Here is a 56,972-nt window from a genome sequence, read left to right as displayed (position 1 = left end):
CTTTGGCGCCTACTTCAATGCCGGCGAGTGCTGCAATGCCGGCTCGCGCCTGATCGTGCATCGCGACATCGCCGACGAGGTGACCGGCCGGATTGCTGCGCTGTCGGCCAAGGTCAAGGTCGGCGATCCGCTCGATCCTGCGACGCAGGTTGGTGCTATCATCACCCCGCAGCATCTTGCGAAGATCGTTACTTACGTGAAAGGTGCGAGCGACAATGGCGCTGACGTCGCCATCGGCGGGTCTGCCGCCGATCTCGGCCTTGGCCAGTTCATGGAGCCGACGATCCTGTCGTCGGTCGCCCCCGACATGGCGGTGGCGAGGGAGGAGGTGTTCGGACCGGTGCTTTCGGTGCTTGCCTTCGAGACTGCCGACGAGGCGATCCGCATCGCCAACGCGATCGACTATGGCCTGTCGGCCGGCGTGTGGAGCCGCGACTTCGACACCTGCCTTACCGTCGGCCGCAAGGTCCGCGCGGGCACCATCTGGATGAATACCTTCATGGACGGCGCTTCGGAACTGCCCTTCGGCGGCTATCGCCAGTCGGGCATCGGGCGCGAACTCGGACGCCATGCGGTGGAGGACTACACCGAGACCAAGACGCTCAACATGCATATCGGAGCGCGGACGGGCCACTGGATGCCGAAGGAGGCACGGGGCTGAAGCGATCGGAGGAATTCCCAGAGGCGGGGCCGAAGGGAAATGTGTCACGCAATCAGGCGTGAGGAACTTGCAACCCGGGAGGAACTGGAATGCGTAAGTTTTTGATGAGTACGGCAGCGATCGCGACACTGTTCGTGGCGCCGATGCCGCTGGCACACGCTGCCGAGAGCGTCGAGGTGCTTCATTGGTGGACGTCGGGCGGCGAGGCTGCCGCTCTCGACGTTCTCAAGAAGAACCTCGAGAGCCAGGGCGTTACCTGGAAAGACATGCCGGTGGCCGGCGGTGGCGGTGAAGCCGCGATGACGGCGCTGCGCGCCCGCGTTACCGCAGGCGATCCGCCCACGGCCGTGCAGGCGCTTGGCTTCGACATCACTGACTGGGCCAAGCAGGGCGTTGTGGGCGATCTCGGCGAAGTGGCCGACAAGGAAGGCTGGGACAAGGTCGTTCCGGTGGCCCTGCAGAACTTCGCCAAGCATGACGGAAAGTGGATCGCCGCTCCTGTGAACGTGCACTCGACCAACTGGGTGTGGATCAACAAGAAGGCGCTCGACGCTGCCGGCGGCAAGGCTCCCGAGACCTGGGACGAACTCGTCGCCGTGCTCGACAAGATGAAGGCCAACGGCATCACCCCGCTCGGCCATGGCGGCCAGGCCTGGCAGGATGCCACCATCTTCGACGCCGTCGTGCTGTCGCTCGGCACCGATTTCTACAAGTCGTCCATGATCGACCTCGACCCGGCAGCGTTGGGTTCGGACAAGATGGTCGAAGCCTTCGACCGCATGGCCAAGCTGAAGAGCTATGTCGACAAGGACTTCTCGGGCCGCGACTGGAACCTGGCCTCTGCCATGGTCATCGAAGGCAAGGCCGGCATGCAGATGATGGGTGACTGGGCCAAGGGCGAGTTCCTGAAGGCCGGCCAGAAGCCGGGCACCGACTTCGTCTGCATCCGCTTCCCCGGCACGCAGGGGGCGGTCACCTTCAACTCGGACATGTTCATGATGTTCAAGGTCGGCGACGACAAGAAGGCGGCGCAGATGAAGATGGCCGCGGACATCGAGGATCCAGCCTTCCAGTCGTCGTTCAACGTGGTCAAGGGGTCGGTGCCGGCGCGCACCGATGTGCCTGACACCGCCTTCGACGATTGCGGCAAGAAGGGCATCAAGGACCTGGCCGAAGCCAACACCAGCGGCAAGCTGTTCGGCTCGATGGCGCATGGCTATGCGGCTCCGGCCGCGGTCAAGAACGCGCTTTATGACGTCGTGACCCGCCACTTCAACGGCGAGCTCGACTCGAAGGCAGCCGCTGCCGCGCTGGTCGAGGCGGTCGCAGCCGCCAAGGGCTGAGCGATAGCTCCATAGCTTACGTGCCCCGGCTTTGGCCGGGGCACCCAACCGTCGACATCAACCAGAGGCTGGAACAATGGCAGACCTCACGACGACCGCTGTGCCGCGCACGGCGACGGAAACGCGCGCCACGCTGCAGGAGTGGCTGCCGAAACTCGTGCTTGCGCCGAGCTTCGCAGTCATCCTGATCTTCGTCTATGGCTTCATCATCTTCACGGCCTTCCTGTCGTTTTCCGGTTCGAAGCTGTTGCCCGATTTCTCGACCTGGGTCGGCTTCAACAACTATGTGCGCCTGTTCAATCATCCGAACTGGATCGTCGCGCTGAAGAACCTAGCGATCTTCTCGGTTCTCTACATCGTCATCTGCAGTGCGATCGGGCTGGCGCTGGCCATCTTCCTCGACCAGAAGATTCGCGGCGAGGGTGTTCTCAGGCCGATCTATCTCTACCCGATGGCGCTGTCCTTCATCGTCACCGGCGTTGCCTGGAAATGGTTCCTCGATCCCGGCATCGGCCTCGAACACGTGATGCAGTCCTGGGGGTGGGAAAGCTTCTCGTTCCGCTGGATCAAGGAAGGTCCGATGGCGATCTACACCATCGTCATCGCAGCCGTCTGGCAGTCGTCAGGCTTCGTCATGGCTATGTTCCTCGCCGGCCTGCGCGGCGTCGACAACGAGATCATCAAGGCAGCCCAGATCGACGGCGCCTCGACCATGACCATCTACCGCCGGATCATCATTCCGCTGATGCGGCCGGTGTTCCTGTCGGCCTTCGTGGTGCTCGCACACCTGGCCATCAAGTCCTACGACCTTGTGGTGGCGATGACCGACGGCGGCCCCGGCACCGCGACCTGGACGCCCGCGCTATTCATGCAGAAATTCACCTTCGGCCGCAACGAAATGGGCATGGGCGCGGCCTCGGCGATCATCATGATGATGATGATCTTCACGATCATCGTGCCCTATCTCTACTCGGAACTGGGGAAGAAGAAATGAGCGCCGCTTCCCAGGACGTTGCCACCCGCAACGGCATCTTCGCCCGAGCTCTCATCTATGTCGTGCTGATCCTGTTTGCGGTCTACTACCTGCTGCCGCTCTACGTGATGATCGTCAATTCGCTGAAGCCACTGGACGAGATCCGCCAGGGCAACATGCTGGCACTGCCGCAACAGTGGACGATCGCACCTTGGCTGTCGGCCTGGTCGACGGCACAGATCGGCGTCTCGCCGACGGGTCTCAAGCCCTATTTCCTCAACTCGGTCATGATGGTCGTTCCTGCCGTCGCCATCTCGACGATGCTTGGTGCGCTCAACGGCTATGTGCTGACCAAATGGCGCTTCAAGGGCGACAACATCGTTTTCGGCATGATGCTGCTCGCCTGCTTCATTCCGTTCCAGATCGTGCTGATACCGTCGGCCCGCATTCTCGGCATGACCGGGCTTGCCGGCACCATCAGCGGGCTGGTGCTGATCCACGCCATCTACGGCCTCGGCTTCACCACGCTGTTCTTCCGCAACTACTATGAGGCGTTCCCGACCGAACTGGTGCGTGCGGCGCAGATCGACGGCGCCAGCTTCTTCCAGATCTTCCGACGCATCCTTTTGCCGTCGTCAGGGCCGATCATCGTCGTCACCGTCATCTGGCAGTTCACCAACATCTGGAACGACTTCCTGTTCGGCTCGTCCTTCTCGGGCTTCAACTCCATTCCAATCACGGTGGCGCTGAACAACCTGGTCAATTCGTCGACCGGCGTGAAGGAATACAACGTCCATTTTGCCGGGGCGATCTTGGCCGCCCTGCCCACCCTCATCGTCTACATCGTCTCCGGACGCTATTTCGTGCGCGGCCTGATGGCCGGCGCGGTCAAGGGGTAAGCCCATGTCGTTCCTCAAGATCAGCAATCTCTACAAGAACTACGGTCAGGTGGAGATCCTCAAGGACATCAACATCGAGATCGACAAGGGCGGCTTCCTGGTGCTGGTCGGCCCGTCCGGTTGCGGCAAGTCGACATTGCTCAACACCATTGCCGGACTTGAGCCGATCACCTCTGGCGATATCGCCATCAACGGCAAGTCTGTGGCCGGGCTGCATCCGTCCAAGCGCGACATTGCCATGGTGTTCCAGTCCTACGCGCTCTACCCGAACATGACTGTGGCCGGAAACATCGCTTTCGGCATGGAAATCCGGGGCGTGCCCAAGGACGAGCGCGACAAGGCGATCAAGCAGGTGGCCGACATCCTGCAGATCGGGCATCTGCTCGACCGCAAGCCGAGCCAGCTCTCCGGCGGCCAGCGCCAGCGTGTCGCGATGGGACGGGCGCTGGTGCGCAATCCGCAGGTGTTCCTGTTCGACGAGCCGCTGTCCAACCTCGACGCCAAGCTGCGCGTCGACATGCGCACCGAGATCAAGCGGCTGCACCAGCGCATGAAGACGACCATCGTCTACGTCACCCACGACCAGATCGAGGCGATGACGCTGGCCTCGAAGATCGCGGTGCTGAAGGACGGCTTGCTGCAGCAATTCGGCACGCCGGCCGAAATCTACAACAGCCCGGCCAACATGTTCGTTGCCGACTTCATGGGCTCGCCGGCGATGAACCTGTTGTCGGCGCGTCTGGAAGGCGGCGAGGGAGGGCTCAACGTGGTGCTCGAGCGGCCGAGCGAGAAGCCGCTGGCGCTGCCGATCAGAACGGCCAATGGCGCGCTTGGGGCCTATTCGGGCAAGGAGGTCATCTTCGGCGTGCGACCCGAGGCGCTGACCGACCCTGACGGCGCCGACCGCAACGCCAAGTCGCTGGCCGAGGGAGAATGCCTGATCGAGGTGGTGGAGCCAGCCGGTTCCGACACCTTCGCCGTCACCAAGCTCGGCGGCAAGGAAGTGGTGGCGCGGCTGCGCGCCGATGCTGCAATCCATGCCGGTCAGAAGACGAAGCTCGCCTTCAACCTGGACAAGGCGGTGTTCTTCGACCCCAAGAGCCAGCTGCGCATCGCCTGACATGTCCGGACAGCCTGACATCGTCATCATCGGCTCAGGCGTAGGCGGCGCAACCATCGCCGCCGGCCTTGCCGCGACCGGCGCGGAAATCCTCATTCTCGAGGCCGGCGGCCATATCGCAGACCGACCGGAGAACCGCGACCAACGCGCCATCTTCCAGCGCGGGCACTTTCGGCCCGACGAGACCTGGTACGAGGCTGACGGTACCGGCTTCAACCCGGGCAACTATTACAATGTCGGCGGCAATTCAAAGTTCTACGGCGCGGTGCTGACGCGCTATCGCCGCGAGGATTTTGCCGAGATGCAGCATCTCGACGGCGTGTCGCCGGCATGGCCGTTCGCCTATGACGAGTTGGAGGCCTGGTACGGGAAGGCGGAACAGCTTTACCAGGTGCGCGGGGTGCTGGGCGAGGACCCGACGGAGCCACGGCATTCGAGCGGTTATGCCCATGCGCCTGTCGCCGACGAACCCGCGATAGCGGGCGTGCGCGCCAGGCTCAGGGCCAAGGGCGTGCAGCCTTATTCGCTGCCACTTGGCGTCGACATCGAACGTTGGCTGGCCAAGGGCAAGACGCCATGGGATGCGCATCCAAACAGTTTCGACGGCAAGATGGATGCGGAGACGACCGCGCTGGCGGCAGCGCTCAAGCATAAGAACGTCAAGCTGCAGATCGACACGCGTGTGACGCGACTGGAAGCGGCGGCAGACGGGCGGATCGTTGCTGTCCACTACCTGCACAATGGCGAGACCGCCGTGCTGCGGCCGAAGCTGGTGATCCTGTCGGCGGGCGCCGTGCAGTCGGCGGCGCTCCTGCTGCGCTCGGCCAATGATGCCAATCCGACTGGGCTCGCCAACCGCTCCGACCAGGTCGGCCGCAACTTCATGAACCACAACTCGACGGCGGTGATCGCCATGAGCCCCTGGTTCCGCAACGATTCGGTCTATCAGAAGACTTTTGGCTTCAATGATTTTTACCTTTCCGACGGTGAGGGCGGGCCGCCGCTGGGCAATGTGCAACTGCTCGGGCGCATTTCGGGCACCATCCTGAAAGGTGCTATGCCTGCCGTGCCGGAGTGGTTGCTGAACCGCGTCACCGCGCATTCGATCGATTTCTACGCCATGAGCGAAGACCTGCCGTCGCCGGAAAGCCGCGTCATGGTCGACGGCGAGCGCATCGTGCTGAAATGGGTGCGCAGCAATTGGGAGGCGCATGAGCGGCTGGTGGCCAAGCTCAAGCAGGTGCTGCGCAGCGCGGGTTTTCCCGTCGTGGTCTCCCGCGCCTTCGACAAGCGCACGCCGTCACATCAATGCGGCACGGTGCGCATGGGCACCGACCCCGCCCAGGCGCCGCTCGACGTCTTCTGCCGTGCCTTCGACCACCCCAACCTGTTTGTCGTTGATGCGAGCTTCCTGCCGACATCGGCGGCGGTCAATCCGGCGCTGACGATTGCGGCGCAGGCTTTGCGCGTCGCCGACCATATTGCGAGGAAGGATCTGGCGGCATGAGCACCCAGGCGAAACCCGTGGCGCTGGTGACCGGCGCGCGCCGCGGCATCGGGCTTGCCGTGGCGAGGGCGCTGGCCGAGGCAGGCTTCGATCTTGCCATCACCGACCGTGAAGAGGACCAGACCGCGGCCGAGGCCGTGTCGGGCCTCGAAAAGCATGGCGCCAAGGTGCTATTTGTCGCCTCCGACCTTGCCGAGATCGAGGGCCATGCGGCTACGGTCGAGACGATCGTCGATCACTTCGGCCGGCTCGACTGCCTCGTCAACAATGCCGGCATCGCGTCAAAAGTGCGCGGCGATTTCCTTGAGCTCACGTCAGAGAATTTCGACGTGATCATGGCGGTCAACCTGCGCGGCACGGTGTTCTTTACCCAGTCTGTGCTGCGGGCGATGCTCGCCATGCCGCAGCCGGGCCAGCGCCGCTCGATCATCAACATCACCTCGATCTCGGCCGAGATGACCTCGCCCGAAAGGCTCGACTACTGCATGTCGAAGGCAGGGCTTGCAGCCTTCACTCAAGGGCTGACGCTTCGGTTGGCAGGTTCCGGCATCGACGTGTTCGAGATACGTCCCGGCATCATCCGTTCGGACATGACGGCCAAGGTTTCGGAAAAATATGACCGGCTGATCGCCGACGGGCTGGTGCCGGCGGGGCGCTGGGGCGAGCCGGACGACATCGGACGTATCGCTGCGGCGCTGGCAACCGGCAGCTTCGGCTTCGCCACCGGCAGCATCATCAAGGCCGACGGGGCATTGTCCGTCGCGCGTCTGTGAGAGTTCCTGACATGATCTACGACTACATCATCACTGGTGCGGGTCCCGCCGGCTGTGTGCTTGCCAACCGGCTGAGCGAAGACGCGGACGTGCGCGTTCTGCTGCTCGAAGCCGGCGGCGGCGACTGGAACCCGTTGTTCCACATGCCGGCAGGCTTTGCCAAAATGACCAAGGGCGTGGCCAGCTGGGGCTGGGAGACGGTGCCGCAGAAGCACATGAAGAACCGGGTTTTGCGCTACACCCAGGCCAAGGTGGTCGGCGGCGGCTCCAGCATCAACGCCCAGCTCTACACCCGCGGCAACGCCGTCGACTACGATCTCTGGGCCAGCGAGGATGGCTGCACCGGCTGGGATTATCGCTCGGTGCTGCCCTATTTCAAGCGCTGCGAGGACAACCAACGCTTTGCCGACGACTATCACTCCTATGGCGGGCCGCTGGGCGTATCGATGCCGTCGGCGGCTCTGCCGATCTGCGATGCCTATATCCGTGCCGGCCAGGAACTCGGCATTCCTTACAATCACGATTTCAACGGCCGCCAGCAGGCCGGCGTCGGCTTCTATCAGCTGACCCAGCGCAACAAGCGTCGCTCTTCGGCCTCGATGGCCTATCTCAGCCCGATCAAGGACCGGCGCAATTTGACGGTTCGCCTGGGCGCGCGGGTGACGCGCGTCGTGGTCGAAAAGGGCAGGGCCGTTGGTGTCGAGATTGCCGGCGGCAATGGTCCCGAAATGATCCGTGCAGACCGCGAAGTGCTGGTGTCGTCGGGCGCCATCGGCTCGCCCAAGCTGCTGCTTCAGTCCGGCATCGGTCCGGCCAATCATCTGAAGAGCATTGGCATTCCAGTCGTCCACGACCTCAAGGGCGTCGGCGAGAACATGCAGGATCATCTCGACCTGTTCGTCATCTCCGAGTGCACCGGAGATCACACCTACGACAACGTCGCCAAGCTGCACCGCACGCTGTGGGCCGGGTTGCAATATGTGCTGTTCCGCACCGGGCCAGTGACGTCGAGCCTGTTTGAGACAGGCGGCTTCTGGTACGCCGATCCAGACGCGCGTTCGCCCGACATCCAGTTCCACCTCGGTTTGGGCTCGGGTATCGAGGCTGGCGTCGCCCGGCTCAAGAATGCCGGCGTGACGCTCAATTCCGCCTATCTGCATCCGCGCTCGCGCGGCACGGTGCGGCTGGCTTCAAGCGATCCGGCGGCAGCCCCGCTGATCGACCCCAACTACTGGGCCGATCCGCACGACCGCAAGATGTCGATCGAAGGGCTCAGGATCGCGCGCGAGATCATGCAGCAGGCGGCCCTGAAACCCTTCGTGCTGGCCGAGCGGCTGCCCGGGCCGGACAAGGTGACCGAGGAACAGCTGTTCGACTATGGCTGCGCCAATGCCAAGACCGACCATCACCCCGTCGGCACCTGCAGGATGGGCACTGACGACATGGCCGTCGTCGACCTCGAGCTGAAGGTTCACGGCATCGAAGGCTTACGTGTCTGCGACAGTTCGGTGATGCCGCGGGTGCCGTCATGCAACACCAACGGCCCGACAATAATGGTTGGCGAAAAAGGCGCCGACATCATCCGCAACCGCGATCCACTGCCGGCCACGATTTTCGCCCATGAGCGCAACGATGCGCGGCCACGGGCGCGGGCGGACGTGCGGTAGCAGCACCGAGGTCAAGGACCCGAGACCGGTGCTGCTGCCTACATCCTAGCCCGAGCGTGACATGCCTTTGTCCCGCAGGGCCCGCGCGCGAGCTTTGCGGGCCTTGCGATGCTCGTTGTAGGGGACCTCGACCATCCCGCATTGCAGGCAGTCGATGTACTTGCCGCAATTGGTTTCCCAGCATTGGACGTCATGCGTCCAACTAAGGGCAATCCGTTCGAGATGCTGGGTCTGGGATCCCTTGAGAAGGATCAGTTCGTCGGGCCGGGAAGTCGCCCTGACGTAGTCCGATGCCTCCTTTGGAAGAAGGAAGTCGATGAACTTGCCGTTTTTCCTGTCTTCCTCGGAAGGGCGGGCACGATGGCCATTCTCGCCGACGAAGATGAACTGGTCCGCGCATTGGTAGGCAAGGTCGTATGCGAGTGCAGCGCCCTTCCTCGGGCCGCCGGTGTAGTCGGAAATGAAGCCGATTACCGCGCGCTTGTTGGCGGGCTGGCTCTTGCTGAGAATGGCGATGGCGGCTGGAATGCTGTCATTGGGAGCCTTCACCGTATCGACGATGAAGGTAGGGCCTCCGTTGGTCGCGAGAATGCCGCAGCGGTTCCACGGGACAGCGAAGCTGGCAATGCGAGATATCGCCAAATCTGGTGCCACGCCGAGTTCGACAGCGGTGGCGAATGCGGCCAGGGTCGCGATCCAGAACTCTTCACCCACGAAAGCCGTCTGCAGCTCGAAGCTTCCTTCGCTGCAGGATACGGTCACCTTGAGGAGCCGCGGGAATGAAGCTTCGGCAGAGTCCAGCCTGTAGTCAGCGGTGTCCGACCGGCCAAAGGTGACGATGCGGGCCGCCGTACGCTTTGCCATTGCCATGACATGCGGGTCGTCCGCATTGAGGATTGCAAGACCCGCAGGTTGCAAGGCCGAGACAAGTTCTCCCTTTTCCTGAGCCACGGCTTCCTTGCCGCGAAACGCCGAATAATGCTCCAGGCCGACTTTGGTGACGATGGCGACCTCGGGGCGGAGGAGGCGAGCCATCGGCCGTATGGATCCTTTGATGGTAGCGCCAACCTCTGCGACGGCGTAGTCCGCTAGCGATGGCGTGCTGCACAGCGTCCTCGCCAGTTGCGGGATCGTGTTCTCGTAGACCTGCGCGTGGACGCTGCCCTGACCTTCCAGAATGTGGGTAAGAAGAGCAGTGGTCGTCGACTTGGCCGAACTGCCCGTTATGCCGATGTGCAGCGCCTTGGACCGGCTACGCCTCAGTTGCGCCAGCTTCAGGCGAAGGCAATTGCCGAGGCGGATCGTGAGTGCGCGTGGCCCATGCTTTCGGCGAAAAGACCGTGTGGCATTTCTCAAGGCCTTGTACATCAATCCCGTGCTCCAACGGAGGCCGGATCGCCGCTGCGTACCCGCAATTTGCATTGCGCGGTCATTGTGCCGTTTTCTTTCTCCTAATCGCTCTCAATCGCTTGCGCGCCATCGACGCATAGATGCGCCTGCGATATTCGAGCATGTTGGAGAAGGTCGAGCTGAATTGATAAGCGCCGGTCGTTTCTCCGAACATCTGGTGCGCATATACCTTGCCGGTCCCCGTGTATTTTCTCCCGATGAAATGCTCGGGTATGAGGACGTGAGAAGGCCAGATGACGATATCCGGCCGATGTGTTTCGATCAGCTCGGCAATGAACAGATTGCCCGTCGTTCTCCACGGCTGATCCAATTCGGCAGGAGGTGTGCTCTCCAGGATGGATAGGATCAGATTGAGGAATGGGTGGCCTGGTGCAGCCGCCACAATCGGAGCTACCAGCTGGCCGCGCAGGAACTCATTTTCATAGACGGTATAGAGCGTTCCGTCGTCGTCAAACAGTTCATCGACCGGATGGACGCAAATGCTGTCCGCGCCGGCCATGTAGCCGCCTTCGGAGTAAAGAATTTCGAAGCGCAGCAGGTCCGCTGCACCTGCATAAGAGCCGCGCTTCATGTACTCGTCGATCTGGGCGCGCGTCCTGAAGTTGCCCTTGCGGAGGAAGTCGTTGTCGTAGAGCGTGTAGTCCCAGTCTGGGTGACGGTCGATCCAGCTTTGCATCCACTGCGACGGCTGCTGCTTCGGACCTATCCAGATATGGCCGAGCTTCTTGGGGATTTTCATGAAACGTGAATCTCCATGGGTCCAAGGCAGGAAACACCTACGCATGGCCGCTCAGCAGAGATGGAGGCAGCAACCAGAAGGCAAAGGAGCTCGTTGATGGAACTTTGTGGCGTGTGACGCGAGGCTCGTCAATCGAAAGGACTGCGTGAATCTTCGCACATCGACGTTTGAAACGGTCGTTGGATGTCGAACCATGGCACATGGGGCTCTTCCCCTTTGCACCCCCAGCCCTCGAGCGCGCGGCAGGCGATGTCAGCGCAGGCGGCGGTATGCTTGAGGTCCGAACATCATTGCGGATGTCCATCGCCAGCGGGCAGCGGGGTGGAAGGTGCAGGAATAAGACCGGCTCATTTGCCGACGGCGGGGGAGTTGGGGCGATCCCGGCAACATTGGCGGCATATGACAGCACTGGCTACAGGCAGCTTCGGCCTCGCCACCGGCAGGATCATCAAGGCCGACAGCGCATTGTCTGTCGCGCGTCTCTGAAAGTTTCGAAATGAGCTACGTCGACGCCATCACGGGGTAGGTCGCGCAGGCAGGTAGGGGTAGGCGAGCAGGACGCGGACGTGGGCTGGGCGCTGCATGGCGATCGGCAGGCTGCAAAAGGCTGCAATTGAAAGGCCCTGGATACGGGCGTATCCAGGGCCTGAAGATCTGTTCGAGGGGACCCGCTTACGGGTTCATAAGAACTTCCGTCACCTTGGTGTTGTCGTTCTTGTCCGTCTGAATCGAGACCTTGGCGCCAACCTTGACTTCCGGCGGAATCGCGACGTCTGCGCCTACGGTGAAGCTGGTGCCGTCTTCCAGGGTGATGACGCGGGCTTCCTTGTTGTATTCCTTCACGACGCCGTCGGCGGCGAAGGCAGGGAACGACATCATGCCAGCAACGGCCAAGGCGAGAACAAATTTCTTCATGATCCTGCTCCTTTGATGCTTAAGCAACTTCCCTAGTTTCACGCATGGGAGCTGTCCCCCAGCAGCGCCTAAACACGCGATCAGCGAATTGGTTCCGCACCCAGGCTCACATTAGAGGTGACTCAACTGTCGCAACGCGGCAAGAAATGCCCTGAACATAGGCAAGAGCGTCCCAACATTTACCCGTCATGTGGAAATCGGCGCCATCGAACCAACCCGTGCCGGTGTTGGCATCAACGGCTTCCGTCGCACTAGCGTTGCCGTATCTTGTCGTAGCGCTTGATCAGGCGGTCGCGCTTGAGCTTCGACAGGCGCTGGATCCAGAAGATGCCGTCGAGCTGGTCGATCTCGTGCTGGTGGCAGACAGCAAGGAAGCCTTCGGCCTTCTCGGTCAGTTCTCTGCCATGGAGATCCTGATAGGCGATCTCGACAGCGGCATGGCGCTCGATCTCGTCGGTGACGCCTGGCATCGAAACGCTGCCTTCGGTGTGGCGGATCTTTTCCTGCGAAGTCCAGACGATCTGCGGGTTGACGTAGATACGCACCTGCTTCGGCTCGAGTTCGAGCACCACCAGCCGACTGGCCACGCCGATATGAGGCGCGGTGATGCCGACGCCCGGGGCGGCCCGCATGGTGTCGAGCAGGTCGTCGGCGAGCATGCGCAGTTCCGCGTCGAACGTCGTTACCGGAGCGGCGATGGCCTGCAAACGCGGATCGAGAAAATGGACGATCGGCCTGATGGTCATCTGAACGCCCATGCAACAATATCAGAGAAAGAAAACAGGTCAGTCATCGCCCGATCGTGTTTCCTCAAGATAGGCGATCAGCGCGCGCCCGGCGCCGAGCACGTGGTCGCGCGTAAGCTCTGCCGCCTTTTCGGCATTGCCCTCGACGCAGGCGTCCAGGATCGCCTGATGCTCCCTGCGGGCTCGAGCCATGCCGTCGGTGAGCGTCAGCTGCGCCCGGAGATAGCGGTCGATGCGATCCAGCGAAGCGCGCACGATCTGGAGATAATAGGGCCGGCGGGCGGCCTCGTAGAGGCTATAGTGGAAGTTGCGGTTGATCTCGCCCCATCTGGCCGAGTTCGGCTCACGGCCGAACTCCTCGCAGTGGCGGCCGGCGAGAGCAAGCGTGCTGCGGTCCATGTTGGGCACGGCAAGGCGGATCACCTCGGCCTCGACCAGTGCGCGGAACTCGAAGATCTCGGCGATTTCCTCGATCGACAGGCCGGCCACGACAGCGCCCTTGTAGCGCTGGGTGGTGATCAGGCCGTTCTGCTCGAGCCGCGACAATGCCTCGCGCACAGGGATGCGACTGGTGTTGAACATCGAGGCGATCTGGTCCTGCCTGAGGTTTTCGCCCTCGGCGAGGTCGCCCTCGATGATCGCCTTGCGCAGCGCCTCATAGACGATATCGGCCGCTGATGCTGCCTGCCTGATATCGACGGTTTCCAGTTTCATGACATTACCCGCTCGCGACCGGGCGCATCGCCCGACTGCGCAAGGTGATAGGTCGAATGGCGGCCGCGGGCAACATCAGGCCGTTGCTCCAACGCCTGGCGTCAATTCTCGGGAAGGATGCGGGTGGTGCCGACCCAGAGTTCGCGCGCCGGTCCAGGTCCGACATTCCTGGCCCGATGGGGCAGGGAGGAGGGGAAGTGCAGCGTGTCGCCGGCTTTGAGCAGATACTCCTTGCCGTCGATCTCGTAGAGCATCTCGCCCTCGATCAGGTAGAGGAAGTCCTCGCCCTGGTGAGTGGTGAGCTCCGAGGCATAGCCTGAGGGCATCAGCGTGATACAGCCGTTGAGGGCGGCACCGGGAAAGCCGCGCTCGATGATCTCGTAAACACGCTCCTTGGTCTCGACATTGTAGCCGTGACGCTCGCCGGCGTGGGAGACCATCGAATGCGCATGCTCGGGCGGCTGCGACAGGAAGGTGTCGACGCTGGTCCCGAGTGCGGTGGCGACCTTGTAGAGCGAGATTAGTGACGGCGTCGAAATCCCGCGCTCGATCTGGCTGATGAAGCCTTCGGTGAGGCCGGCCTCGACAGCCACCTGCTTCATGGTCTTGCCTATGGCCTTGCGCCGCGTCCTCAGCATTTCGCCGATCGAAGCGGCAGCCGATGCCTCGGGCTCCGGCAGGCTTGCCGTCGGGCTGTCCGCCAGATCGCTTTCGAGGGGCATTGCTGTCTTTCCGCTTGACTTCATAATTTCGATGAACTTTAGTCCAGCTAAAGTCGATTGCGCAAGCGGGTTTACCCCGAACCGCCGACTGAAGGGGAAATAAACAATGCCCTCGGGGCGGCCCGGACGCAAAGAAAAAGCGTCCGAAAAAATTGGATAAAATATCCAAACTGCGCACCGAGACGAATTGCCGGCATAGCCCGGTGGGGCCAAACAGGAGGAGAAACACATGAAACATATGTTGCCGATGCTGCTCGGCGCCGCGCTCGGACTGGCGGCCACCTCGGCGATGGCGCTCGATCGCGGCGGCGCCGTGACCTTCGCCCGCTATGACGACTCGCAGATCATCGACCCTGTCTGGGCCGACCGCAATCCGGACCTGTGGCTGATCACCAGCCTCTACGAGACGCTGCTGCGCAACGGTCCCGACGGCTCGATCGTGCCTGGATTGGCCGAAACCTACGAGGTTGCTGCCGACGGCAAGTCGATCTCGCTCAAGCTGCGCGACGGCCTGAAATTCTCCGACGGCTCGCCGATGTCGGGCGACGACGTGGTGTTCTCGCTCGACCGTGCCCGCAACCCCGACGGTCCCTGGGCCGGCCTGCTCGGCTCGGTCGAGAAGGTGACGGCTGACGGCGGCAAGGTGACGCTGTCGCTAAAGCAGCCTGACCCCACGATCCCCTCGATTCTCGCCACCTTCAACACCGGCATCGTTTCCAAGGCCGCATTCGAAAAGGCAGCTGGGGCCAACGACCAGGAAAAGGCCAAGGCCTATTTCGAGAACAATCCGGTCACCTCGGGCCCCTTCACCATGAAGAGCCGCCAGGCCGGCACCGGCATGAGCTTTGCCAAGAATCCGAACTACTGGCGCCAGGGCGAAGACGGCAAGGCGCTGCCCTATCTCGACGAGGTCGACTTCGTCGTCATCCCCGATGACGCCACCCGCATCCTCAAGCTGCAGGCCGGCGAAGTCGATGTCGCCGAGTTCATTCCCTTCGCCCGCGTCGGCGAGCTGCGCAACGACGCCAAGCTGAAGATGGAGCTGTTCCCGTCGACCCGCATCATCTACGCGCCGATCAACACCCGCGAAACGCTGAAGGACGGGTCGAAGAACCCGCTCGCCGACGTCAAGGTGCGCCAGGCGCTGAACTACGCCACCGACAAGAGCATGCTGCTCAAGCTGGTGACCTTCGACACCGGCAAACCGATGACCTCGCTGATGTCGGCGGCCACGCAACTGCATTACGGCCCCGAGCCGCTCTACCCCTATAATCCCGAAAAGGCCAAGCAGCTTCTGGCCGAGGCCGGGGTCGATGGCGGGCTGAACATCAAGTTCACCACGCTTGCCGGCAGTGCCGACGACGCCACGCTGTTCACCGCGCTGCAGCAGATGTGGTCGCCGCTCGGCGTCAACCTGGCCGTCGAGCAGGTCGACAACCCGACCCGCGGCGCCAAGAACCGCTCGGGCGAGTTCGACATTCACACCTATGGCTGGGCCAACGACGTCAACGACCCAGCCCAGGTCACCGGCTGGCTCGGCTACTACAAGCAGCGCCAGGCCGTCGGCACCGGCTGGAACAACGACGAGTTCAACAAGCTGTTCGAGGCTTCGAACTCGGAGGTCGATCCGGCCAAGCGCAAGGAAGAATACAAGCGCATGCAGGAGATCTACGCCGAGAACGCGCCGCTGCTGTTCCTCTATGAGACGCCCTTTGCGGTTGCCGTGTCGAAGTCAGTCGAGGGCTACGTGCAGACGCCGCTCGGCGCCAACGACTTCGCCGAGACCTGGCGCGCCAAGTAACCCAAGCGTGACCGCTACGCGCCGGGCGGGTGACCCCGTCCGGCGCGCCTTTCTCGAAGGCCAGGCCTATGCCCTCTTTGTCCTATCTTCTGGCGCGGCTGCTGCAGATCATCCCGACCTTCCTTCTGGTCATGGTCTTCATCTTCCTGCTCGTGCGCCTGCTTCCCGGCGATCCCGCCATCGCCATGGCCGATGCCAAGGCGACCGACGCGCAGATCGAGCAGATCCGCCACAATCTCGGCCTCGACCAGCCGCTGCCGATGCAGTTCGTGGTTTTCGTCAAGAACACCCTGACGGGCGATCTCGGCCGCTCGATCATGATGAAGGCGCCCGTGACCGAGGTGATCCTGAGCCGGCTGCCGACCACGGTGTTCCTGTCGCTCTATGCGGTTGCGCTCGCCATCCTGCTGGCCGGGCCGCTGGCGTTCCTCGCGGCGTCGCGGGTCAACAGTGCCACCGATGTCGCCATCCGCAGCGTCTTCCAGGTCGGGCTGTCGATGCCGGTGTTCTACATCGGGCTTCTGCTGCTCACCGTGCTTGCCGCGCAGCTGCGCTGGTTTCCGGTCGGCGGCTATGGCGAGAGCTTCCTCGACAATCTCCATCACCTGATGCTGCCGGCACTCAGCATTGCGCTCTACACGTCGGCGATCATTCTCCGGAATCTCCGGGCGTCGCTGATCGAGGTGCTCGACGCCGACTATGTGCAGTTTGCCCGCGCCAAGGGGCTGTCACCGCGCATCATCATGACAAGGCACGTGCTGCGCAACGCGCTGGTGTCGACCATCACGCTGCTCGGCCTGTCCATCGGCAACTTGATGAGCGGCACGCTGGTCACCGAGACTGTCTTTGCCATCCCAGGCGTCGGCCGGCTGATGCTCGAGGCGATCTTCGCCCGCGACTATCCGCTGATCCAGGGGCTGACGCTGACTTTCGCCGTGCTCGTCTCCGTCGTCTTCCTGTTGACCGACGTGGTGCAGTCCTGGCTCGACCCGAGGCTTCGCCAGTCATGAGCGCCGTTGTCCATTCCCGCCCGCGTCCGGGCCGCCTCGGTGCCTTCCTGCGCCGCGCCTTCGCACGGCCGGCTTTCGTCGTGGGCTTCGCCATCATCGCGGCATCGATCGTGCTCGCCCTGTTTCCTCAGCTATTCGCGCCCTACGATCCTCTCGCCTTCGACATGAATGCCATGCAGCAGGGACCAAGCCTGGCGCACCCGTTCGGCACCGACAATTTCGGTCGCGACGTGCTTTCTCGCGTCATCTGGGCCTATCGCGTGGACATGCAGATGGCCTTCCTGGCCACCATTTTCGCATTGCTGATCGGCGTCACCGTCGGCGCCTTCGTCGGCTATTATGGCGGCCTCGCCGACACCATTTTCGGCCGCTGCGTCGACGCTGTCATCACCTTCCCGTTCCTGGTGCTGGTCATCGCTATCGTCGCCGTGCTCGGGCCAGGACTGGTCAACATGTACATCGCCATCACGGCGGTAAACTGGGTCTATTACGCCCGGCTGACGCGTGCCGAGATCATGACGCAGAAGTCGAGCGACTATGCCGCCGCGGGCAGGGTGCTCGGCTATTCCGACCGGCGGATCATCTTCCGCCACCTGCTGCCCAACGCCAGCTCGCCTATCATTGTCTATTGGATGACCGACATGGCGCTCGCCATCCTGCTCGGCTCGTCGCTCGGCTATCTCGGCCTCGGCGCCCAGCCGCCGGCTGCAGAGTGGGGCGTTCTCATCTCGGAGGGACGCAACTTCCTGCTCACTGCATGGTGGATGAGCCTGATGCCCGGTATCGCCATCGTGCTGACCGGCCTCGGCTTCAGCCTGCTCGGCGATGCACTCGCCGACCTGCTCCGGCCGAAGGGGCGCTGACATGACCAAGACTGAAACAGTCCTCGAAGTGCACGGCCTCAGGACCGAATTCGGTTCGCGCGAGCGGCCGCTTGTTGCGGTGGATGGCGTCTCCTTCGACGTCAAGGCCGGCGAAATCTTAGGCCTCGTCGGCGAGTCCGGCTCGGGCAAGAGCATCACGCTGCGCTCGATCCTCGGCATTGTCAGGCCGCGCGGCCGAGTCGCCGGCGAGATCCTGTGGAAGGGCAGGGATCTTGTACCGCTCGACGAAGCGGAGATGCGCAAGGTGCGCGGCCGCGAGATCGCGATGATCTTCCAGGAGCCGATGTCGTCGCTCAACCCGCTCCTGACGGTGGGCCTGCAGATTTCGGAGAACCTCGCGGCGCACACCACTCTCGATGCAGCAGCACGCACAGCGAGAGCGGTCGAGCTGCTCGACATGGTCGGTATTCCCGCCGCGCGCAGCCGGCTCGGCGATTATCCGCATGAATTCTCGGGCGGCATGCGCCAGCGTGTGATGATCGCCATCGCACTTGCCTCCAATCCGTCGCTGCTGTTGGCCGACGAGCCGACGACCGCGCTCGACGTCACCATCCAGGACCAGATCCTGCGCCTGATCCAGTCCCTCAGCCGCGACCTCGGCATGGCCGTCATCCTCGTCACTCACGACATGGGCGTGGTGGCGCAGACCTGCGACCGCGTGGCGGTGATGTATGGCGGGCGGCTCTGCGAGATGGGGCCGACGACTGACGTGATCGGCGACGCCCGCCATCCCTATTCACTTGGGCTGCTGCGCTCGATCCCGCGCAACGTTGCACCGCGCACGCCGCTCTATTCGATCCCCGGCGCGCCGCCGTCGCTCAACGCCCTGCCATCAGGTTGCGCCTTCACGGTGCGCTGCCCGGTGGCCGGAACCGAATGTCCCGATGTCCGTCCGCAGCTGAAATCGGCGGGGCCAGCGCGGATGGTGGCCTGCCACCGGCTGGCCGACGCGCTGGCACATTTCAGCCCGCAGGAGGCGGCGCAATGACCGTGGTCAACCCAACCGTCGAACCGCTGCTTTCCATCCGGGACCTTTCGATGCGGTTCGAAAAGCCGCGCTCGCTGTCCGACACCATCGCCCGCCGGCCACGGCAGGTGGTTTCGGCGCTGAACGGCGTCGACCTCGACGTGATGTCGGCCGAGACGCTCGGCATCGTCGGTGAATCCGGTTGTGGCAAGTCGACCCTGGCACGCTGCATCGCCGGCCTGCACCGGCCGTCGGGGGGCGACATCCTGTTCGAGGGTGAAAGTGTGGTTGGCCTGACAGGCCCGAAGCGTCGCGCCTTCAACAAGCGCGTCCAGATGATGTTCCAGGATCCTTACACCTCACTCAACCCGCGAATGACCGTGCGCGACACGCTGCGCGAGGCGCTCACGGTGCATCGCATGCGCGAGGGGCAGGCGATCGACAGGCGCATCGATGAACTGCTCGACCTCGTGCGCCTGCCCGAGGGCGCGGCGGACAAGTTCCCGCACGAATTCTCCGGCGGCCAGCGCCAGCGCATCGGCATCGCTCGGGCGCTTGCGCTCGAACCTGTCTGCCTCGTCGCCGACGAGCTGGTCTCGGCGCTCGACGTCTCGGTCCAGGCGCAGGTGGTGAACCTGCTGCTGGAGTTGCAGGATACTCTCGGGCTCACCGTGCTGTTCGTCGCCCATGACCTCAGGCTGGTGCGCCATGTCTCGCACCGCGTCGCGGTGATTTATCTCGGTGCCATCGTTGAGATCGGGCCCTCGGAAGCGCTGTTCTCGCGGCCGCTGCATCCCTATTCCAAGGCGCTGCTGGCGGCGGCCCCTTCGCTCGACCCGACCGAGCGGAACAGGGCGCCGGCACTGTCGGGTGAATTGCCGAGCCCGCTCGACATTCCCAAGGGGTGCCCGTTCCACGTCCGCTGCCCGCATGCCGCCGAACGCTGCCGCATCGACAAGCCTGTCCTGCGCCCTATGGGCGCGGGCATGGCAGCCTGCCATTTTGCCGAAACCATCACAGCCGCGTAACGCGCCGACCACCAGGACATCCAAGATGACATCGACCGAAAGGCAGGAGCAATCCCGCCGCATAGAGGCGCTTCGCCGGGAAATCGCCGCGCAGGGGCTCGACGGCTATGTCGTGCCGCGCTTCGACGAGCACCAGAGCGAATATTGCGCGCCGCATGATTGCCGGCTTGCCCATGTCACCGGCTTCACCGGTTCGGCCGGCGTGGCGATCGTCATGCGCGACCGCGCCGCGATCTTCGTCGACGGGCGCTACCAGGTGCAGGTGCGCGAGGAGATCGATCTCGACAGCTTCGCCATCGAGCATTTCTACGACGCGCCGCTCAAGGACTGGCTGCGCAAGAACCTGCGCAAGGGCGAACGCGTCGGCTTCAACCCGATGCTGCTGCCCTCGACCTGGGACCGGGATTGCGGCCAGGCGGCCGAGTCCGCCGGCGGAGCTTGGGTTGCGATTTCAGGCGATCTCGTCGACACGATCTGGACGAAGCAGCCGGAGAAGCCGCTCGGCCCGGTTATGGCCTTCGGCCGCGACTATGCGGGTGAAAGTGTCGCTGACAAGAAGCGCCGCATCGCCGCGCTGGTCGCGGCCCAGGGCGCCGACTTCCTGGTCGAGGCGCAGCCCGACAACATTTCCTGGCTGCTCAACGTGCGCGGCCGCGACGTGGCCTTCAACCCGATGCCGCATTCCTTCCTGATCATCGACAAGGCCGGTCGCACCGAGTGGCTGGTCGACCATCGCAAACTGCCGAACGATCTCTCCGGCTTCGAACTCGACGGCGTCGAGATGGCTGAGCCGGCACGCCTGCTCGAACGCGTCGCGGCCTTTGCGAAAGGACAGACAGCGCTTGTCGATCCGGGTTTCGCGCCGTCGGCGGTGGCCCACGCGGCACGCGATGGGGGCGGGGAGGTCAAGCTCGCCCGCAGTCCGGTGACGCTTGCCAAGATGGAGAAGAACCCCATCGAGTTGCAGGGCTTCCGCGACTGCCACCGCCAGGACGGCGCTGCCTGGGTGCGTTTCCTTGCGTGGCTCGACCGTTATGGCGCAACGCGCGCGGCACAAGGCATGCCGGTGACCGAACTCGAAGCCGAGGAGCGCATCCTCGCGTATCGCCGCGACAACAGGCTGTTCGTCGAGCCGAGCTTCCGCACCATCTCCGCCTCGGCGGGCCATGCCGCCATGTGCCACTACAATGCGACAGCCGTGAGCAACGCCGCGATCACGCCCGAGGGAGTCTACCTGCTCGATTCCGGCGGGCAATATCTGACCGGCACCACCGACGCCACCCGCACCACGGCCCTTGCGCCCGTCAGCGACGAGATCCGCCGCGCCTACACGGCGGTGCTCAAGGGGCTGATCTCGATGCTGACGCTGAAATTCCCAGCTGGCACCTTCGGCCATCACGTCGATGCCTTTGCGCGACGTCCCCTGTGGGACCTCGGCCTCGACTACGACCATGGCACCGGCCATGGCGTCGGCCATTTCCTGTCAGTGCACGAGCAGCCGCAGCGCTTCGACCGGCGGGTCAACGAGATCGAGCTCAAGGCCGGCATGGTGACGACCATCGAACCCGGCTACTACAAAGCAGGCGAATACGGCATCCGCCTGGAAAATCAGGTCGAGGTGGTCGATGCCGGCGGTGACTTCCTGAGCTTCCGCTCGCTGACGCTCGTGCCCATCGATTTGCGCCTCGCCGACATTTCCCTGCTGTCTCCCGGCGAGACCGCCTGGCTCGACAGCTACCACGCAACGGTTCGCACGGCCCTGAGAGGCCAGCTTGCCGGCGACGATCTCGACTGGCTGGAGCGCATGTGCGCGCCCTGCGGGACGAGGGACTGAGATGCACTGGAAAAAGCTGGTACCGGCAGGTAATTCCTGTCGCCGGTGTCAGCTTGGCCGAGCGGTAAGCTCAAGCCCGGCCCGGCCCCTGTGACGGCTGAAGCTCGACGAGCGGCGTGTCTCGCGCCAGGCCTTGAGCACCGTCTCGACATTGGCATCCGTGCCGTCAGTCGTGTTCAGTTCCAGGTCATAAGTCTTGCCGGCATGGATCGTTTCGTGGTCGCGTCTGGCGCTGCCGAGCGGCCGGTCGCCGCGTGCCGCTTCGCGCTCGATCAGCAGGTCGAGCGGGCAATGCACGGCGACGAAGAACACGTCGTGGCGCTCTAAGGAGCTGGAAAGCACTTCGAGCCACCCCTCCGTATCCAGAATGTGCTCGAGGATCAGGTTGTTGCCGGCGTCGGCATAAGCGGCAAGCGACGCGTGGAACCCGTCGAAGAACGCCTTTCTGGCATCGGCCCAGACGAAGTCCCCATTGCGGAAACGGCCCAGCGGAAGAACGCCTGAGTCGCGCAGATGATCGATCGAGATATGCCAGAACGGCTTTTCGATGCGGGCCTGCAAAGCCCGCGCGATGGTGGATTTTCCGCTGCTCGATGCGCCGTGCAGGAAAATGATCTCTGCCATTGTGTTGCCTTCCGCTTGCCGTGCGGCGCGGTTGTCTTGCGTGCACGTGTCAGTGGTATGACGGCGTCATCCGCAGGCTTGCGACCCCACCGTCAGGCGAGATCGCTGCATCAGCGGGCACTGGGAAACGCAGCCGCAGGAGCACGGTCCGATTCAATTGCGGACATGACAAAAGCGCCTGCGGAGGTTTGTCGAACCTGCCGGGCGCTTGGCATCTTTGCATCTAAGTGCTTGATTTGGATGGTGGGCGTGACAGGGATTGAACCTGTGACCCCTGCAATGTCAATGCAGTGCTCTCCCGCTGAGCTACACGCCCATCCGATGGGGCGGATACACCATTTTTGATCCGGCGCGTCAATAGCGTGTTTGACGGAAATTTGCGCCTTTGTTCAAAACCCCGGTAGACGCTGGGGAAGATGGCGCTGCGCCGCACGCGGCACAGGGTGCGAAAGGGCGATACGGCGCCGGCAAAGCAAGAATCGCCCCGCGCAGGGAGCGAATCTCTTTTCTCGAGTGCAGCCTCAGGCGGCGTGCAGCATCTTTTCGACCTCGTTGACGAGATCGCGCAGGTGGAACGGCTTCGACAGCACCTTGGCGTCGCGCGGTGCCTTCGAATCGGGATTGAGCGCCACTGCGGCAAAGCCGGTGATGAACATCACCTTGAGATCTGGATCGATCTCGGTGGCGCGGCGCGCCAGCTCGATGCCGTCCATTTCCGGCATGACGATGTCGGTCAGGAGCAGCGAAAAGGGTTCCTCGCGCAGCCGCTCGTAAGCGCTTGCGCCATTGTCGAAATCGCTCACCTGGTAGCCGGCGCGTTCCAGCGCCTTGACCAGGAAGCGACGCATGTCGTCGTCGTCTTCTGCCAGAAGAATGCGTGCCATCAGTATCCCGTCCGAATCAGCGGTCGAAGCCGCCCCCCAGCAGGGGCTTCGTTAACCATCTTCTATATGAGTCCGGGACGGTAAACATCAAGTGAATGCCGCCCGCAATGGCTGACACCGCGGCACGGGCCGGGCTTTGCGATGCCGCCGCGCAACGCTGGACACGAACTCACGCAGGTGGCAATTTCATTCAATGAACAAGCGTCGCCCGCAGGTCGTTCAGGCAAGATGACCCCAGCCGAAGATTTCTCGGTGCTGCCCCCGTTCGAGGTCCGGACGAGCGCCGAGCAGCGTGTGCCATTCGTGTTCAATTCGCCGCATAGCGGCCGCTGCTATCCCGAACGCTTCCTTGCCATGTCCAAGCTCGATTCCATGGCGATCCGGCGGTCCGAGGATTGTTATGTCGACGAGCTGTTCGGTGCTGCCGTAACTCTCGGCGCGCCGATGCTGACGGCGCATTTCCCCCGTGCCTATCTCGACGTGAACCGCGAGCCGTGGGAACTCGACCCCCGAATGTTCGCCGAGCCGGTGCCGCCATTCGCCAACATCCGCTCGGCGCGTGTCGCCGGGGGGCTCGGCACGGTGCCAAAGCTGGTGGGCGAGGGGCTCGACATCTATTCTGGCCGGTTGCCGCTGTCGGAGGCGGTGGGGCGCATCGAATGCGTCTACAAACCCTATCACGAGGCGCTGAAGCGGCTTGTGACGCGCACCCATGCGCGCTTCGGCTATGCCGTCCTGGTCGATTGTCACTCGATGCCGGCTTCGATCCGCATCGGCGAAAGCGGCATGCGGCCCGACTTCATCGTCGGCGACCGCTTCGGCACCTCGGCCACATCGGCCCTTTCGCAATGCGCGATCAGCCTGCTTGCAGCGATGGGTTATTCCGTGGCGCACAACAGGCCCTATGCCGGGGGCTTCATCACCGAGCATTACGGGCGGCCGGCGCGCAACCTGCATGCGCTGCAGATCGAGATCAATCGCGGCCTCTACATGGATGAGCGCACGCTGCAGAAATCCCAGGGGTTCGATGCGCTGGCAAACGATCTGGCGCGGTTTTCCGCCGATCTGATGGCCTTGCCGGACCATCATTTCCTCGACCTGCCATTGGCTGCCGAATAGGCTGCAGCGGAATAGGTAAGCCGCTGAACCCGCTAAAAAAAAGACCGCTCCGGAGAGCGGTCGAAGTCTAGGGAGGAAACGCCCAAGGAGGGCATGGACAGGACAAATCCTGTCCGACTTCGAGATTATTGTGCGGTGCACAAAAGTCAAGGCGCTTCGGGCTTTTTTAATTCATGGTGATGTGGCTATTGCCGACGCGGTGCTGGGCGTGTCATCCACGCAACAGCAAGACATGCGTCAGGCATTGGGGGTGAATGATGGTCGAAGCCGAGTTCATGCGACGGATCGCACGTGCCGCAGCAGCCGAGACGCTGCCGCGCTTTCGCCGCCTGTCGGCGGTGGAAAACAAGCTCGCCAGCGGTTTCGATCCGGTCACCGAGGCCGACCAGGAGGCAGAACGCGCCATCCGTGCGCTGATCAACGCTGAATTCCCCGATCATGGCATCCTCGGTGAGGAGCATGGCAGCGAAAACACCGGCAACAGCCATGTCTGGGTGATCGACCCGATCGACGGCACCCGTGCCTTCATTTCCGGCCTGCCTGTCTGGGGCACGCTGGTGGGGCTGACGGTGGACGGCGATGCGGTTGCAGGTATCATGTCCCAGCCCTTCACCGGTGAGCTGTTTTATGCCGACGGCAAGGGATCGCATTATGAGGGGCCGGGCGGGCCGCGCGCGCTTTCGGTGCGCAAGACGACGTCGCTTGCGGACGCAACGATGTTCACCACCACGCCGTCGCTGTTCAAGGGCGAGATGCGCAAGCGTTACGACGTGCTCGAGAGCAAAGTGCGGTTGGCGCGCTACGGCACCGATTGCTACGCCTTCGCCATGGTGGCCGCCGGGCAGGTCGACATCGTCGTCGATCCGGGCCTCAAGCCTTATGACATCGTGGCCCTGATCCCGATCATCGAGCAGGCCGGCGGCATCGTCACCACCTTCGACGGCGGGCCAGCGGAGAATGGCGGCGACATCATCGCGGCGGCGACGCCTGAGTTGCACAAGGCGGCGATGGCGGTGCTGGCAGGCTGAGCCGGCTGCGGCCGGGGTGCGGCCGGCTGCGGGCTTTCAGTCGTTGTCGTCGTCTACCAGTGCCGGCGTTCCAGGGATGAAGGCCTCGAAGGCGGCGATCAGCTGCTCGCGATAGATGTCGGCTTCCTGCAGTATCTCGTGGCGGGAGCCGTCGATGGTGAGCAGCGACGCGGCCCGCGTGTTGCGGGCATAAGCCTCGATATCCCTTGTCGCCACCACCTCGTCGGCCCCGGCAGTGACGATCAGCATCGGCACCTTGAGGGCTGCGATGAAGGCTGGATCGCGCACCGTTTCCGACGCTTTGGCCGCAGCGCGCAGCCAGGCGACCGTGGGGCCGCCGACTGAAAGCGTCGGATAGGTCTCATAGAGCAGGATGTTGCGGCGGTAGCGGCGCTCGTCGCTGGTCAGCTTGTTGATCGCAAAGGGCGTGCCCTCGCGCGGCCTTGGCCCCCAGGCGGCGTAGAGGCGTCCCAGGCCCAGCCAGCAGAGCAAGGTCGTGATGCGCTTGATGGCTTTCATCGACAGGGGCGCGCCAACCACCGACATGAACGGGGCGACGAGCACCATACGCTGGACGCGGTTGGCCATGACGGGTGCCGCAAGCAGGGCGATCAATGCGCCGCTCGAATGGGCGAGCACGAAAAACGGGCCGCGGCAGTCGGGCAGGACGATTTGCTCGAAGAAGGCCTCGAGGTCGCGGACGTAGTGGTCGAAACTCTTGACGTAGCCACGATGGCCATCGCGCAGCAGCCGCTCGGAAGCACCCTGGCCGCGCCAGTCGAACGTCGCCACGGCATGCCCGCGCACCGTGAGATCGCGGACAGTCTCGAAATATTTCTCGATGCACTCGTTGCGGCCGTTGAGCAGGATCACCGTGCCCTTGAAGGGCTGGTTGGTCGCCGGGAACAGGGCGTAGCGCAGGCGCTTGCCGTCATGGGCGGTGAAGTCGCCGGTCTTGGCGCGTTCGGGAACCGGATTGCCGGGGATTTCGTGGAACAGGTCCGTCATCAGGCGCTTCGGAACTCGCTGCCGGGGATCAGGCTACAACTGAGGGTGATAGAAAGGGTGGCTGCGAAAATCAAAGGAATTCCGACGCGGGCGGGCATCCAGTTCACAGTGTGGGAGCGTCCGAAAGGATGCGCGGCGCTGTGACGGTGGCCGCAAACTATGAGGCCGGAGGCAACTTGCGGTTTGCCTCCGGCCTCTGTCGATCCGGGAGGAAGGGACGTTACAACCCGGTTCGGCCTTATGGGCGGGGCTCTCGGCGCCGCCCTTGTCTGAACTTGGGTGCACTCTAAGCCGCCCGGCCTGAACGGATGCCGAAGGGGCGGTTCATTTTCGGTTCATAAATGGCCGCCGGAAAACCTCTGGTCGCAACGTCTTGAAATGGCTTTGGGGCACCCCCAAATGTCTCCTGCGGCGCCCAATACGGGGCCGCTGACCACCGCCGGGACGCCAGAAAGGGTGCCGGCACGGGTCATACGCAAACTTTGTTGCTCACTGGAGAACACCATGCGTCAAGTCGATTTTTCCCCGCTCTATCGCTCAACCGTTGGTTTCGATCGCCTGTTCGGCATGCTCGACGGCCTCAGCCAGCCCGAAGGCGGCACCAGCTATCCACCCTACAACATCGAGCGCACCGGCGAGGATGCCTACCGCATCAGCATGGCGGTTGCCGGCTTCTCGGAAACCGACATTTCGATCGAAGCCCATCGCAACGTGCTGACGGTCAAGGGCGAGCGTGGCACTGAAGGTGCCGGCGAAGGCTCGGAGCTGCTTTATCGCGGCATCGCCTCGCGTGCCTTCGAGCGCCGCTTCCAGCTTGCCGACCATGTCGAGGTCGTAGGCGCCAATCTCAAGAACGGCCTGTTGCACATCGACCTGAAGCGCAACATTCCCGAAGAGCACAAGCCCCGCAAGATCGAGATCACTGCCGCGGCCGCCAAGGCCAAGCAGATCGAGACCAATACGGTCAACTAAAGCAGACAGCTCCTCCCAAGGAGAAAAGGCGGCGCCCTCGGGTGCCGCCTTTTTCATATTGTCAGGAGCGGAGAAGATCGCCGAAGCGGCTGACGTCTTCGGCCGACGTGGCAAAGGACGTGACGAAGCGATAGAGCGCCTCGTTTTCCTGGACCTTGCCGGCAAGCGACGCCGGCACGTGCCATTCATAGAAGACCGCGCCGGCAGCCTGGGCCTTCTTGGCTACGTCCTTGTTGATGATGGCGAAGACCTCGTTGGCCTCGGGCTGCCAGCCGAGGCGGGCGACGGGCGAGCTTTCGATCGTCTCCGCCAGCCTGGCCGACATGGCATTGGCGTGGCGGGCCGTCTCCAGCCACAGCCCGTCTTCGAAATAGGCCTCGAACTGGGCCGAGATGAAACGCGCCTTGGAGAACAGCTGGGCCGAGCGCTTGCGCAGGAAGTGCATGTCCTTGGCGCGGTCGAGGTCGAACATGACGATCGCTTCCGCGCACCAGCAGCCGTTCTTGGTGCCGCCGAAGGAGACGATGTCGACGCCGCGCTTCCAGGTCATCTCGGCAGGCGTGGCGTCGAGCGACACCAGTGCATTGGCAAAGCGCGCGCCGTCCATGTGCAGCGGCAGGCCGTGGCGCTTGGCGACGGCCGACACCTCGGAAATCTGGTCGAGGCCGTAGACGGTGCCGACCTCGGTCGCCTGGGTGATCGAGATCGCGGTTGCGCGGCCGCCATGGATGTTCTCCCAGGCGAAACGGCTGACGGCGCGGTCGAGATTGGCGGTGTCGATGCGCCCGAGCGGGCCATCGACGGCATGAAGGCGCGAGCCTGATCCAAGGAACTCCGGCGCGCCGCATTCGTCCTCGATGATGTGAGCCTCGCGATGGCCGAAGGCGATACCGCCCGGCTTACCGTAGACGGCGAGCGACAGCGAGTTGGCGGCCGTGCCTGTGGCGACGAAGAAGACGGCGACCTCGCGCTCGAAGACCTGGCCGAAGCGCTCATAGACGGCGCGATCGAGATCGCCGTCGCCATAGGCGCGGCTGAAGCCCGCTGTGCTGGCCTGCAGGCGCGCGGCCACCTTCGGATGGGCGCCGGCCCAATTGTCTGATGCGAAGATCATGTTTTCCGTCCGTAACGTGGCTGTGGGAGACTGCTCTGAGCTAGAGCGGATTTGCATTTTTGTATCAAGTGCATGGCGGTGAAATCGTTTATGGCAGGCGAAAACCGGATTTGACCGTCTGTTCAAAAATTACGCAGCGCATGCCTTTGTTGTAATTTTCTGTCTTTCGGAGTGCGGAAAATTCGTGAATCGGTCTTGTGCGTATTCAAGAATTCTGTCATACGAAATTTAGGACAGCAGTGCTGTCTTATTTATCTGCTCAAAGCGGAACGGATTTGGCGTATGATGACGCTGCGTCCGTCTGCCGCCGTGAGCAGGGGTCGGTGACCGGGGCGGAGCTTGTCCGTTACGCCTGACCCGACTGGCGGTTCGGTGCCGGCCAAAGGCGCTGCGCCGCATGCATATCGAAGCATATCTGAAGGTGAGCGGACTGGCACGTAGCCGTCCCAAAGCGAACTGCCCGGAACGGGCCGGAATGGAGAAGAGACGATGACGGAGTTGACGCCATCTGTGACGACGGGTTTTGCACCGGCCGCGCAGACGAAAGCGGCCAACAATAAAACCGATCATCTCCGAACCACCACCGGCTATGCAGCGCATGGCCTTTACGATCCTCGCAACGAACATGACGCCTGCGGCGTCGGCTTCATCGCCCAGATGAAGGGTGTGAAGTCGCACCAGATCGTCAAGGACGGGCTGTTCATGCTCGAAAACCTGACGCATCGCGGTGCCGTGGGTGCAGATCCGCTCGTCGGTGACGGCGCCGGCGTGCTGGTGCAGATCCCCGACACCTTCTTCCGCGAGGAAATGGCCAAGCAGGGCATCGCCCTGCCTGAGGCCGGCCAGTACGGCGTCGGCCACTGGTTCATGCCGCAGGACGCGGCAATGCGCGACCATATCGACGACATCATCCGCGAGTCGGCTCAGTCTGAGGGGTTGCCGCTGATCGGCTTCCGCGACGTGCCCGTCGACAACGCCTCGCTGTCGAAGGCGCCCGAGATCGTCGCCGCCGAGCCTTACCACCGCCAGGTGTTCATCGGCCGTACTCCCGACATCGAGGATGACGAGGAATACGAGGCCCGTCTCTATCTGCTGCGCAAGGTGATCTCCGGCCGCATCTACGCCGAGAACAACAACAAGGACATCGGCGCCTATTGCGTGTCGCTGTCGGCGCGCACCGTCGTCTACAAGGGCATGTTCCTGGCCAACCAGGTCGGTGCCTATTACAAGGACCTCAGCGATCCGCGCTTCGAGACGGCGTTGATCCTCGTCCACCAGCGCTTCTCGACCAACACCTTCCCGTCGTGGAAGCTGGCGCATCCGTACCGCATGGTCGCCCACAACGGCGAAATCAACACGGTGCGCGGCAACAACAACTGGATGGCGGCACGCCAGGCCTCGGTCGACTCGGAGCTGTTCGGCAACAACATCTCCAAGCTGTGGCCGATCTCCTATGAGGGGCAGTCGGATACGGCGTGCTTCGACAACGCGCTCGAGTTCCTGTTCCAGGGCGGCTACAAGCTGGCGCATGCCATGATGATGCTGATCCCGGAAGCCTGGGCCGGCAACAAGTCGATGGATGCCGACCGCAAGGCCTTCTACGAATACCACGCAGCGCTGATGGAGCCGTGGGACGGCCCGGCCGCGGTGTGCTTCACCGACGGCCGCCAGATCGGCGCCACGCTTGACCGCAACGGCCTGCGTCCGGCCCGCTACATCGTCACCGACGACGACCGGGTGATCCTGGCGTCGGAGGCCGGCGTGCTGCCGGTCGACGAGAAGAGCATCGTCAAGAAGTGGCGCCTGCAGCCCGGCAAGATGCTGCTGATCGACCTGGCCAAGGGCCGCATCATCTCGGACGACGAAATCAAGTCCGAGATCGCCAACAGGCATCCCTACAAGAAGTGGCTGGCCAACACCCAGCTGATTCTCGAGGAGCTGAAGCCGGTTGAGCCGCGTGCTCTGCGCAAGGACGTGTCGCTGCTCGATCGCCAGCAGGCCTTCGGCTACACGCAGGAAGACACCAAGCTGCTGATGTCGCCGATGGCGACGACCGGCCAGGAAGCCGTCGGCTCGATGGGCACCGACACGCCGATCTCGGCGATGTCGGACAAGTCGAAGCTGCTTTACACCTACTTCAAGCAGAACTTTGCCCAGGTCACCAACCCGCCGATCGATCCGATCCGCGAGGAGCTGGTGATGAGCCTGGTGTCGTTCATCGGCCCACGGCCGAACATCCTCGATCTCGTAGGCACCTCCAGGCGCAAGCGCCTCGAAGTGCGCCAGCCGATCCTCACCAACGCCGACCTGGAGAAGATCCGCTCCATCGGCCACACCGAGGAAAGCTTCGACACCAAGACGATCGATGTCACCTACGCGGCCACGGAAGGTGCTGCCGGCATGCAGGGCGCCATCGAGCGCCTGTGCGAGCGCGCCGAGGCAGCGGTTGCCGGCCGCTACAACATCATCATCCTGTCCGACCGCCAGCTCGGCCCGGACCGGATTGCCATCCCGTCGCTGCTGGCGACGGCCGCCGTGCATCACCATCTGGTCCGCAAGGGCCTGCGCACGTCGGTTGGACTGGTGGTCGAATCGGGTGAGCCGCGCGAGGTGCATCATTTCTGCTGCCTCGCCGGCTACGGCGCGGAGGCGATCAACCCGTATCTGGCTTTCGACACGCTGACCGACATGCACAAGCGGGGCGATTTCCCGCCTGAGGTGGACGGCTCGGAAGTCGTCGGCCGCTACATCAAGTCGATCGGCAAGGGCATCCTCAAGGTCATGTCCAAGATGGGCATCTCGACCTACCAGTCCTATTGCGGCGCCCAGATCTTCGACGCCATCGGTCTGAAGACCGACTTCGTCGAGAAGTACTTCACCGGCACCGCGACCAACATCGAGGGCGTCGGCCTGGACGAGGTCTCGGGCGAGACGGTGGAGCGCCATACGTCGGCCTTCGGCGAGGATCCGGTGCTGCGCAACGCGCTCGACGTCGGTGGCGAGTATATGTACCGCATGCGCGGCGAAGCCCATATGTGGACGCCAGACGCGGTCGCCTCGCTGCAGCATGCCGTGCGCCAGGGTTCGTGGTCGACCTTCAAGGAGTTCTCGGCCCAGATCGACAGCGAAACGGCACGTGCCCAGCAGATCCGCGGCATGTTCCACATCAAGTCGGCGGAAGAGAGCGGCCGCAAGCCGGTCGCGCTCGACGACGTGATGCCGGCAGCCGAGATCGTCAAGCGCTTCTCGACGGGTGCCATGTCCTTCGGCTCGATCAGCCGTGAGGCGCACACGACGCTGGCCGTTGCCATGAACAAGATCGGCGGCAAGTCGAACACCGGCGAGGGCGGTGAGGAGCCGGACCGCTACCTGCCGCTGCCCGACGGTTCGGTGAACCCCGAGCGTTCGGCGATCAAGCAGGTGGCTTCAGGCCGCTTCGGCGTGACGACGGAATATCTCGTCAACTCCGACATGATGCAGATCAAGGTGGCGCAGGGGGCCAAGCCCGGCGAGGGCGGCCAGCTGCCCGGCCACAAGGTCGACGCGACGATCGCCAAGACCCGTCACTCGACCCAAGGCGTGGGCCTGATTTCGCCGCCGCCGCACCATGACATCTACTCGATCGAAGATCTGGCGCAGCTGATCTACGACCTGAAGAACGTCAACCCGGCAGCCGACGTGTCGGTCAAGCTGGTGTCGGAAGTGGGCGTCGGAACGGTTGCGGCTGGTGTCGCCAAGGCGCGCGCCGATCACATCACGATCTCAGGCTATGATGGCGGCACCGGCGCTTCGCCGCTGACCTCGCTCAAGCATGCCGGCAGCCCGTGGGAAATGGGCCTCGCCGAGACGCATCAGACGCTCGTGCTGAATGGCCTGCGTTCGCGCGTCGCGCTCCAGGTCGACGGTGGCCTGCGCACCGGCCGCGACGTCGTCATCGGCGCACTGCTGGGCGCCGACGAGTTCGGCTTCTCGACCGCGCCGCTCATCGCGGCGGGCTGCATCATGATGCGCAAATGCCATCTCAACACCTGCCCGGTCGGCGTCGCCACCCAGGATCCGGTGCTGCGCAAGCGCTTCAAGGGTACGCCCGAGCACGTCATCAACTACTTCTTCTACGTGGCGGAAGAGGTGCGCGAGCTTCTGGCCAAGATGGGCTACACCCATCTCGACCAGATCATCGGCGACGCGGACCTCCTGGAAAAGCGCGAGCTGATCAACCACTGGAAGTCGCGTGGCCTGGACTTCTCCAGGGTGTTCTACAAGCCGGATGCGCCTGCTTCGGCGACACACTGGACCGAGCGCCAGAAGCATCCGATCGACGATGTGCTCGACCGCAAGCTGATCGCCGAAGCGAAGTCAGCACTCGAAGCTCGCCAGCCGGTGAAGATCGAGGCTTCGATCCGCAACGTCGACCGCTCTGCCGGTGCGATGCTGTCGGGCGAAGTCGCCAAGCGCTTCAAGCACAAGGGCCTGCGTGAGGACACGATCTCGGTGAAGCTGACCGGCACTGCCGGCCAGTCCTTCGGGGCATTCCTGGCGCGCGGCATCTCGTTCGAGCTGGTCGGCGACGGCAACGACTATGTCGGCAAGGGCCTGTCAGGCGGCCGCATCGTCATCCGTCCGCCTGAGGATGCCAAGATCGTCGCCGAGGACTCGATCATCGTCGGCAACACCGTGCTCTACGGTGCGACCGAGGGCGAGTGCTACTTCCGCGGCGTGGCCGGCGAGCGTTTCGCAGTCCGCAACTCGGGCGCCGTCACTGTCGTCGAAGGTGTGGGCGACCATGGCTGCGAGTATATGACGGGCGGCGTGGTGGTGGTTATCGGCAAGACCGGTCGCAACTTTGCGGCGGGTATGTCGGGCGGCGTCGCCTATGTGCTCGACGAGGAAGGCGATTTCGCCGAGCGCTGCAACATGGCGATGGTCGAGCTCGAGCCGGTCCCCGAAGAGGACGACATGCTGGAGAAGCTGCACCATCACGGCGGCGACATCGCCCACAAGGGCCGCGTCGACGTGTCGGGCGACATGACCCGCCATGACGAGGAGCGCCTGGTGCAGCTGATCTCGAACCACATGCACTACACCGGTTCGACCCGCGCCAAACAGATCCTCGACGACTGGGCGAGCTACCGACCTAAATTCCGCAAGGTCATGCCGGTGGAGTACCGCCGCGCGCTGATCGAGATGGAGCGCATGCGGATGAACGTCGCGGCGGAATAGCCGCGGCCGTCCGGCCGGCGCGGCGCCCAAGACGGGCGCCCGCCATCGCATGCTTCATTTGAAGTGGTGGAATTCTACGCCCGCGCCGAGACGCTGGGCATGACTGACGAGAGCTACGATGGGCAAGGTTACAGGTTTTCTCGAGATCGACCGGCAGGTCCACAAGTACCAGCCGGCTTCCGATCGCATCCGGCATTTCCGCGAGTTCACGCTGCCGATGTCGGACAAGGAAGTGGAAAAGCAGGCGGCGCGCTGCATGGATTGCGGCATTCCGTTCTGCCACGGCCCGACGGGCTGCCCGGTCCACAACCAGATCCCCGACTGGAACGATCTGGTCTACAATGGCGACTGGACAAACGCGATCCGCAACCTCCATTCGACCAACAACTTCCCCGAATTCACCGGCCGCATCTGCCCCGCGCCTTGCGAGGAAGCCTGCACGCTGAACCTCGAGGACATTCCGGTCGCCATCAAGACCGTCGAGCAGGCGATTGCCGACAAGGCCTATGAGACCGGCTACATCAGGCCTTATCCGCCGGAAAAGAAGACCGGCAGACGCGTCGCCGTCATCGGCTCCGGGCCGACGGGCATGGCAGCCGCCCAGCAACTCGGCCGCGCCGGCCACGAAGTCCATGTCTATGAGCGCGAGAGCCGGCCCGGTGGCCTGCTGCGCTTCGGCATCCCCGACTTCAAGATGGAAAAGCACTATATCGACCGCCGCGTCGAGCAGATGGCGGGCGAGGGCGTGACCTTCCATTGCGGCGTCAATGTCGGCGTCGACAAGAAGGTCGAGGAGATGCTCGCCGAATTCGATGCCGTGCTCTATTGCGGCGGCTCCGAGGCACCGCGCCCGGCCGGCATTCCCGGCGACGACCTCAAGGGCGTGCATGACGCGATGCCTTACCTCGTCCAGCAGAACAAGCGCGTCGGCGGGGAAGACATCCAGTCGGTCGCCTGGCCGTCCGAACCCATCGTTGCCGGTGGCCTGCATGTCGTGGTCGTCGGCGGCGGCGACACGGCGTCCGACTGCGTTGGCACGGCGTTCCGCCAGGGTGCTGTGCGCGTCACTCAGCTCGACATCCGCCCGCAGCCGCCGGAAAAGGAGCACAAGCTGTCCGTGTGGCCCTACTGGGCGACCAAGATGCGCACCTCGTCGTCGCAGGCAGAGGGCGCGCAGCGCGAGTTTCAGGTGGCGACGCTCGAGTTCATCGGCGAAGACGGCCAGCTGACCGGCGTGAAGTGCTGCGAGGTCGATGAGAAGCGCAAGCCGATCCCCGGAACGGATTTTGTCATCCGCGCCGATCTCGCCTTCATCGCCATCGGCTTTGCCGGCCCGATATCAGGCGGCGTGGTGAAGGAACTCGACGGCAAGCTCGAGATCAAAACCGACAGCCGCCGCTCGTCCAACGTCGTGGCCAATGACCGCGACTACAAGACCAACATCGACAAGCTCTATGTCGCCGGCGACGTGCGCCGCGGCCAGTCGCTGGTGGTCTGGGCGATCCGCGAAGGCCGCCAGGCAGCCCACGCCATCGACGAAGCCCTGATGGGCTCAACGGTGCTGCCGCGCTGAACCGCGACAATCTCCAAACACAAAAGGCGCCGAAAGGCGCCTTTTTCGTCTCCGAGGGATTTTCGGCTATCGCTTGATGGCGGTGGTGGTCTCGGTGCTCGCTGAAGCCGGCACCTTCTTGGGCGGCCAGGAGAAATCGTCGATGCGGCCGACCGGAGCCTTCGGCGCGATGCCTTCGATGACGAGCTTTTCGCCGGGCGAGTTGGGCTCGCTTTTGACGGTCGCGGCCTGCGCGCCCATCAGTTCGGTACCACCATCGAGCTCTGGATCGCCGAGCGAGACGGGTACGGTGCGGTCGATGTTTTCAGGCACCTTGAGCTCGCCTGGCGATGCCTGGGGCAGGCCGGCCGGCACAACGGCTTCATTGATGCCTGGGGTGATGCCGAGGATCTTATCCAGCGGCTTTTCGGCATAGAAGGCGAGCTTGCGCTTGCCCGCCTTGGTGACGTTGATGCCGTCGTCGGAGCGCAGGCGCACGGGCTGGCCGTTCATGTCGGGGCCGGAAGTGACGAAGGCACCGCTTTCATCGACGAAGCCGTCCCAGACATCGACGAATTCGCTGTTCGCGGCTTCTGTCGCGGCGCGGTAGACGTCGTTGAAGGCGAGCATGTCGGTGCTCATCTTGGACGATTTGAAGGCAGGCATGCCGACCCAGAGGAAGGGCACCTTGGTGTCGGACAGCGCCTTGGCCAGCGTCTCGGCGCGGCTGGTGTACTCCTTCATCCAGGCGGTGCTCATCGGCGGTTCTCTGTTGTCGCCGACACGCATCTGCTGACGGTCGTTGGAGCCGAGCATGACCACAACGACGGCAGGCTTCTCCTGCTCGATCAGTATCTTCGCCTGCTCGGGCCAGTTGTAATAGTCGTCACGCACCAGACCCGACGAACCGCTCGTCTTGTCGATGACGCGGACCTTGGCGTTCTCGCCAAAAACGGTGGTCAGGCCCTCGGCGATGCCGGCGCCGAGAAAATCGCCGATGACGAGGATGGTGCGGGCGTCCGCCGCCTTCTCGACGACAGGCACAGCCGGCTGTGCCGGCTTGGCCGGCGCACCGGCAAGCCCTTCCTGGGGCTTGCGCGGCGCTTTGCGGACCTTCTTGGGCGGCGCGGCCTGAGGCTCTTCGAAGATGTAGGGATCGACGCGCGGCTCACGGCGCGGCATGAACAGGTCGCGCAGCGACCAGCGCCGCAAGATGCCGTCCTGTGCGAAGGCGGGGGTAGGGGCTGCGACAGGGATGGCGGTCATGGCGACCGCCACCGCAAGCAGTGGCATCGTCAGGCGCAGAACGGCTTTTTTCGAGCGACGCGACGATGCCAAACGCAACCTCCGGTGGCTATTTCTTTCGCAGCCATTTGAGCACTTCCATGCTCGGATGGCCGTCCTCCGTCAAGCCCAGCTGTGCCTGAAACGCCTTGATTGCGGAGCGCGAGCCCTCGCCGATCTTGCCGTCGGCCTTGCCGTCATAATAGCCGTGAGCCGACAGGCGCTTCTGCAACTCCTGCTTCTCTTCGAAGCTGAGCTTGGTGAAGGGCCGTTTCCAGTCCTGGACAAGACCACCATAGCCGGCGATTTCGTCGGCAAGAAGGCCCACGGCCAGCGCGTATTTGTCGGCGTTGTTGTAGCGCTTGATGACCTGGAAGTTCTTGGTCATCAGGAAGGCGGGACCGCCGCGGCCGTCGGGCACCTTGAGGGTGGCGACATCGGAGCCGCGCTTAAAGGCCTTGCCGTTGGCGCGCTCGACGCCGAGTTCCGCCCACTTGTCGAGCGTCATCGAGCCCGACGGGAACTTTCGGCCCTCGGGCAGCACGACCTCGTAGCCCCAGGTCTTACCGCCTTGCCAGCCGTTCTTCTTGAGCAGATTGGCAGCGGTGGCTAGCGCATCCGGCACCGAGTTCCAGATGTCGCGCTTGCCGTTGCCGTCGGCGTCGACTGCGTAGGCCTGGTAGCTGGTCGGGATGAACTGGGTGTGGCCCATCGCGCCGGCCCACGAGCCCATCAGATGGCTCTCGTCAATGTCGCCACGCTGCAGGATCTTCAGCGCCGCGATCAACTGGGTGCGGGCATATTTCGAGCGGCGCTCGTCGCCATAGGCAAGGGTCGCCAGCGAGCGCACGACATTGCGCATCACCTTGTCGTTCTTGAGAATCTCGCCGTAGTTCGATTCCATCGACCAGATGGCGAGCAGCACGTAGCGGTCGACGCCGTAGCTGGCCTCGATGCGGTCGAGCCACGGCTTCCACTTGCGCGCCATGGCGCGGCCGACCTCGATGGACTGGTCGTGGACGCGGTTGTCGAAATAGTCCCACACGGGTGCGGTGAATTCGGGCTGGAAGCGCGCTTTTTCAAGCACTTCCAGGTCGGCCGAGGTGACGCCTCGGAACGCACGGTTATAGGTCGACGCTGAAATGCCGTTGTCGGCGGCGACGGCGCGGAAGCCAGCGACCCAGCGTTCGAAGCCGGCCTCGGCCGAAGCCTTGCCCGCAGGCAGCAGCAGCGCGAGCGACAGGCCGGCGATCGTGGCAAATCCTGCCAGGCTTCTGGCGGTCTTGCGAAGGGGCATTCTTTCCTCCTGGAAGAGTTCGGAAAGTCGATTCATCGCCGATGCCGGTTATCAATCAGTTTACCATAGTCCCCCTGGGGACCTAAAAGCCGTGGGTCGGATTGTCCCCCGAAGGCCCAACACAATCAAGATCGCGTGATCTCGGCCTTGCTCGTGCCACCCCATTGTGCCAACGCGTTCAGTATTCTTCAATTCAGGCATGAGAATGTTGTGCCTGATATCGATTTTTCTCTTTCGGACGACCGCGCAATGAAAAGAGTTCGCAAGGCAGTATTTCCCGTCGCAGGCCTGGGCACCCGCTTTCTGCCGGCCACCAAGTCTATCCCCAAGGAGATGCTGACGGTCGTCGACCGTCCCGTCATCCAGTATGTCGTCGACGAGGCCCGCGAGGCGGGCATCGAGCACTTCATCTTCGTCACCGGCCGCAACAAAGCGGTCATCGAAGATCACTTCGACGTCCAGTTCGAGCTCTACGATACGCTTGCCCAGCGCGGCAAAAGTGATCAGCTGGAGCGGCTGCAGAAGCTGCAGCCGGCCCCGGGCCAGACGTCGTTCACCCGCCAGCAGGTGCCGCTCGGCCTCGGCCATGCTGTATGGTGCGCGCGTGAACTGGTCGGCGACGAGCCTTTCGCGCTTCTCCTTCCCGACATGATCATGCAGTCGGAAAAGAGCTGCATGCGCGAGATGGTCGAGCTTTATGCCGAGACCGGCAACAACATCATCGCCGTGCAGGAATGCGACCCGGCCGAGACGCACAAATATGGCATCGTCGGCAAGGGAAAGGCCGTTCATACCGGTTTTGCCATCGACGGCATGGTCGAGAAGCCGAAGCAGGGAACGGCACCGTCGAACCTGTTCATCAACGGCCGCTACATCCTGCAGCCGCAGATCTTCGAACTGCTTGCCAAGCAGGAGCGCGGCGCCGGCGACGAGATCCAGCTGACCGATGCCATGCTGAAGCTCGAGAAGTCGCAGCCCTTTTATGGCTATCACTATCGCGGCCGGACCTTCGACTGCGGCTCGCCGGAAGGTTTTGTCGAGGCCAATGTGGCATTTGCCCTGGCGCGCTCTGACATCAGCGGCCGCATGGCCGAAGTGATCGAAGGGCTTCTGGGCGAGGTGAAACCCAGCCGCTGAGCCCCGTCAATGTCGCCCGCGCGTCATTTTCGGGCGCGCGGCGCGGTGGCCAAGGGCCCGCAAGGCCTGTAGAACACTCCCGCCAGGTGCCCGCTCATGCGGGAGAATCGGGAACACGGTGAAACTCCGTGGCGTGCCCAGCGCTGTAAGAGGGACCGTATCGGCAAAAGCCACTGTCCGGCAGGATGGGAAGGTGCTGAAAGCGGGATGAACTCGAAGCCAGAAGACCGGCCCGGCAGAGATGGTCCACCGCATGGACAGGCGGGCGGACGCCGTTTCTATCGCAAGGGGACACGCGATGCCGGCCGCCCATGTTCAAACCGCCTGCGGCTCGTTCGATGCCGCGGCGCAGGACGCCGTCTACAAGGCCATCTTCACCCGCCGCGACGTGCGCAGCCATTTCCTGCCCGATCCGATAGACGACGTGGTCATGGCGCGCCTTTTGATGGCGGCGCATCACGCGCCATCGGTCGGCTTCATGCAGCCATGGAACTTCATCATCATCCGCGATGCCAAGCGCCGGGCGCTGGTGCGCGACCTGTTTTTCGCGGCGCGCGGGCAGGAGCTGCCGCATATTGTCGAGGAGAAGCAGGCACTCTATCGCAAGCTCAAGCTCGAAGGCATCTGCGAGGCGCCGCTCAACCTGGTCGTGACCTGCGATCGGGCACGCTCGGCCAACTCGCCGCTGGGGCGCTGGCACAATCCGGAAATGGATCTCTACAGCACTGTTTGCGCGGTGCAGAACCTCTGGCTGGCGGCGCGTGCCGAAGGCATCGGCATCGGCTGGGTCAGTATCCTCGACCGTGACGCACTGAAGGCATTGCTGGCGATCCCCGAACATGTCGTGCCGGTGGCCTATCTCTGCGTTGGCCGCGTCAGCGAATTCGCCGCGCGCCCAGATCTCGAGCGCCATGGCTGGGGCAACCGGCTGCCGTTGGCCGAGCTTGTCATGAGCGAAGTGTTTGCCGGCGAGGGGGAGCAGGGGGTGAAGGAGGCGGTGGCAGGATTGGGATGAGCGGGGCGGCGGGCGTTCTTGCGCTGCCGGGTGCTCGTTTTGGGGGCTCGCAGCTCCGGCCGTTCTGGACCGTCCCGACAACTTTGCCGGTCACGGCATGGATCCGCGACACTCTCCACTTGCTACGTCGAGGATGACGAATTGCGGGATGTGCAGGCGACACCAGTCGAAGCCGGCACGCTGAGACCCTAGCGCTGAACTTTCACGCCGACGAAGACGCTGTTGGTGGTGCTGTCGCGGTTGGAGAGCGTGCTGCTGAAGGTCTCGTGGCGCAGGCGTCCGGTGAGGCCGGTGTAGCGGTTGAGCCACCAGGTGAGGCCCGCCTCGGCACTGAGGGACAGATCATGGTCGGTCGAACCGGCGTAGTCGCGCCAGCCGATGCCGGCGGCGGCGAAGCCGGTGAGGTTGGCGCGCATCTGGCGCTCGACGCCGAGACGCGCCGCATAGAGTACTGAGCCGCTTTCGCCTGCCGACGTCGAACCTTCCAGCGAGGTGGTGCCGTTGAGGGTGACGATGGTGCCGCGCATCGGCGACCACCGGAGATCTGCGGCGACGGAGGCGGCGGAGATGCTGCCCAGCCTGTCGTCGTCAAAGGTCTGGCCGACCCAGCCGGCGGAAATCTCGCCGCCGAATTTCTCGCCCATGTCGATCTCGACGCCGGCAAGGGCGGCAAACTGATTTGCCGAACGCTCGAAGCCGGCGGTGTCGAACCTCAGGTCGTAGATGCGACGGCCGAACTGGATTTCGCCGAACGGGGTCAGCGCCGGCGACACCTCGTAGCCGATGCGCAGCCTGCCATTGTAGAGGGTCGAGTTCCTGTCCTTCTGCGACAGCGTGCCGCCACCCGACAGAGCGGCGTCGCCATAGCTTTCCTTGACGGCTTCGCCCGATATGCCGAAGCGCAACTTGCCGACATCCTTTTCCAGGCCGAGCGAGCCGCTGAAGGTTTGCAGGGTGGGGCGCTCGGCGGTGCCGATGATGACGACGGGCGAGGTCGCCGATTCCGGGCGGACATTGTAGCCGAGGCGGGCAAGTGCGCGCATGTCTTCGGCAAGATCGAGCTGGAGGCGGCCGTCGATGCCGCCGGTGACGTCCTTGACCTCCTGCCCGGACACCGACTTGCGGAAGTTGCCATAGGCATCGACGGTGGCCGAATGGCTGTCCCAGTCGGACGCCGCATTCAGGCGGAGCGTGGTTTCAGACAGGATCGCCGACTTTCCATCCGAACTCGAATCGGCGTTGGAGGTCGCGGTGACGCCCTGTTCCAGGCTTGGCTTGAGCACGAAGGTGCCGAAGCGGATGCCCGTCGGGTCGTAGGGATTGAGCTCGGGCTGCGGCTTGCGGCCTTCGATCGCTGCCTGGCGCGCGGATTCGGGGCCGTTGTCCTCGCGGCCCTCGAAATCCACCGTCTGCTGGCGCACGGTGCCGGTGGTGGTTTCATCCTGCTCGGGGGCAGGGGCCTTCTTCGGCGCGTTCGCCGGCTGCTGCCGGCCGGCGAGCTGCTCGCGCCGCGCCTTGGCCCGGTCGCGTGCCGTTGTCGGCGGCAGCGCCTGCAAGGGGCCCGCGTCGTTGGCGAAGGCATCGTCGGCATTTGGCGGTTCACTGAACAGGCTGGCCGAGGCGTTGGCCGGCTTGTCGGGCACCGCGCCGGGACTGGCCGGCTGGTAGTCCTCGGCCTGGTTCTGCGTGTCGGCGTCCGTTGCCTGGTCCTGCGATGCGTCAGCGGGACGCTTGCGCTTCAGAGGCTTGCCCTGGTCGTCGGTGACCGCGCCGCGCAGCCCGGCATCCTGGGCGTGGACCGGCCCGGCGCACAGCACCGCTGCCACACTTGCCGTTGCCAGCAAGGCGCAGATGCGCGCACCCAAGAGGTGCCCCCTATGCTCCGGCCTGACCCGTGCCATCGTACCCACTGCTTCGCCGGCGCGAACTGCGCCGTGCTTAGCAACTGGTAAATGGCCATGGTTAATGGAGTGTTGAACTGGCCCGCCCGGAAGGGAGGCCGAGGGGCAATATTGATGGACAGCCGGCGTATGACGCGCTAACGCATGCGCCATGCACGCTGGATCGCTGAAAAAAGAGCCGGACCCGCAGGCGTCGATCGCCTCGGCACTTCGTACCATCACCACCGAGCAGGCCGGTATCGCCGCACTCGTGGCGGCGCTCGAAGGCCCGCTGGGTGAGCCTTTCGCGCGCGCCGTGTCGGTGCTCGGCCAGCTCAACGGCCGCGCCATCATCACCGGCGTCGGCAAGAGCGGACATATCGGCAAGAAGATCGCCGCCACCTTCGCCTCGACCGGCACGCCGTCCTACTTTGTCCATCCCGCCGAGGCCATACATGGCGATCTCGGCATGATCACCCGCGACGACGCCATTGTTGCCATTTCGTGGTCAGGCGAAACCGCCGAGCTAAAGGGCATCGTCGGCTATTCCAGGCGCTTCTCCATTCCGCTGATCGCCATCACCGCCGGCGACGCATCGGCGCTCGCCAGGCAGGCAGATGTCGTGCTGTCGCTGCCGCGGTCGCCCGAGGCCTGCCCGCATGGCCTTGCGCCGACAACCTCGACGCTGCTGCAGCTCGCCATCGGCGATGCGCTCGCCGTGGCTCTGCTCGAGGCACGCGGCTTTACCGCCGATCATTTCCGCACCTTCCATCCCGGCGGCCAGCTGGGCGCCAGCCTGATGCCGGTGGGCGAACTGATGCACACCGGCGACCGCATGCCGGTCGTCACGGTCGGCACCAAGATGCCGGAAGCGGTGAGGATGCTGTCGCAGAAGCGCTTCGGCTGCGTCTGCGTCATCGATGCAGAGGGCAAGCTCGCCGGTATCGTTACCGATGGCGACCTTTCCCGCAATCTCGACCGCAACCTGGCTGAAACCCGGGTCGAGGAGATCATGACGACGCGGCCAAAGACGGTGCCCCGCCAGATGTTGGCGGGCGCGGCGATCGCCATGCTCAACGAGAACAATATCGGCGCGCTGATCGTGGTCGAGGGCGACCGCCCGGTCGGCCTCGTGCATTTCCACGATCTGCTCCGGATCGGCGCAGCCTAGCTTCCTCGATCCCGGGATATCCCGTTTGGCCTAGACCAAGGTCAGGCTAATCTGACTTCTTGCAAATGAGAACGCCCGGCACCCTCGTGGTTCGACAAGCTCGCCATGAGGGCCGTTGGGGCGGTTTCGACCAATTCGGTTCAGGCCTCGAACGGGCTCAGACCGGCTCCACCACCAGTTCCAGATCGGTGTCACCGGCGGCGACGACGCGCACCTGGGTGCCGACAGGCAGGTCGGGGCCGGAGACGCGCCATGTGGTGTCGCCGAGCTTGATGCGGCCACGGCCTTCCCGGATCGCCTCGGTCAGCGTCGCGGTGCGGCCGACCATCTGGGCGCCACGCTGGTTGAGAAGCGGCTGGTCGCTTCTTTCGGAGCTGTTGTTGGTGATGCGCTTGCCGAGATAGGCCGATGCCAGCGACAGGACGACGAAGGTAAGAACCTGGGCGTGCCAGGTCCAGGACGCCCAGTCCCACAGCTGTAGCGACAGCGCACCGACCAGCAGCGCGGCGATGCCGATCCACAGCAGGAAGACGCCGGGGGCAAAGATCTCCAGCGTCAGCAGTACGAAGCCGAGCAGCATCCAGACCCAGGGGCCGAGCTCGGTGATGAAACGCACGATCATCTGCGGTTCCTCGCTGTCGCGCCGCTCAGTTCTGCTCGGGCGGAATGCGCGGGGTGCGGGCTTGCGACTGCCGCTGCGCGCCGGCCGTGCCTTCGCTCCTGAAAACCTCCTTGGCGATTTCGCCGATGCCGCCCAGCGTGCCGATCAGCGATGACGCTTCCATGGGCATCAGCACCACCTTGCTGTTGCCGGCGGAGCCGATCTTGGCCAGCGCCTCGGTGTATTTCTGGGCGACGAAGTAGTTGATCGCCTGGACATCGCCCTTGGCGATGGCCTCGGACACGACCTGGGTGGCGCGCGCTTCGGCCTCGGCGGCGCGCTCACGCGCCTCGGCGTCGCGGAAGGCGGCTTCGCGGCGGCCTTCGGCTTCCAGCACCTGTGCTGCCTTCAGGCCCTCGGCTTCGAGGATCTGGGCGCGCTTGTTGCGTTCGGCCATCATCTGACGAGCCATCGACTCGACCAGGTTGGCCGGCGGGTTGATGTCCTTGATCTCGACACGGGTGACCTTGATGCCCCACGGGTGCGCCGCCTCGTCGACCACGCGCAGCAGCCGCTCGTTGATGGCATCGCGGTTCGACAGAAGCTCGTCGAGGTCCATCGAGCCCATGACCGTGCGGATGTTGGTCATGGTCAGGTTGAGGATGGCGTTCTGCAGGCCGGCGACCTGATAGGCCGCCTGCGGAGCGTTCAGCACCTGGTAGAAGGCGACGCCGTCGACCGCCACGATGGCGTTGTCGCGGGTGATGACTTCCTGCGTGGGAACGTCGAGAACCTGCTCCATCATGTTCATCCTGGCGCCGATGCTATCGACAAAGGGGATGATCAGGTTGAGGCCGGGGGTAAGCGTCCTGGTGTAACGGCCGAAGCGCTCGACAGTGTAGTTGAAGCCCTGCGGAACGGTCTTGATGCCCTTGAACAGGACAAAGATCGCGAAGATGGCAATGGCCGGAACAACCAGATCGTAACCACTGAAATCCATTCGGCTCTCCCCACGCGTTCGCCGCGCGCAAGTCTTTGACGCGGCTCGATGCCGAAAGACTTAAGCGGCTTTCAGCATCGTTACAATGACATGGGGCCTGAATGTCGGGGGCAAATGTTCTGGAGGACAGTCAGGGCCGGCGGCAGCCCCGACGGGCAGAGATCAGACCCAGCCCATCAGTTCGCGACGGGTGATCGCCTCGATCACCGCCATGCCCTCGGGGCTGTCGTTGAGGCAGGGGATGTGAGAGAAATTCTTGCCGCCGGCATGGTGGAAGATCTCGGCGTTCTCGCCGGCGATCTCCTCAAGTGTCTCGATGCAGTCGGCCGAGAATCCGGGATTGACGATGGCGATCGACTTGACGCCCTCCTTGGCCAGCCGCTCGACGGTCTTGTCGGTGTAGGGCTGCAGCCATTCCTGTGCACCGAAGCGCGACTGGAAAGTGGTCATCAGCTTCTTGTCGTCCATGCCGAGCCGTTCGCGCAGAAGCCTTGTCGTCTTGACGCAATGGCAGTGATAGGGGTCGCCGCGCTCGAAATAGGGTTTCGGGATGCCGTGGTAGGAGGCGAGGATCACCTCCGGCTCGAAGTCGAGTTTGGCCAGATGCTGTTCGATCGAGCGGGCCAGCGCCTCGATATAGACCGGCTCGTCGTAATAGGCTGGAACCGTGCGGATCGACGGCATGGCGCGGATTTCCATCAGCGCGCGGAACAGCTGGTCGCTGGCGGTCGCGGTCGTCGTTGCCGAGAATTGCGGGTAGAGCGGGAACATGACGATGCGGTCGCAGCCCTGGGCGATCAGCTTCTGGACCACGCTCTTGGTCGAGGGATTGCCGTAGCGCATGCCCCAGTCGACGATGACGTCGGGCAGGTCGCGCAGGGCTTCGGCCAGCTTCTCGCCCTGGGCGCGGGTATAGGTGCGCAGCGGAGATTCGTCGCGCTCGGTGTTCCAGATCTTCTTGTAGTTCTCGCCCGACTTCTTTGGCCGCGTGTTGAGCACGATGCCGTAGAGGATCGGATACCACAGCGCCTTGGGCATCTCGATGACGCGCGGGTCGGAGAGGAATTCGCGCAGATAGCGCCACATCGACTTGCTGTCGGTGCCATCAGGCGTGCCGAGATTGACCAGGAGAACGCCGACCTTGCCCTTTTTCACCTGGGGATGGCCGCCGGGAAACGGGCCGAGCGCCTTGGCGGATTTTTCGTCGATGGTGGTGGTCAGGTTCATTCGGTGTCTCCGTACTGCGGGATACCTAATTGAATGGGGCGGCCGTTCAATGTCGCGTCTGGCCGCACCCTGAGGTAGCGAATAGGGAATAGCGAATAGTGAGTAGAGAAGGCAGCCCCAATAGGCTCGGGCGCCCCACGGGTCGCGCTGGCCCTATTCGCTATTCCCTATACCCCAAATGAAAAAACCCGCCCGGCGTGCCGGGCGGGCTTGTCAGGTCGGGTTTGACCTATCAGTTGGCGGCCGGGATTTCCAGCGTGCCGCCGATGTGCAGGTCCTTGGCCTTGGCTTCCGGATTGGCTTCGGCGATCGCCTTCCACTTGGTCGGGTTGCCGAGATACTTCTTGGCCAGGTCCCAGAAGGTGTCGCCGGCGGCGATGGTGTGCTTCTGGGCAGCGGCGGCGGCCGGAGCGGTCGCAGCCGGTGCGGCTTCAGCAGGCTTCGGAGCTTCGGCAGCGGGTGCTGCCGGAGTTGCAGGGGCGGGAGCTGCTTCGGCGGGCTTTGCCGGCTCGGCAGCCGGCGCAGGCGTATTGGTGGCGATTTCGACGATGCGGCCGTCGAGCTTCGGCGTGAACGGACGGTTCTTGCCGAGATAGTCGGCGACAACCTGTTCAAGGCTCGGACCGTAGTCATAGGCATTGGTGGCGTTCGAGGCGAACAGCTTGTAGCCGTCGCCGCCCTGGCGGACGTAGTTGTTGGTCGCCACCGTGTAGACCTTGGCTTCGTCGATCGGCTTCCAGGCGCCGCCGTCCATCACCTCGACCGACTTGACGCGGCCGGCATTGGCCGCGACCGACTTGTCGAACGAATACTTCAGGCCGGCGACCTGCGGGAACTTGCCCTTGCCTTCCTCGATCTCGCTGACGCCGGCCTCGAGCGAGGCGACGATATCCTTGCCGGACAGCTGGAAGGTGGCGAGCGTGTTCTGGAAGGGCAGCACCGTCAGCACTTCACCCATGGTGACGACGCCCTGGTCGATGGAGGCACGAATGCCGCCGCCGTTCTGGAAGACGATGGTGACACCCTGGTCCTTGACGCGGTCGAGGATGGCGTCGGAGATCAGATTGCCCATGGTGCATTCGCGGGCGCGGCAGTTTTCACGGCTGCCGTCGATGAGCGCAGTGGTCTCGGAGACCTCCTTGTTCTTCAGCTCCTCGATCGGGGCGCCGAGCTCCTTGATGCGGGCGAGCACGGCTTCATCCGGCTTGATCGAGTTGTCGAGATAGATCGGGTCGCCCTTGGCTTCCTTGACGACGCCGTTGTCATCGAAGGTGACGGTGAACTCGCCGAGATACTTGGAATAGGACGCCGCCTGGGTAACCGGGACCTTGTAGCCCTCGGGGTTGTCGATCATCGTCGGGTAAGGGCCTTCGGCTTTCGCGTCGGTGTTCGACAGAAGCGAGTGCGAATGGCCGCCGACGACAACGTCGACGCCTGGGATCTTGGCGATCATCTCCTTGTCGCGCGGATAACCGACATGGGTCAGAGCGATGATCTTGTTGACGCCTGCGGCCTTCAGCTTCTCGACTTCGGCGGTGATGTTCTTGACGTCGTCCTCGATGGCGATGTTGGGGCCGGGCGAGGCGACTTCAGGCGTGTCGTTGGTCACGGCGCCGACGATGCCGATCTTCTGGCCGCCGACCTCGAGCACGATCGACGGCTTGATGCGGTCGCCGACCTTGGACTGGGCGTTCGGATGGACGTTGGCCGAGAGCACCGGGAACTGGATCTTCTCGAGGAAGGGCACCAGCGCGTCCTCGCCGTCGTCGAACTCGTGGTTGCCCACGGTCATGGCGTCGAACTTCATCTGGTTGAGGAACTCGGCTTCGACCGCGCCCTTGTAGGTGGTGTAGAACAGCGAGCCCTGGAAGTTGTCGCCGCCGTTGAGCAGCAGCACGTTCTGGCCTTCCAGCTTCTTGCGCTGGTCGGCAATCGCGGTCACCAGGCGCGCCGCACCGCCAATGCACTCGCCCTTGCCCTCTTCCTCGGCCGAGCAGGTCGATTCGAACTTGTTGTTGCTTTCGATCCGGCTATGCCAGTCGTTGAAGTGAAGAATCGTCAAAGTATAGTCGGCGAATGACGGCGCGACGGAATATCCGAAGGCCGATGCCGACAAAGCCGCAATGGCAGCCAATCTCTTCATAATGAATTCTCCCGAATGACCCCCGCGAGGCATTTACCGCCTTCGCTTGACCGGAATGTTACACATTCCTTGGGGCCATGTTCACATTCCGAATTTTCGGATGCAAGGGAGAATCTGAGGCCGAAAGCCGGCTTACTTAACGCCTGCGAAACGACATTTCCGTGGCTCTGGGTGCCGCGCGCGGGTTCGTTCGATCGTGTGCGGCGCCCACTTGCGCAGGCGCCGGCAGGATCAGACGCGACGGGTCAGGGTGAACTGCTGGTTGGTCGAGCTGGTGCAGTTCAGCTGGTTGGCCGAGATCAGCAGGCAGTTGAAGCTGATCGGCGACTGGCGGATCAGCGAGGTGCCGTTGATCTGGACCGAGTTGGCGCCGGTCATGACATAGGTGCCGTCGGACAGTTTCTGCCCGGTGTCGGTGGCGACAGTCTGGAACGCGCCGGCCTGGAAGGTCGAAAGACCGGTGCCCTTGGCATCGAGCCAGGCGCCTTCAACGCCGCTCTGCGCCCGCACTGGAGCGCCACCGCCCGAAACACCGCCGCCGCCGGTCGTGCAGCCAGCCAAGGCGGCCGCGAGCAATGCCATCACTCCGGCCGAACGAATTTTGCGCGAAGTCGTCATCAAGAATCCTCTCCTCAGTCCGCCAGCCTTCAATCGCCCGATTTGATGGCGAAGGCAAGGCTTTGGCCGCCCCTGTCGACAGTCGAAACGAGGTGCCGACACCACCGAACGGCCGGCGGGCCCATTCGTTCCAACCGATACAGCTGCCAAGCCTGATTGACAGGCTCAGGAATCGATGTAACTTTCGTATGCGTTGAAGCACAAATGTTCTGAGGCTGGAGGGCCCGGGACATTCTTTTGGAGTCTGGGGGGAGCATCATGGATGCGTTTTTGACCGGCCTTAAGTCGGCCGTGGACACGCTTGGCGCAACGGTGCTGTTGCCCATCGTCATTTTCATCATTGCCGTGGTTCTCGGCGCCAAGGTCGGCAAGGCGTTCCGCGCCGCCATCACCATCGGCGTCGCCTTCATCGGCATCAATCTCGTGCTCGGCCTGATGCTGGGCTCGATCGGCGACGTGGCCAAGGCCATTGTCACCAACACCGGCATCCAGCGCGACATCGTCGACGTGGGTTGGCCGTCGGCCGCGGCCATCGCCTTCGGCTCGTCTGTCGGCCTGTGGGTCATCCCCATCGGCATCGCCGTCAACATCGCGCTGCTGCTGCTGCGACTGACGCGCACGCTGAACGTCGACGTCTGGAACTTCTGGCACTTCGCCTTCGTCGGTTCGCTGGCGACCGCTGCCACGGGCAGCCTCGGTTACGGACTGGCGGTCGCAGCGCTGGTTGCCGCACTTGCGCTGCTGTTTGCCGACTGGTCGGCCCGCGCCGTGCAGCAGTTCTATGGCATCCCCGGCGTTTCCGTGCCGCATCTCGCCTCGGCGCAGATCCTGCCCATCGCCATCGTGCTGAACTGGATCATGGACCGCATCCCCGGCATCAACCGCATCAACATCTCGACGGAGACCATCGAGAAGCGCTTCGGCGTGTTCGGCGAACCTGTCGTGCTCGGCCTGATCATCGGCCTCGTGCTTGGCCTGATCGCCTACTACAACGCTGGCGATTTCGGCACGGTGCTGTCCAAGGTCCTGACCACGGGCATGACGCTGGCCGCCGTGATGCTGCTCTTGCCGCGCATGGTGAAGGTCTTGATGGAAGGACTGCTGCCGGTCTCCGACGCTGCCCAGGAATTCGTGCGCAAGCGCACCGGCGACCGCGAGCTGCTGGTCGGTCTGGACTCGGCAATCCTGATCGGCCATCCGGCCGCGATCTCGTCGTCGCTGATCCTGGTGCCGATCGCCATCGTGCTGTCGATCATCCTGCCGGGCAACCGCGTCATCCTGTTCGCCGACCTTGCCGTCATCCCGTTCATCGTCGCCATGACCGCGCCGCTGCTCAAGGGCAACGTCTTCCGCATGGTGATCGTCGGCACCGTCACGCTCGCTCTCGGCTTCTACGTCGCCAACGCGCTTGCGCCGCTGTTCACCAGCGCTGCCGTGTCGTCGGGCTTCCAGATGCCTGCGAACGCTGTGCAGATCACCTCCGTCGTCGACGGCTTCCTGTGGGTGCCTTACGTGATCATCGAAGCCATCCAGTGGCTGGCGATCGGCGGGCTGGTGCTGCTGGCGGCCATCATCGCGGCGCTGTTCTTCCTCTACCGCCGCAACAGCGCGGCCTGGGAACGGGCAGCCGGCGCCGAGGATGACGGCGAAGGCACCGAGGCCGGCAGCGTGCGCTACGCGACCTCAGGCTGAACCGAGATACCGGAGCCGACGGCATGTGCCGCCGGCTCCGCCACAAGGAGACAAGGATGGCGCGAGCCCTCATGAACCACATCGACCCCGAAGCAATCGCGCTCGGGGTCGATGCCACTGATGGCGAAGCCGTCATCCGCCTGCTCGCGGGCAAGCTCGAGGCATTGGGCTATGTGAAGGGCAGCTATGCCGACGCGGTTGTCCGCCGCGAGGCGACGATGCCCACCGGCCTGCCGCTCGGCTACGCGCTCAATGTCGCCATTCCGCACACCGATCCCGAACATGTCATCAAGCCGGGCATTGCACTGGCGGTGCTGTCGCAGCCGGTCGACTTCGCCAACATGGAAGACCCCGACGAGGCGGTTCCTGTCGGTTACGTGTTCCTGCTTGCGATCAACGACAAGGACAAGCAGATAGACATGCTTCAGGAAATCATGGACACGATCCAGAGCGAAGAGGCCCTTGCCGGGCTGAGCCGTGCTGCATCCGCAGCCGACGTTGCCGCTGCACTGGGCTAACAGGGGGATTTCACGATGGCCAAACAGAAAACCGTTCTTTTCGCCTGCGGCACAGGCGTCGCCACCTCGACCGCCGTCAACGCCACCGTCACCGAGGCAATGAAGGCGCGCGGGCTGACTTTCAACGCCATGCAGTGCAAGGCAACCGAGGTGCCCAGCCTGGCCGACAATGTCGACCTGATCGTTGCCACCACGCCGATCTCGGCGTCGGTCACGGTGCCGGTCATCAAGGGCCTCGCCTTCCTCACCGGCATCGGCAAGGACAAGGCGCTCGACGACATCGAGGCAGAGCTGCGCAAGTAGTCGCGGGCTTTATCGCCACAAACAAAAAGGGCGCCGTCTGGCGCCCTTTTCTTTTCCGGTGACGCCGATCAGCGCACCAGGATGTTGCGGAACTGCCAGGGGTCGTCCTTGTCGATGTCCTCCTCGAACAGGCCGGGGCGGCCGTCGAGCGGGGTCCAGTCGGTGTAGTGGCCGTTGACCGGTCCGAGATACTGCTGCTGCACTTCGAGGCAACGCTTGTAGTCCATCTCGTCGGCCTCGACGATGCCGGCCTCGGGGTTCTCGAGCGCCCAGACCATGCCGGAGAGCACGGCCGAGGTCACCTGCAGGCCGGTGGCGTTCTGATAAGGCGCAAGCTTGCGGGCCTGCTCGAGCGTCAGCTGCGAGCCGTACCAGTATGCGTTCTTGTCGTGGCCGTAGAGCAGCACGCCGAGCTCGTCCTTGCCGTCGACCAGTTCGTCCTCGTCGAGAACGTGATGGACGGGCTGCGGCTTGCCGGCAGCACCGAACATCTCGTGCATCGACAGAACCGCGTCGTTGCAGGGGTGGTAGGCGTAGTGGCAGGTCGGGCGATAGATGACCTTGCCCTTCTTCGAGCGCACGGTGAAGAAGTCGGCGATGGAGATCGCCTCGTTATGCGTCACCAGGAAGCCGTATTGCGGGCCAGGCGTCGGGCACCAGGTGCGGACGCGGGTGTTGGCGCCCGGCTGCTCCAGATAGATCGCCGCCTTGCAGCCCTTCTTGAACTTCTTGGCGTTCTTGGGCTTCCACGTCTCGTGGGTACCCCAGCCCAGCTCGGCCGGCTGCAGGCCCTCGGAGATGAAGCCCTCGACCGACCAGGTGTTCCAGAACACGTTCATCGGCTTGGGGTTCTTGGTGCGCTGGGTGTCGCGCTCGGCGATGTGGATGCCCTTGACGCCGGCCTTCTTCATCAACGCTGCCCAGCCGTCGCGATCCTGCTGCGCAGGCTCCTCGAATTCGAGGCCGAGATCGTTGGCGAGGTTGACCAGCGCCTGCTTGACGAACCACGAGACCATGCCCGGGTTGGCGCCGCAGGTGGAAACGGCGGTCGGACCGCCGGGGTGCTTGCGCCTTTCGGCGAGCAGGGTTTCGCGCAGGGCGTAGTTGGTGCGCTCGCTATTGTCGGCGCTGTTGTCGAAGTAGAAACCGAGCCAGGGCTCGATGACGGTGTCGACATAGAGCGCGCCAAGCTTGCGGCTGAGATGCATGAGGTCGACCGAGCCGGTATCGACCGACAGGTTGACGCAGAAGCCCTGGCCGCCGCCGTTGGTCAGCAGGGGCGTCAGCAGCTCCTTGTAATTGTCCTTGGTTACCGCCTCCTGGATGAATTTGATGCCACGCTCATCCGCGAGTTTTCGGTTTTCGTCGCTGGGATCGATAATCACCATGCGCGACTTGTCGAATTTGAAATGGCGTTCGATGAGGGGGAGCGTTCCACGACCGATCGAGCCGAAGCCGATCATCACAACAGGACCAGTAATCTCACCGTAGACGGACCATTTTTCATTCGCCATTTTTTATGGCACTCCTTCTCACACTAAAAGAGCCGGGCCACGATTGACCCGGCTTCAACGCCTAAACCATACATGCTTATGGCAATAAAGCGAATCCGCTTCCTAGATGCTGTAGGAACCGGACGTTATGCCGCTATTGTTAGCCGGCTGGAGCCATGCCGTTGAGGAAGCCAACCAGCCTGTCACGATCGGCGGAGAGGCCCTTGTAGTCGAGCTGGTCGCGGTCGAGGCTCATCAGCTGATCGGTGAAGGAGGCGGCCAGCCGGGCGCGGTCCTCATGACGCGCAAGCACCGCCAGCGGATCGAGATAGATGCGGATGGTGAACAGGATGTCGCCCGACACCGGCAGCTTTCGCAGCGTCTGCCGCTCGACCCGGATGAAGGCGCGTCCCGCAGCGTCGGCATCGGCAAAGGTCGAGTGCGTCTCGGCCGAACGCGCGATGCGCTGGCGGTCGGAGAGTGGATGGTAGAGATCGCCATTGGCCTGGATCGACCAGTTGAAGCGCTCGACCAGCACGGCAAGCTTGTCGAACATGCGGGCGATCAGTTCGGCCATGCGCGTGCCGGGGCCGAAGCCGGGCACCGGGCCGTGGATGTGGTGGATCGGCAGGCCGAATTTTTCGGTCAGCTTCCACGACGAGGGGAAACACAGCGATCCGGCGGCCAGCCGCCAGCCATCCTCGCCCTGCCGCATCAGGATCAGGTCTTCCTGCACCAGCTTCGAGGCGGCGATCAGGGGATTGTCGCCGGGATTGGCGATGTCGATGGCGCGATCCATGCCGGCGATGAGGCAGCGCTCGCCTTCGAGGCGATAGGTCTGGGGGAAGCGCTCGGTCAGATGCGCGACCAGCAAGTCCAGCACCTCCTGCTGGGCCGCCCGCGTTTCCGGCTCGGCGACGAACACCTTGTCGGGCACTTCGGTGTAAAGCCTGTCCTTCTCGGCCAGATAAGCGCCGAGATGGCCGTCAAGCTCGATCCAGTCGCGCGGCTCCGCCTGCTTCAGGCCGATGGCGAAGGGTTTTGATGTGCCGTCATAGGGCGTGTGCGTAACTACAGCGGTCATCCGAACCTGTCGCTTCCTGAGGTTGGGATGACTTAGCCTTTGCCTCGCATGCCGGCAATCTCAGCTCATTGGACCAGTCTGGCGGCAATGAGCCCGCGCAGCGAGTTGCCTACGAAGATCTTCGACGCGCTGGCGATATCGTCGATGGTCAGATTGGCCTCCACTGCCTCGCCTTTCTCGATCAGCTCTCCGCGCAGCACGCCGGCGAGAAGGCCGCAGGTAAGCGCTGGGGTCCTGAGCGGGGCGCCGTTGCCCATATCGAGGAAGAGGCTGGTGATCGTGCCTTCGCAGACCTGCCCTGCCTCATTGAGCAGGATCACTTCGTCGGCCGCATCGCGGGCAAACTCGGCGCGGGCGGCGTCATAGGCCTGCCGGCGCGTGGTCTTGTGGCGCAGGAGCGTGTCGGTCGAGGCAAGCCGGGGTGTGGCGATGCACAGGATCCACAGCGTGTCGGGCGACAGCGGCGCGAAGGCCTGCCTGGTCACACCGACCTTGCCGTCTTGGGAGAGGGCGAGGCGAACCCTGAGCGGCGTGTCGCCGGTGGCGGCCTTCGCCAAAGCCTGCCTGACGGCCGTAAGGTCGAAGGCGAAGCCGAGTACCTCCGCCGAGGCCGCGAGCCGGGCGAGATGGCGGTCGCCGCGCAGGAAGCCGCTTTCGGGCTCCCAGCGCAGTGTCTCGATCAGCTCGAAGCCGGCACCGAGCCGGTCGCGAAGCGTGCTTTCAGAAGACATTCCGCATACTCCGCTTCTGCCGTCGAATCGAACACCACGCCGCCGCCGACATTGTAGACGGCCTCGCCATCGGGGAAGAGCGTGATGGTGCGGATCGCCACGTTGAAGCGCATGGTGCCGCCGGGCGCGATCCAGCCGATGGAGCCGCAATAGACGTCGCGCGGCGTGCCTTCGAGATCGTGGAGGATTTCCATGGCACGGATCTTCGGCGCACCTGTTATCGAGCCGCAGGGGAAAAGGGCAGCGAAGATGCGCTCGATGGAAAGGCTTGGCAGGAGCTTGGCCCTGACGGTGCTGACCATCTGGTGCACGGTCGGATAGCTCTCGATGCGGAACAACTCGGGCACGTCGAGCGAACCGACCTCGCTGATCAACGAAATGTCGTTGCGCAAAAGGTCGACGATCATGCGGTTTTCCGCCTGGTTCTTCTCGTCGTTGCGCAGAAACTCCCTGAGTGCAGCATCCTCTTCTGATGTCTTGCCGCGCGGGGCTGTGCCCTTCATCGGATGGGTCTCGATCCAGCCTTCGCCGTCGATCTCGAAGAACAGTTCGGGCGAACGCGACAGCACGACCGGGCCGCCGAGCGAGACGAGCGAGCCGTATTTCACCGGCTGGCGCGCAATCAGCGCGTCGAAGGCATCGAGCGGCGTGCCGGTCCATTGCGCCTGTACGGGGAAGGTGAGATTGGCCTGGTAGCAGTCGCCCTGGCGAATGTGCTGGTGGAGCCGCTTGAAGCGGCGTTCGTAGTCTGCCTCCGACCATGCGGCGCGAGCGTCGAAGATCGGCCCGTTGGTTGCTGGCCCTGGTGCAGGCGGACGCACACGGCCCGATGGCTGGTCGAATACGCCCAGGCAGATCAGCGGCGTGCGCCGCCCCTCTGGCAATAGCGGCCGGAGCTTCGGCTCGAGCAGGTAGCCTGCCTCATAGGCGAAGTAGCCGGCGAGCCACTTGCCGCTGTCATGCGCGGCCTGGGCAGCCGCGAGCGCGGGAAAGAAGTCGTCGGCGCCGTGCGCAACGATGGTTTCGCGCGGTGCCTCGAACAGCACTTCCTGGCCGGCGCGATCATCCCGGAACAGGACGAAGGGTGAAGTAAGATCTGCCATGATTTCAGGAGGCGAAGCGCCGTCTCAGTCCAGCGCTTCCAGTTCATCGATGAGGCCGCTGATGACGGCAAGGCCCTTCTGCCAGAAGGCCGGGTCGGTGGCATCCAGCCCGAATGGCTTCAGCAGCTCGGAATGGTGCTTGGTGCCGCCGGCGCGCAGCATCTCGAAATACTTGTCCTGGAAGCCACGCTCGGCGTTTTGGTAGACCGCAAACAGCGAGTTCACCAGGCAGTCGCCGAAGGCGTAGGCATAGACGTAGAAGGGCGAGTGGATGAAGTGCGGGATGTAGGTCCAGAACACTTCGTAGCCTTCGCGCAGCTTGATCGCCGGCCCCAGGCTTTCGGCCTGCACCTCGAGCCAGAACTGGCCGAGCTGGTCTGATGTCAGCTCGCCGTTCTTGCGTTCCGAATGCACCTTGCGCTCGAATTCATAGAAGGCGATCTGGCGCACGACCGTGTTGATCATGTCCTCGACCTTCTGCGCCAGCATCGCCTTGCGCTCGCGCTTGTCGGTGGTGCGGTCGAGCAGCGAGCGGAAGGTCAGCATCTCGCCGAAGACGCTTGCCGTCTCAGCCAGCGTCAGCGGCGTCGAGGCCATGAGCGCGCCCTGGCCGGCAGCCAGCACCTGGTGCACGCCGTGGCCGAGCTCATGGGCTAGGGTCATGACGTCGCGCGGCTTACCCATGTAGTTGAGCAGCACGTAAGGGTGCGCCGACGGCACTGTCGGATGGGCAAAGGCGCCCGGCGCCTTGCCGGGACGTACGGGGGCGTCGATCCAGCGGCGGTCGAAGAAGTCGCGGGCGATGTTGGCCATCTCCGGCGAGAAGTTGCCATAGGCGGTCAGCACCGTGTCGCGAGCCTCGCTCCAGCCGATGGTCGCCTGTGGCGTCTCGGGCAGGGGGGCGTTGCGGTCCCAGTGGTTCATCGCGTCCATGCCGAGCCACTTGGCCTTCATCGCATAGTAGCGGTGCGACAGGCGCGGATAGGCCTCGCGCACCGAGGCGGCAAGGGCGTCGACCACCTCGCGTTCGACGCGGTTGGCGAGGTGGCGTGAATCGGCGATGTCCTCGAAGCCGCGCCAGCGGTCGGAGATTTCCTTGTCCTTGGCCAGCGTGTTGGTGATCAGCGTGAAGACGCGCAGGTTCTTGCGGAAGGTCGCAGCGAGCGCCTCGGAGGCCGCGCGGCGCACCTCGCCATCAGGATCCTGCAGCTTGTTCAGCGCCGGCTCCAGCGTCAGCTCCTCGCCGCCGACATCGAAGCGCAGCTCGGTCATCGTCTCGTCGAACAGCCGGTTCCACGAACCGCGGCCGGTGATCGACTTCTCGTGGAACAGTTGCTCGACGCGGTCCTCGAGCTGGTAGGGCTTGTCCTTCCTGAGATCGAGCACCCAGGGTCGGTAATGGCCAAAAGCCGGATCGGCATCGAGTGCCGAAAGGATCAGC

48 protein-coding genes, 1 tRNA gene and 1 riboswitch (2 of these 50 running past the window's edge) are annotated in these 56,972 nt (G+C 63.7%); of the genes, 25 read left to right on the top strand and 24 right to left on the bottom strand.

From position 1 onward, the window contains the following. The 8 genes from B015_RS0119245 to B015_RS0119210 form a co-directional block, all read left to right on the top strand. Positions 1–661, top strand: partial view of an aldehyde dehydrogenase family protein gene (locus B015_RS0119245; RefSeq protein WP_026227487.1) — the final stretch only. The gene continues 860 nt to the left of window position 1, outside the view; only the last 661 of its 1,521 coding nucleotides appear in the window; the start codon falls outside the window, past its left edge; the stop codon is at positions 659–661. Between the two features lie 89 nt (positions 662–750). Continuing rightward, entirely contained in the window at positions 751–2,004 is a 1,254-nt protein-coding gene (locus tag B015_RS0119240; RefSeq protein WP_026227486.1) for an ABC transporter substrate-binding protein, read from the top strand. A 76-nt stretch (positions 2,005–2,080) separates the two neighbouring features. Next, complete coding sequence (locus B015_RS0119235) at positions 2,081–2,998, top strand: sugar ABC transporter permease (protein ID WP_018429367.1); 918 nt, start codon at positions 2,081–2,083, stop codon at positions 2,996–2,998. Next, a complete protein-coding gene (locus tag B015_RS0119230; protein WP_018429366.1) occupies positions 2,995–3,876 on the top strand; it encodes a carbohydrate ABC transporter permease in 882 nt (293 codons plus the stop codon). The genes B015_RS0119235 and B015_RS0119230 overlap by 4 nt, the downstream gene beginning before the upstream one ends. Positions 3,877–3,880: 4 nt before the next feature. Beyond that, positions 3,881–4,996, top strand: a complete 1,116-nt coding sequence (locus B015_RS0119225; RefSeq protein WP_018429365.1) for an ABC transporter ATP-binding protein — start codon at positions 3,881–3,883, stop codon at positions 4,994–4,996. Position 4,997: 1 nt separating this feature from the next. Beyond that, a complete protein-coding gene (locus tag B015_RS0119220; protein ID WP_018429364.1) occupies positions 4,998–6,503 on the top strand; it encodes a GMC family oxidoreductase in 1,506 nt (501 codons plus the stop codon). Further along, entirely contained in the window at positions 6,500–7,276 is a 777-nt protein-coding gene (locus B015_RS0119215) for a 3-ketoacyl-ACP reductase (protein ID WP_018429363.1), read from the top strand. Before B015_RS0119220 ends, B015_RS0119215 begins: the two co-directional genes overlap by 4 nt. An 11-nt stretch (positions 7,277–7,287) precedes the next feature. Beyond that, complete coding sequence (locus B015_RS0119210; RefSeq protein WP_018429362.1) at positions 7,288–8,943, top strand: GMC family oxidoreductase N-terminal domain-containing protein; 1,656 nt, start codon at positions 7,288–7,290, stop codon at positions 8,941–8,943. 45 nt (positions 8,944–8,988) lie between these two features. On the opposite strand, the gene B015_RS31230 is transcribed toward B015_RS0119210, so the two are convergent. From B015_RS31230 to B015_RS31225, 6 genes are all read right to left on the bottom strand, one after another. Beyond that, positions 8,989–10,311: a Mur ligase family protein gene (locus B015_RS31230; RefSeq protein ID WP_157632785.1), complete on the bottom strand. Its 1,323-nt coding sequence runs from the start codon at positions 10,309–10,311 to the stop codon at positions 8,989–8,991. Between the two features lie 61 nt (positions 10,312–10,372). Then, positions 10,373–11,092, bottom strand: coding sequence for a glycosyltransferase (locus B015_RS0119200; protein ID WP_018429360.1), 720 nt, complete (start codon positions 11,090–11,092; stop codon positions 10,373–10,375). 672 nt (positions 11,093–11,764) lie between these two features. Next, positions 11,765–12,007, bottom strand: a complete 243-nt coding sequence (locus tag B015_RS0119190; RefSeq protein WP_018429359.1) for a DUF1344 domain-containing protein — start codon at positions 12,005–12,007, stop codon at positions 11,765–11,767. Between the two features lie 251 nt (positions 12,008–12,258). Next, positions 12,259–12,753, bottom strand: coding sequence for a peptide deformylase (locus tag B015_RS0119185; RefSeq protein ID WP_026227484.1), 495 nt, complete (start codon positions 12,751–12,753; stop codon positions 12,259–12,261). A 39-nt stretch (positions 12,754–12,792) separates the two neighbouring features. Beyond that, positions 12,793–13,467 (bottom strand): GntR family transcriptional regulator, encoded by a 675-nt coding sequence (locus B015_RS0119180; protein ID WP_018429357.1) that lies wholly within the window; start codon positions 13,465–13,467, stop codon positions 12,793–12,795. Positions 13,468–13,568: 101 nt separating this feature from the next. Continuing rightward, on the bottom strand, positions 13,569–14,189 hold the full coding sequence (locus B015_RS31225) for a cupin domain-containing protein (RefSeq protein WP_018429356.1): 621 nt from the start codon (positions 14,187–14,189) through the stop codon (positions 13,569–13,571). Positions 14,190–14,418: 229 nt separating this feature from the next. Here B015_RS31225 and B015_RS0119170 point away from each other — a divergent pair, with 229 nt between their 5' ends. The 6 genes from B015_RS0119170 (at position 14,419) to B015_RS0119145 (ending at position 21,713) form a co-directional block, all read left to right on the top strand. After that, positions 14,419–15,990: an ABC transporter substrate-binding protein gene (locus B015_RS0119170; RefSeq protein ID WP_040456314.1), complete on the top strand. Its 1,572-nt coding sequence runs from the start codon at positions 14,419–14,421 to the stop codon at positions 15,988–15,990. 68 nt (positions 15,991–16,058) lie between these two features. Further along, entirely contained in the window at positions 16,059–17,000 is a 942-nt protein-coding gene (locus B015_RS0119165; protein WP_018429354.1) for an ABC transporter permease, read from the top strand. Beyond that, a complete protein-coding gene (locus B015_RS0119160; RefSeq protein WP_018429353.1) occupies positions 16,997–17,863 on the top strand; it encodes an ABC transporter permease in 867 nt (288 codons plus the stop codon). Before B015_RS0119165 ends, B015_RS0119160 begins: the two co-directional genes overlap by 4 nt. A gap of 1 nt (position 17,864) precedes the next feature. After that, positions 17,865–18,872 (top strand): ABC transporter ATP-binding protein, encoded by a 1,008-nt coding sequence (locus B015_RS0119155; RefSeq protein WP_040456935.1) that lies wholly within the window; start codon positions 17,865–17,867, stop codon positions 18,870–18,872. After that, positions 18,869–19,879 (top strand): ABC transporter ATP-binding protein, encoded by a 1,011-nt coding sequence (locus B015_RS0119150; protein ID WP_018429351.1) that lies wholly within the window; start codon positions 18,869–18,871, stop codon positions 19,877–19,879. The genes B015_RS0119155 and B015_RS0119150 overlap by 4 nt, the downstream gene beginning before the upstream one ends. A 25-nt stretch (positions 19,880–19,904) precedes the next feature. After that, complete coding sequence (locus tag B015_RS0119145) at positions 19,905–21,713, top strand: aminopeptidase P family protein (protein WP_018429350.1); 1,809 nt, start codon at positions 19,905–19,907, stop codon at positions 21,711–21,713. A gap of 48 nt (positions 21,714–21,761) precedes the next feature. Here the strand turns inward: B015_RS0119145 and B015_RS0119140 are convergent, their stop codons facing one another. From B015_RS0119140 to B015_RS0119130, 3 genes are all read right to left on the bottom strand, one after another. Then, positions 21,762–22,337 (bottom strand): AAA family ATPase, encoded by a 576-nt coding sequence (locus B015_RS0119140; RefSeq protein ID WP_018429349.1) that lies wholly within the window; start codon positions 22,335–22,337, stop codon positions 21,762–21,764. 241 nt (positions 22,338–22,578) lie between these two features. Then, positions 22,579–22,653 (bottom strand) — tRNA-Val (locus B015_RS0119135). A 205-nt stretch (positions 22,654–22,858) separates the two neighbouring features. Beyond that, positions 22,859–23,221 carry a response regulator gene (locus tag B015_RS0119130; RefSeq protein WP_018429348.1) on the bottom strand — a complete coding sequence of 121 codons (363 nt, stop codon included), beginning with the start codon at positions 23,219–23,221 and terminating at the stop codon, positions 22,859–22,861. A gap of 228 nt (positions 23,222–23,449) precedes the next feature. Here B015_RS0119130 and B015_RS0119125 point away from each other — a divergent pair, with 228 nt between their 5' ends. Both B015_RS0119125 and hisN read left to right on the top strand, forming a co-directional pair. Continuing rightward, positions 23,450–24,340: an N-formylglutamate amidohydrolase gene (locus B015_RS0119125; RefSeq protein WP_085941125.1), complete on the top strand. Its 891-nt coding sequence runs from the start codon at positions 23,450–23,452 to the stop codon at positions 24,338–24,340. Positions 24,341–24,594: 254 nt separating this feature from the next. After that, on the top strand, positions 24,595–25,368 hold the full coding sequence (gene hisN, locus B015_RS0119120) for a histidinol-phosphatase (protein WP_018429346.1): 774 nt from the start codon (positions 24,595–24,597) through the stop codon (positions 25,366–25,368). Positions 25,369–25,404: 36 nt separating this feature from the next. Here the strand turns inward: hisN and B015_RS0119115 are convergent, their stop codons facing one another. After that, positions 25,405–26,376 (bottom strand): alpha/beta hydrolase, encoded by a 972-nt coding sequence (locus tag B015_RS0119115; protein ID WP_018429345.1) that lies wholly within the window; start codon positions 26,374–26,376, stop codon positions 25,405–25,407. 504 nt (positions 26,377–26,880) lie between these two features. Between B015_RS0119115 and B015_RS0119110 the strand changes: the two genes are divergently transcribed. Then, a complete protein-coding gene (locus tag B015_RS0119110) occupies positions 26,881–27,348 on the top strand; it encodes an Hsp20 family protein (protein WP_018429344.1) in 468 nt (155 codons plus the stop codon). A 61-nt stretch (positions 27,349–27,409) separates the two neighbouring features. Here B015_RS0119110 and B015_RS0119105 read toward each other — a convergent pair whose 3' ends face one another. Continuing rightward, complete coding sequence (locus tag B015_RS0119105; protein ID WP_018429343.1) at positions 27,410–28,462, bottom strand: low specificity L-threonine aldolase; 1,053 nt, start codon at positions 28,460–28,462, stop codon at positions 27,410–27,412. A 489-nt stretch (positions 28,463–28,951) separates the two neighbouring features. Here B015_RS0119105 and gltB point away from each other — a divergent pair, with 489 nt between their 5' ends. Continuing rightward, on the top strand, positions 28,952–33,682 hold the full coding sequence (gene gltB / locus B015_RS0119100) for a glutamate synthase large subunit (protein WP_026227482.1): 4,731 nt from the start codon (positions 28,952–28,954) through the stop codon (positions 33,680–33,682). A 118-nt stretch (positions 33,683–33,800) separates the two neighbouring features. Next, complete coding sequence (locus tag B015_RS0119095) at positions 33,801–35,255, top strand: glutamate synthase subunit beta (protein WP_018429341.1); 1,455 nt, start codon at positions 33,801–33,803, stop codon at positions 35,253–35,255. 66 nt (positions 35,256–35,321) lie between these two features. Here the strand turns inward: B015_RS0119095 and B015_RS0119090 are convergent, their stop codons facing one another. Both B015_RS0119090 and B015_RS0119085 read right to left on the bottom strand, forming a co-directional pair. Continuing rightward, positions 35,322–36,500, bottom strand: a complete 1,179-nt coding sequence (locus B015_RS0119090; RefSeq protein ID WP_245262347.1) for a DUF459 domain-containing protein — start codon at positions 36,498–36,500, stop codon at positions 35,322–35,324. A gap of 88 nt (positions 36,501–36,588) precedes the next feature. Next, on the bottom strand, positions 36,589–37,815 hold the full coding sequence (locus B015_RS0119085) for a lytic murein transglycosylase (RefSeq protein ID WP_026227481.1): 1,227 nt from the start codon (positions 37,813–37,815) through the stop codon (positions 36,589–36,591). A 249-nt stretch (positions 37,816–38,064) separates the two neighbouring features. Between B015_RS0119085 and galU the strand changes: the two genes are divergently transcribed. Then, positions 38,065–38,952, top strand: a complete 888-nt coding sequence (gene galU / locus B015_RS0119080; RefSeq protein WP_018429338.1) for a UTP--glucose-1-phosphate uridylyltransferase GalU — start codon at positions 38,065–38,067, stop codon at positions 38,950–38,952. 67 nt (positions 38,953–39,019) lie between these two features. Further along, positions 39,020–39,203, top strand: a riboswitch (cobalamin riboswitch). Positions 39,204–39,250: 47 nt separating this feature from the next. Continuing rightward, entirely contained in the window at positions 39,251–39,967 is a 717-nt protein-coding gene (gene bluB, locus B015_RS0119075; RefSeq protein WP_018429337.1) for a 5,6-dimethylbenzimidazole synthase, read from the top strand. Between the two features lie 188 nt (positions 39,968–40,155). On the opposite strand, the gene B015_RS0119070 is transcribed toward bluB, so the two are convergent. Next, the gene (locus tag B015_RS0119070; RefSeq protein WP_018429336.1) at positions 40,156–41,832 is read right to left on the bottom strand and encodes an outer membrane beta-barrel protein; all 1,677 of its coding nucleotides are present in this window, start codon (positions 41,830–41,832) and stop codon (positions 40,156–40,158) included. 187 nt (positions 41,833–42,019) lie between these two features. Here B015_RS0119070 and B015_RS0119065 point away from each other — a divergent pair, with 187 nt between their 5' ends. Continuing rightward, positions 42,020–43,018 carry a KpsF/GutQ family sugar-phosphate isomerase gene (locus B015_RS0119065; RefSeq protein ID WP_018429335.1) on the top strand — a complete coding sequence of 333 codons (999 nt, stop codon included), beginning with the start codon at positions 42,020–42,022 and terminating at the stop codon, positions 43,016–43,018. Between the two features lie 157 nt (positions 43,019–43,175). Here the strand turns inward: B015_RS0119065 and B015_RS0119060 are convergent, their stop codons facing one another. The 5 genes from B015_RS0119060 to B015_RS0119040 all read right to left on the bottom strand — a co-directional run bounded on the left by B015_RS0119060 (position 43,176) and on the right by B015_RS0119040 (position 48,607). After that, positions 43,176–43,640 (bottom strand): NfeD family protein, encoded by a 465-nt coding sequence (locus B015_RS0119060; RefSeq protein ID WP_018429334.1) that lies wholly within the window; start codon positions 43,638–43,640, stop codon positions 43,176–43,178. A 25-nt stretch (positions 43,641–43,665) separates the two neighbouring features. Next, positions 43,666–44,619 carry an SPFH domain-containing protein gene (locus B015_RS0119055; protein WP_018429333.1) on the bottom strand — a complete coding sequence of 318 codons (954 nt, stop codon included), beginning with the start codon at positions 44,617–44,619 and terminating at the stop codon, positions 43,666–43,668. A 162-nt stretch (positions 44,620–44,781) separates the two neighbouring features. Continuing rightward, a complete protein-coding gene (hemH, locus tag B015_RS0119050) occupies positions 44,782–45,846 on the bottom strand; it encodes a ferrochelatase (RefSeq protein WP_018429332.1) in 1,065 nt (354 codons plus the stop codon). A 232-nt stretch (positions 45,847–46,078) separates the two neighbouring features. Next, positions 46,079–47,989 carry a 5'-nucleotidase C-terminal domain-containing protein gene (locus tag B015_RS0119045; RefSeq protein WP_018429331.1) on the bottom strand — a complete coding sequence of 637 codons (1,911 nt, stop codon included), beginning with the start codon at positions 47,987–47,989 and terminating at the stop codon, positions 46,079–46,081. Positions 47,990–48,220: 231 nt separating this feature from the next. Further along, the gene (locus B015_RS0119040) at positions 48,221–48,607 is read right to left on the bottom strand and encodes a hypothetical protein (protein WP_026227479.1); all 387 of its coding nucleotides are present in this window, start codon (positions 48,605–48,607) and stop codon (positions 48,221–48,223) included. A 258-nt stretch (positions 48,608–48,865) separates the two neighbouring features. Here B015_RS0119040 and B015_RS0119035 point away from each other — a divergent pair, with 258 nt between their 5' ends. Genes B015_RS0119035 through B015_RS0119025 form a run of 3 tightly spaced genes read left to right on the top strand, consistent with a single transcriptional unit; the run spans position 48,866 to position 51,120 of the window. Continuing rightward, positions 48,866–50,299, top strand: a complete 1,434-nt coding sequence (locus B015_RS0119035) for a PTS sugar transporter subunit IIC (RefSeq protein WP_018429329.1) — start codon at positions 48,866–48,868, stop codon at positions 50,297–50,299. Positions 50,300–50,355: 56 nt separating this feature from the next. Continuing rightward, positions 50,356–50,817: a PTS sugar transporter subunit IIA gene (locus B015_RS0119030; RefSeq protein ID WP_018429328.1), complete on the top strand. Its 462-nt coding sequence runs from the start codon at positions 50,356–50,358 to the stop codon at positions 50,815–50,817. A 15-nt stretch (positions 50,818–50,832) separates the two neighbouring features. After that, positions 50,833–51,120 carry a PTS sugar transporter subunit IIB gene (locus B015_RS0119025; RefSeq protein WP_018429327.1) on the top strand — a complete coding sequence of 96 codons (288 nt, stop codon included), beginning with the start codon at positions 50,833–50,835 and terminating at the stop codon, positions 51,118–51,120. Between the two features lie 68 nt (positions 51,121–51,188). On the opposite strand, the gene B015_RS0119020 is transcribed toward B015_RS0119025, so the two are convergent. The 5 genes from B015_RS0119020 to B015_RS0119000 form a co-directional block, all read right to left on the bottom strand. Further along, positions 51,189–52,634, bottom strand: coding sequence for a homospermidine synthase (locus B015_RS0119020; protein WP_026227478.1), 1,446 nt, complete (start codon positions 52,632–52,634; stop codon positions 51,189–51,191). A 139-nt stretch (positions 52,635–52,773) separates the two neighbouring features. Beyond that, entirely contained in the window at positions 52,774–53,697 is a 924-nt protein-coding gene (locus B015_RS0119015) for a DUF3445 domain-containing protein (protein WP_018429325.1), read from the bottom strand. A gap of 65 nt (positions 53,698–53,762) precedes the next feature. Next, complete coding sequence (locus tag B015_RS0119010) at positions 53,763–54,428, bottom strand: aminotransferase class IV family protein (RefSeq protein WP_040456932.1); 666 nt, start codon at positions 54,426–54,428, stop codon at positions 53,763–53,765. Then, the gene (locus B015_RS0119005) at positions 54,377–55,531 is read right to left on the bottom strand and encodes an aminodeoxychorismate synthase component I (RefSeq protein WP_018429323.1); all 1,155 of its coding nucleotides are present in this window, start codon (positions 55,529–55,531) and stop codon (positions 54,377–54,379) included. Before B015_RS0119005 ends, B015_RS0119010 begins: the two co-directional genes overlap by 52 nt. Before the next feature lie 24 nt (positions 55,532–55,555). Further along, a protein-coding gene (locus tag B015_RS0119000; protein WP_026227476.1) for a M3 family oligoendopeptidase crosses the window boundary here: on the bottom strand, positions 55,556–56,972 show its 3' portion. The gene runs 419 nt beyond the window's last position; only the last 1,417 of its 1,836 coding nucleotides appear in the window; its start codon lies beyond the right edge, outside the window; the stop codon is at positions 55,556–55,558.

The organism is Hoeflea sp. 108, assembly GCF_000372965.1.
GTDB lineage: Bacteria > Pseudomonadota > Alphaproteobacteria > Rhizobiales > Rhizobiaceae > Aminobacter.
This window is presented reverse-complemented; position numbering and strand designations above follow the sequence as displayed.

What these genes read in the sequence shown, in the direction of transcription:
- B015_RS0119190 (WP_018429359.1), bottom strand. Translation starts at nt 12,007, where the DNA reads ATGAAGAAATTTGTTCTCGCCTTGGCCGTTGCTGGCATGATGTCGTTC.
- B015_RS0119060 (WP_018429334.1), bottom strand. Translation starts at nt 43,640, where the DNA reads ATGATCGTGCGTTTCATCACCGAGCTCGGCCCCTGGGTCTGGATGCTG.
- B015_RS0119220 (WP_018429364.1), top strand. Translation starts at nt 4,998, where the DNA reads ATGTCCGGACAGCCTGACATCGTCATCATCGGCTCAGGCGTAGGCGGC.
- B015_RS31230 (WP_157632785.1), bottom strand. Translation starts at nt 10,311, where the DNA reads ATGTACAAGGCCTTGAGAAATGCCACACGGTCTTTTCGCCGAAAGCAT.
- B015_RS0119095 (WP_018429341.1), top strand. Translation starts at nt 33,801, where the DNA reads ATGGGCAAGGTTACAGGTTTTCTCGAGATCGACCGGCAGGTCCACAAG.
- B015_RS0119065 (WP_018429335.1), top strand. Translation starts at nt 42,020, where the DNA reads ATGCACGCTGGATCGCTGAAAAAAGAGCCGGACCCGCAGGCGTCGATC.
- B015_RS0119155 (WP_040456935.1), top strand. Translation starts at nt 17,865, where the DNA reads ATGACCAAGACTGAAACAGTCCTCGAAGTGCACGGCCTCAGGACCGAA.
- B015_RS0119005 (WP_018429323.1), bottom strand. Translation starts at nt 55,531, where the DNA reads ATGGCAGATCTTACTTCACCCTTCGTCCTGTTCCGGGATGATCGCGCC.
- B015_RS0119230 (WP_018429366.1), top strand. Translation starts at nt 2,995, where the DNA reads ATGAGCGCCGCTTCCCAGGACGTTGCCACCCGCAACGGCATCTTCGCC.
- B015_RS0119035 (WP_018429329.1), top strand. Translation starts at nt 48,866, where the DNA reads ATGGATGCGTTTTTGACCGGCCTTAAGTCGGCCGTGGACACGCTTGGC.
- bluB (WP_018429337.1), top strand. Translation starts at nt 39,251, where the DNA reads ATGCCGGCCGCCCATGTTCAAACCGCCTGCGGCTCGTTCGATGCCGCG.
- hemH (WP_018429332.1), bottom strand. Translation starts at nt 45,846, where the DNA reads ATGAACCTGACCACCACCATCGACGAAAAATCCGCCAAGGCGCTCGGC.
- B015_RS0119170 (WP_040456314.1), top strand. Translation starts at nt 14,419, where the DNA reads ATGAAACATATGTTGCCGATGCTGCTCGGCGCCGCGCTCGGACTGGCG.
- B015_RS0119040 (WP_026227479.1), bottom strand. Translation starts at nt 48,607, where the DNA reads ATGACGACTTCGCGCAAAATTCGTTCGGCCGGAGTGATGGCATTGCTC.
- B015_RS0119140 (WP_018429349.1), bottom strand. Translation starts at nt 22,337, where the DNA reads ATGGCAGAGATCATTTTCCTGCACGGCGCATCGAGCAGCGGAAAATCC.
- B015_RS0119010 (WP_040456932.1), bottom strand. Translation starts at nt 54,428, where the DNA reads ATGTCTTCTGAAAGCACGCTTCGCGACCGGCTCGGTGCCGGCTTCGAG.
- B015_RS0119185 (WP_026227484.1), bottom strand. Translation starts at nt 12,753, where the DNA reads ATGACCATCAGGCCGATCGTCCATTTTCTCGATCCGCGTTTGCAGGCC.
- B015_RS0119130 (WP_018429348.1), bottom strand. Translation starts at nt 23,221, where the DNA reads ATGGCACGCATTCTTCTGGCAGAAGACGACGACGACATGCGTCGCTTC.
- B015_RS0119180 (WP_018429357.1), bottom strand. Translation starts at nt 13,467, where the DNA reads ATGAAACTGGAAACCGTCGATATCAGGCAGGCAGCATCAGCGGCCGAT.
- B015_RS0119225 (WP_018429365.1), top strand. Translation starts at nt 3,881, where the DNA reads ATGTCGTTCCTCAAGATCAGCAATCTCTACAAGAACTACGGTCAGGTG.
- B015_RS0119215 (WP_018429363.1), top strand. Translation starts at nt 6,500, where the DNA reads ATGAGCACCCAGGCGAAACCCGTGGCGCTGGTGACCGGCGCGCGCCGC.
- B015_RS0119085 (WP_026227481.1), bottom strand. Translation starts at nt 37,815, where the DNA reads ATGCCCCTTCGCAAGACCGCCAGAAGCCTGGCAGGATTTGCCACGATC.
- B015_RS0119110 (WP_018429344.1), top strand. Translation starts at nt 26,881, where the DNA reads ATGCGTCAAGTCGATTTTTCCCCGCTCTATCGCTCAACCGTTGGTTTC.
- B015_RS0119020 (WP_026227478.1), bottom strand. Translation starts at nt 52,634, where the DNA reads ATGGCGAATGAAAAATGGTCCGTCTACGGTGAGATTACTGGTCCTGTT.
- B015_RS0119055 (WP_018429333.1), bottom strand. Translation starts at nt 44,619, where the DNA reads ATGGATTTCAGTGGTTACGATCTGGTTGTTCCGGCCATTGCCATCTTC.
- gltB (WP_026227482.1), top strand. Translation starts at nt 28,952, where the DNA reads ATGACGGAGTTGACGCCATCTGTGACGACGGGTTTTGCACCGGCCGCG.
- B015_RS0119235 (WP_018429367.1), top strand. Translation starts at nt 2,081, where the DNA reads ATGGCAGACCTCACGACGACCGCTGTGCCGCGCACGGCGACGGAAACG.
- B015_RS0119030 (WP_018429328.1), top strand. Translation starts at nt 50,356, where the DNA reads ATGGCGCGAGCCCTCATGAACCACATCGACCCCGAAGCAATCGCGCTC.
- B015_RS0119115 (WP_018429345.1), bottom strand. Translation starts at nt 26,376, where the DNA reads ATGACGGACCTGTTCCACGAAATCCCCGGCAATCCGGTTCCCGAACGC.
- B015_RS0119045 (WP_018429331.1), bottom strand. Translation starts at nt 47,989, where the DNA reads ATGAAGAGATTGGCTGCCATTGCGGCTTTGTCGGCATCGGCCTTCGGA.
- B015_RS0119025 (WP_018429327.1), top strand. Translation starts at nt 50,833, where the DNA reads ATGGCCAAACAGAAAACCGTTCTTTTCGCCTGCGGCACAGGCGTCGCC.
- B015_RS0119125 (WP_085941125.1), top strand. Translation starts at nt 23,450, where the DNA reads ATGACCCCAGCCGAAGATTTCTCGGTGCTGCCCCCGTTCGAGGTCCGG.
- B015_RS0119105 (WP_018429343.1), bottom strand. Translation starts at nt 28,462, where the DNA reads ATGATCTTCGCATCAGACAATTGGGCCGGCGCCCATCCGAAGGTGGCC.
- B015_RS0119015 (WP_018429325.1), bottom strand. Translation starts at nt 53,697, where the DNA reads ATGACCGCTGTAGTTACGCACACGCCCTATGACGGCACATCAAAACCC.
- hisN (WP_018429346.1), top strand. Translation starts at nt 24,595, where the DNA reads ATGATGGTCGAAGCCGAGTTCATGCGACGGATCGCACGTGCCGCAGCA.
- B015_RS31225 (WP_018429356.1), bottom strand. Translation starts at nt 14,189, where the DNA reads ATGCCCCTCGAAAGCGATCTGGCGGACAGCCCGACGGCAAGCCTGCCG.
- B015_RS0119210 (WP_018429362.1), top strand. Translation starts at nt 7,288, where the DNA reads ATGATCTACGACTACATCATCACTGGTGCGGGTCCCGCCGGCTGTGTG.
- B015_RS0119160 (WP_018429353.1), top strand. Translation starts at nt 16,997, where the DNA reads ATGAGCGCCGTTGTCCATTCCCGCCCGCGTCCGGGCCGCCTCGGTGCC.
- B015_RS0119240 (WP_026227486.1), top strand. Translation starts at nt 751, where the DNA reads ATGCGTAAGTTTTTGATGAGTACGGCAGCGATCGCGACACTGTTCGTG.
- B015_RS0119145 (WP_018429350.1), top strand. Translation starts at nt 19,905, where the DNA reads ATGACATCGACCGAAAGGCAGGAGCAATCCCGCCGCATAGAGGCGCTT.
- B015_RS0119165 (WP_018429354.1), top strand. Translation starts at nt 16,059, where the DNA reads ATGCCCTCTTTGTCCTATCTTCTGGCGCGGCTGCTGCAGATCATCCCG.
- B015_RS0119200 (WP_018429360.1), bottom strand. Translation starts at nt 11,092, where the DNA reads ATGAAAATCCCCAAGAAGCTCGGCCATATCTGGATAGGTCCGAAGCAG.
- galU (WP_018429338.1), top strand. Translation starts at nt 38,065, where the DNA reads ATGAAAAGAGTTCGCAAGGCAGTATTTCCCGTCGCAGGCCTGGGCACC.
- B015_RS0119150 (WP_018429351.1), top strand. Translation starts at nt 18,869, where the DNA reads ATGACCGTGGTCAACCCAACCGTCGAACCGCTGCTTTCCATCCGGGAC.
- B015_RS0119090 (WP_245262347.1), bottom strand. Translation starts at nt 36,500, where the DNA reads ATGACCGCCATCCCTGTCGCAGCCCCTACCCCCGCCTTCGCACAGGAC.